This window comes from Mesorhizobium sp. B2-6-1 (genome assembly GCF_006440475.1).
Lineage (GTDB): Bacteria > Pseudomonadota > Alphaproteobacteria > Rhizobiales > Rhizobiaceae > Mesorhizobium.
The window spans coordinates 281,000-329,099 of record NZ_VFUH01000006.1; the positions used below are offsets into that span (position 1 = coordinate 281,000).

Genomic DNA, 48,100 nt, shown 5'->3' on the forward strand with positions numbered 1-48,100 from the left:
CCCGACGCATAGGTGCGCATCAGGTCGCGCTCCATATGGCCGGACGCGGCCAGACCGGCGACGGTGTTCACCAGCATCGGGAAGAAGGTCATGATGATGACGACAGCCGCCTTGGACTGCCAGTCGAAGCCGAACCACATCACCATGATCGGCGCCACGCCGATGATCGGCAGCGCCGAGACCATGTTGCCGATGGGCAGCAGGCCGCGCCGCAGGAACGGCACCCGGTCGGCGAGAATGGCCGTGACAAAGCCGGCGCCGCTGCCCACGATATAGCCGAAGATAACAGCCTTGAAGATGGTCTGCCGGACATCGGCGCCAAGGATCGGCAGCGAACTGGCGATGCGCGCGCCGATGGCGCTCGGCGGCGGCAACAGGATGAACGGGATGCCGGCGCCACGCGTCACCGCTTCCCAGATGATCAGGATCCAGGCGCCGAAGATGGCGGGGATGATCAGGCGCAGCGCCGTGCGCATCCAGCTTGCGGTGGGGTGCAGTCCCGATAGCACCGCGACGCAGCGCCAGCCAAGCAGCCAGGCGGCCGTGAGCAGCACGAAATACGGCGCCAGTGCCGTGCCTTCGAAACCAGCGATACCTGAGATCAGCAGCCAGGCGACGAGGTGGGCGCCGACGAACAGTACGACCGCTTCCACAAAGCGCGAAATCCTGATCATCGAGACCAGGGCCGTCAGCATGGCAAGGCCAAACATCAGGCCCTTCGTTCCGAGATAGGGATAGTTGGCGCTGGTTGTCGGGTCCGCTAGCGCCGCCGCTTCCGGCTTCGACATGGCGCCGAGTGCGACCGCCATCAGGCACAGCACGATGGCCAGCACAGCCTGCCAGGAAGGCTTCAGCCGGTTCATGCCGGCCTCCCGCCCATGGCGCGGTCGACGAGGCGCCCGGCAATGCCGACCACCATGACCAGCAGCGCGGCCACGATCGAGCCCGCGACAAGCGCCGACCAGATGTCGATGGACTGGCTGTAATAGGCGCCAGCGAGCAGCTTGGCGCCGATGCCGGCGACGGCGCCCGTCGGCAGTTCGCCGACAATGGCGCCGACCAGACTGGCCGCCACCGCCACCTTCATCGAGGTGAACAGGAACGGCACCGAGGCCGGCACGCGCAGCTTCCAGAAGGTCTGCGCACGGCTGGCATTGTAGGTGTGCATCAGGTCGAGATGCATGATCTCGGGCGAGCGCAGGCCTTTCACCATGCCAACCGTCACCGGGAAGAACGACAGATAGGTCGAAATCATCGCCTTCGGGATCAGGCCGGTGATGCCGATCGCCGCCAGCACCACGATGATCATCGGCGCCACCGCCAGGATCGGGATGGTCTGCGAGGCGATGATCCATGGCATCAGGCTGCGGTCGAGCGTCGCCACATGTACGATGCCCACCGCGATGATGATGCCGAGCGCCGTGCCGAAGGCAAAGCCCAGCAGCGTCGAGGACAGCGTCACCCAGGCATTGTAGACCAGGCTGCGGTTCGAAGTGACGTTGCGCAGGAACGTGTTCTCGAAAAAGTTCACCGCCACCTGGTGCGGCGCCGGCAGCGTCGGCTTCGGCTGCGAGAGCGTCTTGCCGATGAACTCGACGGTGCCGGGCGTTTCGTTGGCACGTTGGTCGAGATCGCGCTGGAACGGCGTGTTGAGTATGACGGCGAAGACGTACCAGAGTGCGACCACGCCGGCGAGGATGGAGGTTACCGGGATGACCTTTGAGCGGAAGGTGTCCATCTAGCGCCGCCCTTCTCCTCTCCCCACCGGGGAGAGGGTGGCCGGAGCGAAGCGGAGGTCGGGGGCCCTTGCCTTCGTCATCCTAGGGCGAAGCAAGGAGCGAAGCGACGCGGCGCAGACCCTAGAATCCATGCCGTTACCTCTCCGCTCCGCGACCATTCGGAATATGGCTCCCTCCGCGCCGCTTAGCCTGCCGAATATTCTCGACTGTTTGCGCCTTTCGGCAGGCGTCACGGCATGGATCCTAGGGTCTACGTATGCCGCTTCGCGGCTACTCCGCCCTAGAATGACGAAGGCGTAGGTGGCCGCTCCTTCGTGAGGTGGAGGCGCCTTTCGGGGCGCTGCCGCGAGTCCATCCTGCCCCCGCTCAATCATCATAGCTGTGCCCTGCCCTTAAGCCGTCTCGCACCCGTGCGGCGATCGCCAGGAACTCCGGCGTCTCGCGGATGTCGAGTGGCCGCTCCTTCGGCAGCGTCGATTCGATGACGTCGCTGACGCGGCCCGGGCGCGGCGACATGACGACGATGCGCGTCGATAAATACACCGCCTCGGGAATGGAGTGCGTGACGAAGCAGATGGTCTTGTTGGTGCGCGCCCACAATTGCAGCAATTGCCCGTTGAGATGGTCGCGCACGATCTCGTCCAGCGCGCCGAACGGCTCGTCCATCAACAGAAGGTCGGCATCGAAGGCGAGCGCGCGAGCGATCGAGGCGCGCTGCTGCATGCCGCCGGAAAGCTGCCAAGGATACTTCTTCTCGAAGCCGGAAAGGTTGACGAGATCGAGCGTGCGCCTGATCCGCTCTCCCTGCTCCGCCCCGGACAGACCCATGATCTCCAGCGGCAGCGCGACGTTGCGCTCGATGGTGCGCCAGGGAAACAGGGCGGCGGCCTGGAAGACATAGCCGTAGGCGCGTTTCTCGCGCGCCTGTTCTGCTGTCATGCCGTTGACCGAAATGGTCCCCGAGGTCGGCTTCTCAAGATCGGCGATGACCCGCAGCAAGGTCGTCTTGCCGCAGCCCGACGGCCCGATGAAGGAAACGAACTCACCCTTGCCGATGGTCAGGTCGACATTGGACAGCGCCTGTACCGGCCCGTCATTGGTCTGGAAGGTCAGGCCAAGCTTGCTTGCCGCGACGACGGCTGGCGAAATCCCCGTCATCGGCCGCGGCCTGCCTGTTCCTGCCCCTTTAGTGCCGGCCCGATTCCGATTGCTTTTATCGCGATGTTGTTTTCCACTCGCCCAGTCCCATTGGTCTTGTTCCACTCATTCGACGCCCGGAGTTTCCCCGATGTCGCCTCAACCCACTTGCCATCTTATCCGCCCTGAAAGCTCTTATGAAGGCAAGCAGGGATTGACCTATTTCGCCGGTATCGCCACCGAGTCGGTCGGCTCATCTGGTATCTGCATGCATGTGCTCACCATGCCGCCCGGCGCCCGCGCTAAGGCGCATCTGCATGAGAACCATGAAACGGCGATCTACGTGCTCTCCGGCGAGGTCCATACCTGGTACGGCGACCGGCTTGAGAACCACATCGTCGCCAAAGCCGGCGACCTCTTCTACATTCCGGCCGGCGTGCCGCATCTGCCCGCCAATCTGAGTGGGGCCCCGTCTTCGGCCGTCATTGCCCGCACCGATCCCAAAGAGCAGGAAAGCGTCGTCCTGCTGCCGGAACTGGATGCATTGGTCGCCTGAAGCCGGCCTTGCGGGGCTAAGCGCCCATCGGCCAATTGCTTGAGGTTTGCGCTGCCCCTCATCGCCCTGCCGGGCACTTCTCCCCGTATAGGGACGAGGAGAAGGACGATTTCGCGAAGGATTTCGCCGATTTCCAGCGTTGCCGGAAAGGGCGCCAAGATTGCGTTCAGTTCCCTTCTCCCCGTCCCTATACGGGGAGAAGGTGCCGGCAGGGCGATGAGGGGCAGCACCAACTTCGGCAATCATCAGCACCCGGAAACTTCCCCGCAGACGGTGCCGTCCTTGTCGGCGATCATCAGTTTCTTGGCGCTTTTCGAGCTGCGCAAGCTCAAACCCCAGTCGCCGGAATGCCTGTCCGCTCCACCTTGCGCGGCGCGGTGATCTCCTTCCAGGTCGACAGTGCCCGGTTAACCGCCGCGTTCGGCTCGCGGCCAACGAACTGGCCATGGCCAGGCTTGGCCTTCACCTCGGTCTCCTCGATCGACAATTCGCCACGCGAGAAGACATAGCGCGGCAGGCCTGTCACTTCGACGCCTTCGAAGACATTGTAGTCGATGACCGACTGCTGCTTCTTCGAAGAAATGATCTTCTTGCGCTTGGGATCCCACACGATGATGTCGGCATCCGCGCCTTCGACAATGGCGCCCTTTTTCGGGTACATGTTGAGGATCTTGGCTATGTTGGTCGAGGTTACGGCGACGAATTCGTTCATCGTCAGCCGCCCGGTGTTGACGCCCCTGGTCCACAGCACCGGCATGCGATCCTCGAGGCCGCCCGTGCCGTTCGGGATCTTGGTGAAATTGCCGACGCCGAAGCGCTTCTGGTCCGTGGTGAAGGCGCAGTGGTCGGTCGCCACCACCTGCAACGATCCCGCCTGCAGGCCGGCCCACAGCGAATCCTGGTGTAATTTGTTGCGGAAGGGCGGGCTCATCACGCGGCGCGCCGCATGGTCCCAGTCCTTGTCGAAATACTCACTCTCGTCCAGCGTCAGGTGCTGGATCAGTGGCTCGCCGAACACCCGCATGCCTTTCTGACGCGCCCGGCGGATGGCCTCGTGCGCCTGCTCGCAGGAAACATGCACGACGTAGAGCGGCACGCCGGCCATGTCGGCGATCATGATGGCGCGGTTGGTCGCCTCGCCTTCCACTTCCGGCGGGCGCGAATAGGCGTGCCCCTCCGGGCCATTGTTGCCGGCGGCAAGCAGCTTCTGCGAGAGCGCCGCGACCACGTCGCCATTCTCGGCATGCACCAGCGGCAGCGCGCCGAGCTCGGCGCAGCGCTGGAACGACGCATACATCTCGTCGTCGTCCACCATCAGCGCGCCCTTGTAGGCCATGAAATGCTTGAACGAGGTGATGCCCTTGTCGACGACGGTGGCCATCTCGTCGAACACCTGCTTGCCCCACCAGGTGATCGCCATGTGGAAGGAATAATCGCAGGACGCCTTCGAGGTCTTGTTGTCCCACATCTGCAAGGCCTCGAGCAGCGACTGCTGCGGCGACGGCAGGCAGAAATCGACCACCATCGTCGTGCCGCCGGCTAGTGCCGCGCGCGTGCCGGACTCGAAATCGTCGGCCGAATAGGTGCCCATGAACGGCATTTCGAGATGAGTATGCGGATCGATACCACCTGGCATGACATAACAGCCGGTGGCGTCGAACTCATGGTCGCCGTGTAGGTCGGAGCCAATGGCGACGATCTTGCCGTGCTGCATCAGCACGTCGGCCTTCCATGTGCGGTCGGCGGTAACGATGGTGCCGTTTCTGATGACTTTGGTCATTTTTCTCGTTCCCTTGTTCCTTCGCGCTTCTTGCGAGCAGCGTTTGGAAATCCAGCTTTCCAGCTTACTCCACGATGACCGCTGTCTCCACCACGGCATGGAACAGCACGTCGGCTCCTGCCGCCGCCCATTCCTTGGAGATCTCCTCGGCCTCGTTGTGGCTGAGACCGTCGACGCAGGGGCACATCACCATGGCGGTCGGCGCGACGCGGTTGATCCAGCAGGCGTCGTGGCCCGCGCCCGAGACGATGTTGCGGTGCGTGTAGCCGAGCCGGTCGGCGGCATCACGGATCGCCTTGACGCAGCCCTTGTCAAAGGTGACCGGATCGAAATGGCCGACCTGCTCGATCTTGTACTGGATGTCGAGCGCCTCGCATATCGTGTCGATGCCTTCGCGGATGCGCCCATCCATGGCGTCGAGCACTTCCTTCTCCGGCGAGCGGATGTCGATGGTGAAGACCGTGCGCCCGGCGATGATGTTGCGCGAGTTCGGATAGACTTCCATGTGGCCGACCGCGCCGACGGCGTCCGGCTGGTAGTCCATGGCAATCTCGTGCACCAGTTCGATCACGCGCGCCATGCCGAGCCCGGCATTGCGGCGCTTGGGCATCGGCGTCGAGCCGGTATGCGCCTCCTTGCCGGTCAGCGTCACCTGCAGCCATTTCAGCCCCTGTCCATGGGTGACGACGCCGATGTCGATGCCTTCGTCCTCGAGGATAGGCCCTTGCTCGATATGCAGTTCGAAAAAGGCGTGGATCTTGCGATCGCCGACCTTCTCCGTGCCCTTCCAGCCGATGCGCTCCAGTTCCTCGCCGAATTTCTTGCCGTTCTTGTCCGTATGCTCGTAGACGTCGGCCTGGTCGAGCACACCGGCGAATACGCCGGACGCCATCATCGCCGGGGCAAAGCGCGAGCCTTCCTCGTTGGTCCAGTTCGTGACCACGATCGGATGTTTGGTCTTGATGCCGAGATCATTGAGCGAGCGCACGACTTCCAAGCCGCCGAGCACGCCGAGCACGCCGTCATACTTGCCGCCGGTCGGCTGCGTGTCGAGATGGCTGCCGACATAGACCGGCGGCAGGCTGGGGTCGGCGCCTTCGCGCCTGGCAAACATGGTGCCCATCTCGTCGATGCCCATTTCGAGCCCGGCGGCATCGCACCAGCGCTTGAACAGATGCCGGCCCTCGCCGTCCTCGTCGGTCACGGTCTGGCGATTGTTGCCACCGGCAATGCCGGGGCCGATCTTCGCCATCTCCATGATGGACTCCCACAAACGGTCTGAATTGATTCGCAGATTCTCGCCGGGTGCGGCCATTCAAAACCTCTCCAATTGCGTGGCGTTCCCCTCCCCCTTGAGGGGAGGGTGGCCGCGAAGCGGTCGGGTGGGGTCGCCGGACATGCGCTCGACCTTCCCTTTGACCACCTGCGCAACATGCCAAGGGTTGTTTATGACATCGGGCTCATCGACGCGAAAGACATCAAAGCCGAGCGAGCGCAGATAGGCATCACGAACGGCATCATGCCGCTTGCCCTTCTCGTGTTCGTGCAGATCGCCATCAACTTCAACGATCAGCTTCACGGCGAGGCAGGCAAAGTCAACGATATAAGGCCCGATCGGACACTGACGACGAAACTTGATGCCGGCCGATTTCAGCTCGCGCAGTTCATACCAGAGCAAGGATTCACCCCTGGTTGCGTGAACTCGAAGCGCGCGCGCCTTTTGGCGCATTTCGTAGCTCACGCGAGTGCGGGGCATCAACGGCAGCCTCGCGGCAACAGATCAGGTCGGCACCCCGTCGCACCGACCCCACCCGACCGCTTCGCGGCCACCCTCCCCTCGAGGGGGAGGGATATCCGCGCCCAGTTCTTCAATCGATCGACCTCAGTACCTCACGCACATGATCGATCAGTTCGTTGATCTGGCCCTTGGTGATGATCAGCGGCGGCGACAGCGCGATGATGTCGCCGGTAGTGCGGATCAGCGCGCCGCGCTCGAACGCCTTGACGAAGGCCGAGAAGGCACGCTTGGTCGGCTGCCCGGCGATCGGCGCCAGCTCGATCGCACCGATCAGGCCGATGTTCCTGATATCGATGACATGCGGCTCGCCCTTCAGCGAATGCAGCGCGTCTTCCCAATAGGGCGCCAGTTCCTCGCCGCGTGTGAGCAGGCCCTCTTCCTTGTAGGTGTCGAGCGTGCCGAGCGCCGCGGCGCAGGCGATCGGATTGCCGGAATAGGTGTAGCCGTGGAAGAACTCGATCATGTGCTCGGGGCCGGTCATGAAGGCGTCGTGGATTTCCTTCTTCACGAACACCGCGCCCATCGGGATGACGCCGTTGGAGACGCCCTTGGCGGTGGTCATGATATCAGGCGTGACGCCGAAATAATCGGCCGCGAACGGCGCGCCAAGACGGCCGAAACCGGTGATGACCTCGTCGAAGATCAACAGAATGCCGTGCTTGGTGCAGATTTCGCGCAGCTTCTGCAAATAGCCCTTGGGTGGCAGGATGACGCCGGTGGAGCCAGCGACCGGCTCGACGATGACGGCCGCGATGGTCGAGGCGTCATGGAGCGCAACGATGCGCTCCAGCTCGTTGGCAAGCTCCGCGCCATGTTCCGGCACGCCCTTGGAGAAGGCGTTCTTCTCCGGCAGGTGGGTGTGCGGCATATGGTCGACGCCGCCGAGCAGCGTGCCGAACATCTTGCGGTTGGTGACGATGCCGCCGACCGAGATGCCCCCGAAATTGACGCCGTGATAGCCGCGCTCGCGTCCGATCAGACGGGTGCGCGAGCCCTCGCCCTTCACGCGGTGATAGGCGATCGCCATCTTCAATGCGGTCTCGACCGATTCCGAACCGGAATTGGTGAAGAACACGTGATCCATGCCCTTCGGCGCGACGTCGACCAGGCGGTTGGCCAGTTCGAACACGATCGGGTGGCCCATCTGGAAGGCCGGAGCGTAGTCGAGCTCGGCGGCCTGCTGCTGGATCGCCTCGGTGATCTTGGGCCGGCAATGGCCGGCATTGACGCACCAGAGGCCGGCGGTGCCGTCCAGCACCTTGCGGCCATCGCTGGTCGTGTAGTGCATGTCCTTGGCGGACACGAACATGCGCGGCGCCTGCTTGAACTGCCGGTTTGCCGTGAACGGCATCCAGAATGCACTGAGATCGTTCGGCGTGACTTTCAGCCGGTTGGACATGACCAAGACTTCCCCTTGTAACCTGTTTCGGTACGTCCAACGCTTGGTCTTTGCCGCGCTTTCGTGCTACGCAAATTTTTGACCGATTGGACAAACGTTAGCACCGCCCTGTCGGCGGTCAAGGGATTACTAGCGGAAATGCGGCTCCTGAAGTGCGTTCCACAGGCCGGGGAAAAACTGGTCCAGAGAATTGGGCCAGACCGCTTTCAACACGAGGGCGCGCAACGGTGAACACCAGCACGGAAGCCCCTCGCCGTACCCGCATCCAGCAGGAGAAGCGCGAACTCATTCTCGAAGCCGCGCTCGAGGTGTTCTCCACCAATGGCTTCCGCGGCTCGACCATCGACCAGATCGCCGAAGCCGCTGGGATGTCGAAGCCCAACCTGCTCTATTACTTTCGCCGCAAGGAAGACATTCACGAGACGCTGATGCAGCGCCTGCTCGACACATGGCTGGCGCCGCTCAGGGAACTCGACGACATCGGCGATCCCCTGACCGAGCTCAGGAGCTACATCAGGCGCAAGCTTGAAATGGCGCGCGATTTTCCGCGCGAGAGCCGGCTGTTCGCCAACGAGATTCTGCAGGGCGCACCACGCATCATGCCCTTGCTGACCGGCGAACTGAAGACGCTGGTCGACGAGAAGGCAACCGTCATCAAGGGCTGGATGCGCGCTGGCAAGATCGCCAGGACGGATCCTTGGCACCTGATCTTCTCGATCTGGGCGACGACCCAGCACTATGCCGATTTCGACGTCCAGGTCCGCGCCGTGCTCGGCCCGAACCGCGGCGGCGACGGCCGCTTCGAGGACGCAGCGAGATTCCTGGAGCAATTATTTCTCGACGGGTTGAAGCCGAAGGCCTGACCCTGCGCTGAAGGCTCAGGCGCTGCGCCGCTCGGCCGGCAGTGCATCAAGCAAGCTCTGCAGCTTGGCGATCGAGTTCTGCTCGGCCAGCGGCGTGTAGACGACCAGCCGCATGTCGGATCCATCGTCAATCGACAGGCTCATATGCTCGAAGGCCATGGCGCCGGCCGTCGGATGGCGGACGTGCTTCAGACCCGTCAGCTTTCGCGCTACGTCACGTCGGGGCCACCAATCGCGGAACTCGGGGCTCGAGCGCATCATCAGCGCGATCAGCCGGTCGAAATCGGGATCACCGACATATTTGGCGCTTTCGGCGCGAAACGAAGCGAGCACCACGCGAGCAAGCTCTTCCCAGTCGACGAGCAGGCGACGGTGCTGCGGGCTTGTAAACACCATGTGGACGATGTTGCGGGCGTCGCCTTCCAGCAAACCATAATCGCCGAACACCGCGACGGCTGCCGGGTTCCAGGCGAGCACGTCCCAGCGCCGGCCAACCACATAAGCGGGTTGCAGCACAAGACTTTGCAGCATGTGCAGCAACGGCCCGTCGACCTTTTCGGGCGTTGCCCCACGACGCTCCGGCTGTTGGCGGCCGGCGAGGATGAACAAATGCCGCTTCTCGACAGCGTCGAGGCGCAGCGCCTCGCAGAGCGCCGCCAGCACCTCCACCGAGGGCCTGACATCCCTGCCTTGTTCCAGCCAGGTGTACCAGGTGGTGCCGACACCGGCGATCATCGCCACCTCCTCGCGCCGCAGGCCCGGCGTGCGCCGCCGCGCGCCGCAGGCAATGCCGGCGGCCTGTGGCGAAAGCCTCTCGCGGCGCGAGCGCAGGAAGGCGCCGAGCTCGCGCCGGCGGCTTTCTTCAGCGGAATGAGAAGGAGCATCCATGACCCTATTATAGCAGTACCGATACCAGGATAAAGTTTGAACTGTTTGGCGCGCACCCGCTGCCCCATCTTCTGTCGAGAGCAACGAATGGAGGCTCAAACATGGACCTGAAAGACAAGACAATCCTGATCACCGGCTCGACCGACGGTGTCGGCCGGGTCGTCGCGCAACGGCTGGGCGCAGGTGGCGCCCGGGTGCTGGTGCACGGACGCGACGCGGCGCGCGGCAAGGCCACGGTCGCGGACATCGAGGCGGCCGGCGGCAAGGCCGAGTTCTTCGCAGCCGACCTCGCCTCGCTGGCCGAGGTGCGCCGGCTCGCCGAGGCCGTGCGTGAAAAAACCGCTCGGCTCGAAATCCTCATCAACAATGCCGGTGTCGGCACGGCTGGCCAAAACGCCAAAAGGCAGGTCAGCGCCGACGGCTATGAACTGCGCTTCGCCGTCAACTATCTCGCCGGCTTCCTGCTTACGGAGGGATTGCTGCCCCTGCTGAAGGCCAGCGCGCCGGCGCGTATCGTCAACGTCGCCTCGGCGGGCCAGCAGGCCATCGACTTTAGCGACGTCATGCTTACCCATGGCTACAGCGGCGTGCGCGCCTACTGCCAGAGCAAGCTGGCGCAGATCCTGTTCACCATCGATCTCGCCGAGCAGCTCAAGGGCAGCGGGGTTACCGTCAACGCCCTGCACCCGGCGAGCTACATGAACACCACGATGGTCCGGCAGGCAGGCGTCACGCCATGGAGCTCGGTGGAGACCGGCGCCGAGGCCATTGTCAATCTCGCCACCTCCCCCGCGCTCGAAGCGCGCAGCGGCCTCTATTTCGACGGCCTGCGCGAATCCCGCGCCGACGCCCAGGCTTACGACGCCAGAGCAAGACAACAATTGCGCGACTTGAGCCTCGACCTTGTCGGGCAGGCTACAGTGAAGAGGGAAGAGCGTTCATGACCAGCAAGATCGAACACACAGTCGTCATCGGCGGCTCGTCTGGCATCGGCCTGGCGACGGCGCGCAAACTGCTCGGCCCCGGCATGAAGGTGACCATCACCGGGCGCAATCAGGACAAGCTCGTCAGCGCATGGAAAAGTCTCGGTGGCGCCGTCGACAAGGCGGCGTTCGATGCCGCCAAGCCCGACGAGGTGCGCCAATTCTTCGAGCGCATCGGCCCGTTCGACCATCTCGTTTTGGCGGCGAGCGGCGGCAAGGGCCTTGGCCCGTTCGAAACACTCGACCTTGCCGATATCGCTGGCGGCGTCGACGAAAAGGTGCGGCCGCAATTATCCTGCTTGCAGGCGGCCTTGCCAACGCTGGACAAATCAGGATCGGTCACCTTCATCTCGGCGGTATCCGCCCAGCTCGCCACGCCGGGCGTCGCCGGCATCGGCGCCGTCAATGGCATGCTCCTGACGGTGGCACCGATCCTGGCCGTCGAGCTGAAGCCACTGCGCGTCAACGTCGTGGCGCCCGGCGTCATCGACACGCCCTGGTGGGACTTTCTGCCGGACGAGCAGCGGCAGGCGATCTTTGCCGACTATGCCGGCAAGACACCGGTCGGCCGCATCGGCCGCGCCGAGGACGTCGCCTCGGCCATAGCCTTCCTCGTCTCCAACGGCTTCATGACCGGCCAGGTATTAACCTGCGATGGTGGTTTGCGGTTCGCGGCCTAGCTGCAACTGTCAAAGCGACTGGGCGATCAGTGTCAGGAAGCCGCCGCTCAGCGCGACATTGCCAACAAAACCATTGATACGCGACGCACGCTCCTGTCCCTGATGATCCCAGAAATTGTGGAACATCGGCGTGGCGACGATCAGGAACAGCACCAGCACCGCACAGGCAGTGGCGGTCCAGAAGCCCGTCACCACCAGCACGCCGGCGACGATCTGCAACACGATGCCGGCCCAAAGTGCCAGCCGCGCCTGCGGCACACCGCGCGCGACCATCAGCCCCGTCAAGAAGCCCGCGTTCTGGATGTTGCGCAAGCCGGCGAAGACAAACCCGCCGCCAAGCAACAGCCGGCCGAGAACCAACAAGGCGGCGGGTAAATCGGCAAGCATCAAACGCTCTCCCTTCGAAATAATGGGAGCGCCGCCTCTCTTGGCGGCGCTCCGATCGTGATCGAACAATCAGGCGGCCTTGGCGGCAGGCATCGGATGAATGGCGTGGAACGGAATGCAAAGCCGGTTCCAGGTATTGATCATGCCCAGCGCCACGGAGAGCTTGACCAACTCCTCTTCCGAGAAATGTTCTAGCGTGCGGGCATAGAGTTCGTCCGAAACACCATTGTTGGCGATCAGCGTCACGGCCTCGGTCCAGGCCAAAGCGGCGCGCTCGCGCTCCGAAAACAGCGGCGATTCCTTCCAGGCTGAAACCAGATAAAGCCGCTGTTCGGTCTCGCCGTCGCGCCTCGCCTCGCGGCTGTGCATCTCGACACAGAAGGAGCAGCCATTGATCTGTGAGGCCCTGAGCTTGATCAGGTGCAGCAGGCTTTCCTCGAGCCCGCATTCGTCGACCGCCTTGTTGAGCGCCGACACCGCTTTCATGATCTCGGGCGCCTTGGCGAAGAACTGGAGCCTCTGTCTCATCATCTTTCCTTTCATGCTTGCTTGGTTGAACTGGATTTCTGCTGCCGCTGGTGGCGCTCGGTGAAAGCGCAGCTTGCCGCGACCGACCGCGGATCGGCGCCTTTCATGAAGTCCGACACGATGTCGGACAGCCTGACCTCGGCCAGCGCCGCGCGATAGGCGCGCTCCGCCTTCAGCATCGCAGCATTGATGCCGCACGGCCTGACATAGGCCGATGCATCGAGTTTCGTCGGGCCGCGCTGGCGGATTTCGCCGCATCGGAAAGCCGGCTCGCGCCCTTCGACCGCCAGCACGATGTCCAGCAGCGTGATGCGTTCGGCCGGTTTCGCCAACCGGTAGCCGCCCGCCGGCCCAGGAACGGATTCCAGGATGCGCGCAGCGGTGAGCATGTTGAGATGTTTCAGGAGATAGCTCGGCGACAGGCCAAACGCCTCCGCCAGGGCCGCACCTGGCATGGTGCTGTCGCCATCGACGCCAGCCAGCGTCGCCGCGCAGTGGATGGCCGCTTCGACGCCATCGCCGAGTTTCATGATACCAATCTCCAATACATGGATAACTTATATCCTGGATATTTTGTATCTGCAATAGCAAAATGAAAACGGCGCCCGAGGACGCCGCTTTTTCCTTGATTGTTCCGCCCTACTCCGCCGCTACCTTGGCCATCGGGTTGTTCGGGTGCGTGGTCCAGTTGGCATAGACCGGCGACACAGGCATGCCGGTGCGCTGGTCCATCACCCCGGCGGCCAGCGCCTCCATGGTGATGCAGTTGTCAACCGGGCAGACATTGACGCAAAGATTGCAGCCGACGCATTCGGCCTCGATCACCTCGAAATGCCTGACGCCGTCGACCATGCTGGTGATCGCCTGATGCGAGGTGTCCTCGCAGGCGATGTGGCAGCGGCCGCATTTGATGCAGGCATCCTGGTCGATATGCGCCTTGGCGACATAGTTGAGGTTGAGATACTGCCAGTCCGTGACATTGGGCGTGGCACGGCCGATGATGTCGTCGAGCGAGCGATGGCCCTTCTCGTCCATCCAGTTTTCGAGACCGGCGATCATCTCCTGCACGATCTTGAAACCGTAGGTCATCGCGGCCGTGCACACCTGCACGTTTCCGGCGCCGAGCGCCATGAACTCGGCAGCGTCGCGCCAGGTGGTGATACCGCCAATGCCGGAGATCGGCAGCCCCTGCGTTTCGGGGTCGCGCGCGATCTCGGCCACCATGTTCATGGCGATCGGCTTCACCGCAGGGCCGCAATAACCGCCATGCGAGCCCTTGCCGTCGATGGTCGGCATCGGCGCGAAGTTGTCAAGATCGACGCCGGTGATCGAGTTGATGGTGTTGATCAGCGACACCGCGTCGGTGCCACCGGCATGTGCTGCTCGCGCCGGCTTGCGGATATCGGTGACGTTGGGCGTCAGCTTGGTGATGACGGGCATGCGCGTGTACTGCTTGCACCAGCGCACAACCATTTCGATATATTCCGGCACCTGGCCGACGGCGGCGCCCATGCCGCGCTCCGACATGCCGTGCGGACAGCCGAAATTGAGCTCGATGCCGTCGGCGCCGGTTTCCTCGACAAGCGGCAGGATCGCCTTCCAGCTTTCCTCGACGCAAGGCACCATGATCGAGGCGATCAGCGCCCGGTCGGGCCACTCCATCTTGACCTGCTTCATCTCACGCAGATTGGTCTGCAAGTCGCGGTCGGTGATCAGCTCGATGTTGTTGAGGCCGAGCAGACGGCGGTCGGCGCCCCAGATCGCGCCGTAGCGTGGGCCATTGACGTTGACCACCGGCGGGCCCTCTTCGCCCAGCGTCTTCCAGACGACACCGCCCCAACCGGCCTTGAAGGCGCGCACGACATTGTAGGCCTTGTCGGTCGGCGGCGCCGAGGCCAGCCAGAACGGATTGGGCGATTTGATGCCGACGAAATTACTCCTGATATCTGCCATGCTCATGCCCTCCCGTTCGAGGTCAGTGCCCGGTGAATGGATTCCGCCGCATCACGCCCTTGCGCCACGGCCGAGACGGTCAGGTCGTCGCCACCGAATATGCAGTCGCCGCCGGCCCAGACCTTGGCCAGCGAGGTGCGCCCTTCCGCATCGACCTTGATGCGCCCGGCCTCGAGCTCGATCGCAGCACCGCTGCCGTTGAGCGCAGCGGGGACGAAACTCTGTCCGATCGCCTTGAACACCTGGTCGGCAACGAGGGTCAGCGTCTCGCCGGTGCCGGCAAGACTGTCGCCGTTCATGGCGGTGTATTCAAGCTCGATGGCATTGACCTTGCCGCCTTCGGCAATCACCCGCTTCGGCTGTAGCCAGTGTCGGATGACGACGCCGTTGGCGGCCGCCAGGTCCTGCTCGAATTCGGAAGCATTCATATGTTCCTGGCCGCGCCGGTAGCAGATCGTCACCTCCTCGGCGCCAAGCAGCTTCGACTGCACCGCGGCATCGATCGCCGTCATGCCGCCGCCGATGACGACGACGCGGCGGCCGACCGGCAGGCCGGAGAGATCGCTGGCTTGGCGCAGCTCGGAGATGAACTCGACGGCGTTGGTGACGCCCACGGCGGCCTCGCCATCGGCGCGCAGCGCATTGACGCCGCCGAGCCCCATGCCCAGAAACACCGCGTCATAATTGCGGATCAGGTCGGAGAGCTGATAGTCGCGGCCGAGCGCCTTACCGTTCTGGATATCAATCCCGCCAATCGAGGTGACGTACTCGACCTCGGCTTGGGCGAAATTGTCGACGCTCTTATAAGCGGCGATGCCGTATTCGTTGAGCCCGCCCGCCTTCGCGCGCGCTTCCAGGATTGTGACGTCGTGGCCATGGCGGGCGAGCCGATGTGCGGCGGCAAGGCCGGCCGGCCCGGCGCCCACCACGGCGACCGCCTTGCCTGTCGGTGCGGCACGTGGATAAAATTGCCTGTTCTCGCTCATCGCGATATCGGTGGCATAGCGCTGCAGCCGACCGATCTGCACCGGCTTGCCTTCCGCCACTTCGCGCACGCAGACCTCCTCGCACAGCGTCTCGGTCGGGCAGACGCGGGCGCACATGCCGCCCAGAATGTTCTGGTCGAAAATGGTCTTGGCCGAGCCGATCGGATTGCCCGTGGAGATCTGGCGGATGAACAGCGGAATGTCGATCGAGGTCGGGCATGCGTTCATGCACGGCGCGTCGTAGCAGAAATAGCAGCGGTCCGCTTCGACCAGCGCCTCGTGGTGATCGAGCGGCGGATGCAGGTCGGAAAAATTGTCCGCATACTGATCGGCAGGCAGCCGGCCGCCTGCAATGCCTTCCCTGAACTGGCCTTCTGCCATCGTCAGTTCCCCTTGTTTTCGTTTTAGGGAAGGCTAGCACGTTTTATTTTTTTATCAATTGGTCAATTTTCTACATAAGCCTCTGAAAAGGCTCGAATAAAACATGATAATTTGGTTCACGTTTAATATCATAATGCGCGAATGTCGAACTTTCGAGGAAGGACGGTCCGCTAAGCGGCAGGCCGCAATCATGGCATGCCTGTCGAGCCGCAATTTTTCCTCCGCTGTCGGATTTCCGTCTCGAAGATCGTCCTATGATGGATCGAAGGACGATCGACGCAAAAGGTGAGGAGACCGACGATGCCGAAATCCCCAATGCCCTTCTTCTGGTACGAATTGATGACATCAGACCTCGACGCCGCCGAGGCGTTCTATACCAAGGTGGTCGGCTGGACCGCGCAAGCCTTCGACAAGGCTCCCGGCATGCCGCGCTACATCGTCATGAATGTCGGCGAGCGTGGCGTCGGCGGGCTGATGACGATGCCTGAGGATGCCGCCAAGATGGGCATGCCTCCCGCCTGGCTTGGCTACATCCACACCAGGGATGTCGATGCTGCCACGGCGTCGCTGCAGAAAGCCGGCGGCGCCGTTCATCGCCAGCCCGACGACATTCCGGGCGTCGGCCGCTTCGCCGTCGTCGCCGATCCGCAAGGCGCGACCTTCATGTTCCTGCAGCCGAACGGGCCCGACCAGCCGGTCGTGCCGGCCAGCACGCCGGGCCATATCGGCTGGCACGAGCTTTACACAACCGACTGGAAGGCCGCGTTCGACTTCTATTCCAGCCAGTTCGGATGGACCAATGCCGGCGATTTCGACATGGGGCCGATGGGAACCTATCAAACCTTCGCGGCCGGCCCCGAATCCGGTGGCGGCATCATGAACAAACCCGAACAGATCCCGGTGCCGGTCTGGCAGTTTAACCGCCATCGACGCGGCGGCAAAACAGGTGACCGACAATGGCGGCAAGATCCTGATGGGCCCGATGGAGGTCCCCGGCGGCAGCTGGATCGTGCAGTGCCAGGATCCGCAAGGCGCCCATTTCGCCTTGATGGCGCCCGGACGGTAAGGGGCTCAACGTCGCACAGGAGGACGGCCTTTGATCGTAAGATTGAGGGCCGTGTCCTCGCTTGGCGCCGAGCTATTCCGGCGTCAGCACCGCGACTTTCAGGCCTGCCTTTTTTGCACCGCTGAACTGGACGGTGGCCGGGCCGGGCGCAAGCTTGAACCGAACGCTTTTGCGAATGTCCGGACAGGTCTTGACCCCGCTGTAGCCGGCCAATTTCACGGTATGGCCGTCTTGAATGACATCGATCCAGGCTTCGCCCGACAGGCTTATCTGGATGCCCCCTTCCGGCGGCACAACCATGCTGGCGACAGCGCCGAACGTGCCAGGCGCCGGGGCACGTTCCGGCGGGAGGGCGAATTCCGCTGTCTCGGCCGGCACCAGAACCAGATCGGCGGCAGCGCCGACCGCCAGCGTCGTCCCCGACGCAGCAGAAGGAGGCGCGGCGAACAGCGCCTGCTCGCGCATTACCGGCCATTTGAAAGCCTCGCAGCCGGCATCCCCGGCCATCGCGAAGCTGGTACCTGCAAGGATTGCGAAAAAGCTGATGACGACTTTCTTCATGGCGAGAGACCCCCAAACGATTTCAACTATCTACAGATCGATACAACCAGAGGGATAATAATGCAACCTTAGGGAGAAAATATCGACGCGTTGCGGAACATCTCGCATCACCGATTGTTGATGTCCGGTAGCGGGAAGTGAATGGTCCATCTCGGGGCGATAATCTAGGCCGGACCTGGGGGGTGAAAACGGAGTTTCAGATGGCGCTTTTCGAAGGCTTGGCCCGATACCAGCCACAGGCGCTCGGCGCTCTGCGCATCATGACCGCGCTGCAGTTCATCGAGCATGGCAGCCAGAAGCTGTTCAATTTCCCAGCAAGCGCCGAACCCCACGCCCTCAGCGGGTTGACTTTGACAGCCGGCATTCTCGAGTTCGCCGGCGGCATCCTGCTCGCGCTGGGGCTGTTCACCCGCCCAGTCGCCTTCCTTCTGGCCGGCGAGATGGCGATCGCCTATTTCATGGCGCACATGCCGCGCGGCTTCTTCCCGGTCAACAATGGCGGCGATTTGGCGATCTCGTTCTGCTTCATCTTCCTCTATCTGTTCTTCGCCGGCCCTGGCGCCTTTGCGCTCGACAATCGCCGCGCTGCCTGATGCGAGCCGGATGCGGATTGTTCACGCCCGCATCCGCTGCAAATTGGCGTCGAACAGCGGCACCGGCTGCATGCGTGCGGCATGGCGCTTGCCGAGGATTTCGATCTCGAAGCCTTCGCTCTCCTCGGCGATCTCCTTCGGCACGTAGCCCATGGCCACCGATTTCCTTGAATGATGCGCATAGCCGCCTGACGTCACCCAGCCACGCACCGTGCCGCCGAACCAGATCGGCTCGTCGCCGATGACATCGGCGTCGGCAGCCTCGACGATGAAGGCGCGCAGCCTGAGCCTGCCGCCCTGCTTGCGCTCTGCCAACGCCCCGGTCTTGCCTATGAAATCGGCTTCCTTGCCATAGGCGACAAAGCGATCGAGCCCTGCCTCCAGCGGTCCGTAGATCGGCCGGTATTCGCGCGCCCACGAGCCATAGTTCTTTTCCAGCCGCAGTGCGTTCAGCGCACGGGAGCCGAACAGGCCAATGCCGAACTCCTCGCCCGCCGCCATCAGCGCCTGGAACGCCGCGCGCTGATATTCCGGCGCCACCCAGATTTCATAGCCGAGATCACCGGTGTAGCTGACGCGGCCTACCAGGCACGGCGCCATGCCGATATCCATCTTGCCGATGGCCATGAAGGGAAAGGCGGCGTTCGAGACGTCCGTCCGCGTGACCTTGGCCAGCACGTCCCGCGCCTTCGGCCCGGCGACGGCAAGGCCGGTGAGTTTCGCGCCCGAAGCCTCGATGCGGACAGAACCATCCGCGGGCAGATGCTTTTCGAACCAGCGCATATGGTACTGCTCGGCAATGCCGGAACCGGCGATGAACCACTCCTCGCCGCCGAGATTGGCCAGCGTGAAATCGCCGATGAGCTTGCCGTCCTCCTTCAGCATAGGCGCCAGCGTCATGCGGCCTGGCCTCGGCAGCTTGCAGGCGAGCAGCCGGTCGAGCCATGCAGCAGCCCCCTCGCCTGTCACGTCGTATTTGGCGAAATTCGAAATCTCGGCGAGGCCGACGCCCCCGCGAACGTTTGCAACCTCCCTGCCGACATGCGCGAAATCGCTCGAGCGACGCCACGAGAACTCGTCCTTGACGCCTTCGGGCGCGTACCAGAGCGGCACTTCCAGCCCATAGGACACGCCCCATTGCGCGCCCTTGGCCGACAGCAGGTCATAGACCGGCGTGGTCTTCAGCGGCCGTCCGGCGGGCAATTCCTCATTGGGGAAGCGTATCGAAAAGCGCCTGGAATAGTTCTCGCGCACCTTAGCGTTGGTGTAGGCCATCGTCGCCCAGTCGCCATAGCGCGACACGTCCATGGCCCAGATGTCGGCGCCGGGATCGCCCTCGATCATCCAGTTGGACAGCGCGAGCCCAACGCCGCCGCCCTGGCTGAAACCGGCCATGACGCCGCAGGCCACCCAGAAGCCCGGCAAACCGCGCACCGGCCCGACCAGCGGGTTGCCGTCAGGCGCGAAGGTGAAGGGTCCGTTGATGATCTGCTTGATGCCGGTGTTCTGAAAGGCCGGGAAATGCCGGAAGCCGACTTCCAGCGACGGCGCGATGCGGTCGATGTCCGGCTCCAGCAATTCATGGCCGAAATTCCACGGCGTCTGGTGCTCGGACCATGCCTTGTTGGCCTTCTCATAGGTGCCCATCAGCATGCCGCCGCGCTCCTGGCGCAGATAGAGCTCGCCGTCGAAATCGACGGCGTGGATGATCTCGGTGCCGGTCTTGGCGTTCCAGGCGGCGACCTCCGGCATGTCCTCGGTGATCAGGTACATGTGCTCCATGGCCAGCACCGGCAGTTCGAGCCCGACCATGCGGCCGACCTCGCGCGCCCAAAGGCCACCGGCGTTGACGACATGCTCGGCCGCGACCTCGCCCTTGTTGGTGATGACGCGCCACAGCCCGTCGGGACGCCGCACGATGTCCTCGACCTTGGTGAAGCGCTCGACCTCGGCGCCCAGCTTACGCGCAGCCTTGGCATAGGCATGGGTGACGCCGGAGGGATCGAGATGGCCGTCCTCCTTGTTGCGGACAGCGCCGACGAACTGCTTGGGGTCGAGCAGAGGCATCAGTTCGGCCGCTTCTTTCGGCGAGATTTCTTCGAGATCGATGCCGAGATAGCGACCCTTGGCGACGACGCCACGCAGCCAGTCGAGCCGTGCCTCGGTCGCCGCCAGCAGCACGCCGCCGGTCAGATGCACGCCGGTCGCCTGGCCGGAAAGCTCCTCGATCTCCTTGTAGAGGTTGATCGTGTATTTCTGCAGCTTGGCGACGTTGGGATCGCCATTGATCGTGTGCATGCCGCCGGCCGCGTGCCACGTCGAGCCTGAAGTCAGCTCGTCTCGCTCCAGAAGCACTACGTCGGTCCAGCCATGGCGGGCGAGATGGAACAGCACGGAACACCCGACAACCCCGCCGCCAATGACCACGACCTTTGCATGCGATTTCATGGGTTCTTCTCTGATATCAGTGAGTTGGATGGGCTAGATGATTCAAAAAGAGACGTTCGTGGCGCATCACGGCTCGCCCGCCCCAATCGCTTCCTTGCGCTTGGTCACGTAGGCCTCCAGCGCTTCGCGCACGGTGACGTCCATCGGCGGCTCGACATAGTCTTCGAGCGCCTTCTTCCACAACCGCGTCGCGCGCGCGGTTGCGTCGAGGCCGCCGGCTTCCTGCCAGGCTTCAAAATTCTGCCAGTTCGAAAGCATCGGCTGATAGAAGGCCGTCGCATAACGTTCCAGCGTGTGCGGCTCGCCGAAGAAATGGCCGCCGGTCGGCACCGCGCCCAGCGCCTCGACGGCAAGCTCGGCCTCGTCGACCACGATCGGGCGCAAAAACTCCATCATGTACTGGATCATTTCGACGTCGATGATGAATTTCTCGAACGACGCCGTCAGCCCGCCCTCCTGCCAGCCGGCGGCGTGATAGACGAGGTTGCCGTGGCCGAGCACAGCGCCCCACAGCGCCATCAACGTCTCGTAAGCGCCTTGCGCATCGGCGGCGTTGGAGGCCGAGCCCGGCGTTGTTCGGTAGGGCAGCCCGTAACGCCGTGCCAATTGCCCCGACGCGATGTTGGCCTTGGTGTTTTCAGGCGTGCCGAAGGCCGGCGCGCCCGACTTCATGTCGACATTGGAGGTAAAGGCGCCATACATGACCGGCGCGCCCGGACGCACAAGTTGCGTCAGGACTACGCCGAACAGTGCTTCCGCATTCTGCTGCGCGAGCGCACCCGCCAGCGTCACCGGGCTCATCGCGCCCATCAGCGTGAACGGCGTCACTGCCACAGACTGGCCGAATTCGGCCATCGTCATCAGCCCCTCGGCCATCATCTCGTCGAAACGGCGCGGCGAGTTGACCGAGATGATGGTGGCGATGCCGGGATCGTCGCGCAACTGGTCCAGCGTCAGCCCGCGCGCGATCGCCATCATCTCGATCCCGTCCAGCGCCCTGCCCCGGCCGATCGCCGAGACATGGAAGCTTTTGTCGGTCAGCGTCAGATTGGTGAAATAGGTGTCGAGATGGCGCGAATTGGCCGGCAATTCGACCGGCGCGCAGACCTGGTTGCCGAGCATGTGCACGCAGTTGAAATGCTGCGCCAGCCGGGTCAGGTCCGCATAGTCGCGCAAATTGCCGGGGCGGCGGCCCCGCGCCATGTCGTGCACATTGGGCGGCCCCGCAACGAGCGTGAAATTGATTGTGTTGCCGCCGAGATGAACGGCGTTGGCCGGATTGCGCGGTGTAAGGGAATAATTGGACCGCGTCGTCTTCAGCGCCTCGTCGACCATGCCGCGGTCAATGCGCACGTTCGCCGACGCGTGGTCCACACTGGCACCGGCCTGCTCGAACAGCGAGAGCGCCCGCGGGCTCATCACCTCGATGCCGAAATTCTCCAATATGTGCATCGACGCCTGGTGGATCGCCTCGATCTGGTCGGGCGACAGCAAGGCCATCGGCGGATAAGGATTGGTCACCCGCCTCGCCGGCAGCTGCGGGATAGGCCCTGGTCCCCGGTTGCTGGTGCGCTCGGCGCCGCGCTTGCGTCTTGGTTCGTTCATGCCAGGCATCAAAGCCTCGACAAACCGCGCCAGCTGTCAGAAATACGCCGTTTGCGGGCGCGATTTTAACCGAGGCGGCATTTTCGAAACATCGATTTATGAAAAGCGACAAGATATGTCGGGTGATCAATATGGCATTTTTCTGAAGCGCCCGCATCGGCGGCCCGTTAACGAGGGCAGCAAGATTCCCTTTATGATTTGAGCCTATTGCTCTGCCGATGCGTAGGTCAAGTTTTAGTAAAATTGTAGCGGTTGGTATGCTGCTGGCACTTTCGGCCTGTGCGACGGCCCCCAGCCACATCAACAATGTCTGCGCCGTCTTCGACCAGAATGACGGCTGGTTCGACAATTGGCAGTCGGCCGCCGAACGCGCCGAGCAGAAATACGGCGTGCCCGTCCCCGTGCTGATGGCGACCGTGCGCAAGGAATCCGGTTTCAAGAGCAACGCCCGGCCGCCGCGCACCAAACTGCTCGGTTTCATCCCCTGGAAGCACGTCTCGTCGGCCACCGGCTTCTCGCAGGCGCTGGACGGGACCTGGTCGCAATATCAGAGCGAAACGGGCAACTGGGCGGCCCGCCGGACCAAATTCTCCGACGCCGTCGATTTCGTCGGCTGGTACCATTCCAAGACAGCGGATACCTACGGCGTCGCCCGCAACGACACCTACAATCTCTACCTTGCCTACTATCTCGGCTGGACCGCCTATGGCCGCGGCAATCGTGGCGATTCCGGCGTCCAGAGCTATGCCCGGGCCACCGACAAGATGGCCCGCGACTATGCCGAACAGCTAAGGCAGTGCGGCAGCTAAAGGGCTCCCGCTACAACGACAGCATCTGTCAGCGCGGCTTCCTGCCGAACACCTTGATGTATTCCGCCTCGCCGCCCTTGGCGAGCGCCTTCGCCTGCTTGACCCAGTCCTCGCGCTCGATGCGGCCCTGGAATCTCAAATGGTCGTCGACCCACTCCCGTTCGGCCTTCTTCCACGAGGCAATTTGAGCGTAGGTGAAGATACCGAGGCCATTGAGGATGGCTTCCGTCTTCGGACCTACGCCGGATATCAATTTCAAGTCGTCCGGCTTGGCAGGCTTGGAGATGCCGGCGGGTCGGTTCCTGTCGGCCGCGCCATCACGCGCCGCGCCTGGTCTGGCCGCACGGCCGCTAATTGGTGCGACACGCGCATTCTCTGCCTGGCGGCCCTCGCCAAGCGTTCTCGGCGTGAAAGGCGCGGAGGTCGCGTTGGCATCGGTCGCCGGTGCACCTGTTTCGGAGACCTCGTCGCGCACCTCGTGGCGGCGGGCTCGCCACACGGCTTCTGTCTCCTCGGCGTCCTCTCCCACCGCGCTGGCTTCCGCACTGGCGGTCTTGCCATGTGGTCGGCTGGGCGGCTGACCGGCAAAGCCCGGACCGGCACCATGCGGCGCGTCGTCCGGCACGCCCTCATGGTCGGCATGCTGCTTGTCGAACTTGATCACCGGCTCCATCGTCGCCAGAACGTCGTCCGAGAGCCAGCACAGGCTCATGTGCCCGTCGCCCAGGTTCTTTACCGGCGGCACCTTGGTTTCGCAGAGATTATCCGGCACCAGTCTCTTGTAGCCGCAGCGCGTCTGGAATGGACAGCCTGTCGGCGGGTTCATCGCCGAGGGTATGTCGCCCTCCAGCACGATGTGCTTCTTGACCACGCTGGTGTCGGCGATCGGGATCGCCGAAAGCAGTGCCTCGGTGTAGGGATGATAGGGCGGCGCGAAGATCTGGTCGGTCGTACCTTGCTCGACGATATAGCCGAGATACATGACGACGACCCGGTCGGCGATATAGCGCACGACCGACAAATCGTGGCTGATGAACAGCATCGTCGTCTTGTTCTTGCGCTGGATGTCCATCAGCAGCTCGGTCACCGCCGCCTGCACCGACACGTCGAGCGCCGAGACCGGTTCGTCGGCCACCACCACCTTGGCATCGCCGGCAAAGGCGCGCGCCACGCCGATGCGCTGCTTCTGGCCACCCGAAAGCTGGCGCGGCTTGCGGCTCTCGAAGGCGCGCGGCAGCTTCACCAGGTCAAGCAATTCCAGCATGCGCTTGCGCCGGTCGGCGACGGTCTTGCCGACGTTGAACTTTTCCAGTGTGCGGATGATCTGCGAGCCGACCGAATGGCTGGGGTTGAGCGTATCGAACGGGTTCTGGAACACCATCTGGATCGACGACACCGTGTCGACGCTGCGGCTCTCGATGCCGGTCGACTGGATTTCCTTGTTGGCGAGCGTGACCTTGCCGGAGCTCGCCGTCTCGAGCCCGAGCAGTACTTTGGCCAGCGTCGATTTTCCGCACCCGGATTCGCCGACAATGGCGACGGTTTCGGATTCGCGCGCCGTAAACGAAATCGTCTCGTTGGCCTTGACGACGCGGCCCTCGCTTGAGCCGAACACCTCGCTGCCGCCAACCTTGTAGTATTTTCTCAAGTCCTCGATCTTGAGTACCGGTGCGCCAGGCACGACCTTCTCATTGACCTTTTTGGCGCCGGGCGGCAGGGCGTCCCAATCGATTTCGTTGAAGCGCACGCAGCGCGAGAAATGACCTTCATGTCCCGCGACTTCGATCATCGGGATTTCGGCGGCATTGCAGACGCCCTCGACGAAATGGTGGCAGCGCGGACCGAAATTACAGCCCTTCGGCCTTTCATGCGGCAGGGGCAGCTGGCCGGGGATCGAGATCAGCGGCCGCGAGTTCTTGTCGGCGCCCGGCAGTGGAATCGAGCGGAAAAGGCCCTGCGTATAGGGATGGCGCATCCGGTCGAACACGTCCTTGATCTTGCCGGTCTCGACGGCCTCGCCCGAATACATCACCGTGATGCGGTCGCAGGTCTCCAGGATCAGGCCAAGATTGTGCGACACGAAGATCATCGAGGTGCCGAACTTCTCGCCCAGCCCCTTGACCAGTTCGACGATGCCCGCCTCCACCGTTACGTCTAGCGCCGTCGTCGGCTCGTCGAGGAGAAGCAGCGCCGGCTTCGACAGCAGCGCCATGGCGATGACGATGCGCTGCTGCTGGCCGCCCGAAAGCTGGTGCGGATAGGAGCGCATCATGCGTTCCGGATCGGGAAGCTTCACCGAGCGCACCATTTCGAGCGCACGTTTATAGGCCTCCTCCTTCGACACCTTGTCGTGGATCAGCGGCACTTCCATTAGCTGCTGGCCGATCTTCATCGCCGGGTTCAGGCTCGCCATCGGCTCCTGATAAATCATGGCGATCTTGTTGCCGCGGATGCTGCGCAGCTCCTCCTCGGAGAGCTCGCCCATGTCCTTGCCCTGGAACTTGATCTTGCCGCCGACGATCTTCCCGATGTTGGAGAGATCACGCATGATGCCGAGCGACACGGTCGACTTGCCGCAGCCGGATTCGCCGACAATGCCCATCGCCTCGCCGGGCATGACCGTGCAGGAAAAATCCATCACGGCCGGTATCTCGCCCTTGCGGGTGAAGAAGGAGATCGACAGGTTCTCGATCTCGATGATCGGCCCATTGTTCGGCCTGGCCGGATTTCGAACTGCCTCGTTCATGGGTCGCTCCAATCCTTGGTTCTTCCGGGCAAGTAGGGTCGAGGACCCCGCCATCAATCCTTCATCGATTGCTCGCGCAGGGAATCGGCGAGCAGGTTTAGCCCCAGCACGAACGACATCAGCGCGATCGTCGGCGGCAGTGCCGGGTGGATGAAGGAACGCAGCAGCCGGCTGGCATCCTTGATCGCAGTGCCCCAGTCGGGACTTTCCGGCGCCAACCCGAGGCCGAAATAGCCCAGCGTGCCGAGCAGGATGGTGGTGTAGCCGATGCGCAGGCAGGCATCGACGATCAGCGGTCCGCGCGCATTGGGCAGGATCTCCCACAGCATGATGTACCATGGCGATTCACCGCGCGTCTGGGCCGCCGCCACATAGTCCCGCGTCTTGATATCCATGGTCAGGCCACGCACGATGCGGAACACGCCCGGGCTGGAGGCGAACACCACCGCCACGAAGATGTTGAGCTGGTTGGGATCGATATGCACGATCTTCAGCGGGTCGGCATCGAACACCAGGCCGGCATAGATCCAGCCGCCGACCACCAGCGTCAGTCCGAGCAGGATGTAGATCCGGTCGGAACGGTTCTTGTAGCGCGTCCAGAACAGCACGCAGAAGAAAATAATCGGGAACAGGAAGAAAACGCCGGCCAGCGCGTAGGGGATCGGCGTGTCCATGATGCCCGGCGTCACCAGGAGGTAAAACAGCAGGATAACCGGGAAGGCCAGCACGAGATTGGCCAGGAACGACAAAACGGTATCGATCTTGCCGCCATAATAGCCGGCCGGCAGGCCGAGCGTGATGCCGACCATGAGCGCGAAGCCGGTCGCCGCCGGCGCGATGATCAGGACGATTTGGCTGCCATAGACCATGCGTGAAAAGACATCGCGGGCGAGCTTGTCGCCACCGAACAGATAAGCGAGGCCCGATTGCGGTTCGATGGCTCCGGGCAGTGTATCCTTCATGATGGGAATCTGGCCGAGGGGATCGAAAGGCGAGATGGTCGAGGCGAAGATCGCCGTGAACAGCCAGAACAGGCAGATGGCCACCCCCGCTATGCCGACGCCGCTGTCGAACAGTTGGCCGTAGAGAGCCAGCTTCTTCTTGTAGAGGAAGCTCGCGCCCATGACGATGAGAAGCGCGAGCCAGACCGGCCAGAAGCGCCAGAGCACTTCGAGGACGACGGTGGAGGCGCCGATATATTGGGCTTGCATGCGCCGTCTCCCCTACTGGACCCGAATGCGCGGATTGAGGAACGCGTAGCCGACATCGGAAATGAGCTGCGTGATCAGGACGATGAACACCGAGACCAGCGAGCAGCCAAGCAAAAGGTCGATGTCGTTGTTGCCTGCGGCCTCGACCAGCGTGTAGCCGAAGCCCTGATAGCGGAACATCACCTCGACGATGACGACGCCGGTGAGCAGCCACGGAAACTGCAGCATGATCACGGTGAAGGGCGCGATCAGAGCGTTGCGCAGCGCGTGCTTGACCACCACGCTTTTGAAGGAAAGACCCTTCAGCCGGGCGGTGCGGATATATTGCTGCGTCATCACCTCGACCATCGAGGCACGCGTCATGCGCGCGATGTAGCCGATGCCGTAGATGGCCAGCGTGATCACCGGCAGCGTGAAGTTATAGAAGGTGATGCCCTGGCTTGCCGATGCGGCGGATCCGTTCAGCCAGCCAAGCCAGGAGGCGAAGATGACGGTAAAGATGACGCCCGATACATATTCGGGCGTCGCCGTCGAGGCGATCGAGGCGACCGACAGCACCCGGTCGGTGCGCGACCCCTCGCGCATGCCGGCCAGGATGCCGATCAGCAGCGAGACCGGCACCATCACCGCCAGCACACAGAACATCAGGATGCCCGTGGCGCCGAGCGCAGGGAATAGCTTGGCCCCCACCGTGGTCTTGAATTTGGTCGAGCAGCCGAAATCACCCTGGAGCACGCCGGAGAACTTCGGCTCGGCCGGATCATTGCAGAAAGAGAAGCGCTGCGCCGGCTTACCGGTCGCCGGATCGGTTACCGGCTGCTTGGGCACGACGCCGAGCCACTGGCCGTAGCGCACGAAAAAGTTCTGCCGGTAGCCGTGATTGACCAGCCAGCTTTCCAGCTGTTCGGCCGAGGTGTGCATCTCGGTCTGGCTGATCGCCAGCTTCTTCAGGTTGGGTTCCAGATTGACGAGGAAGAAGACGACCAGCGTCAGGCACAGCATCGTGAGCAGTATCGTGCCGATGCGTCTGGCGATGAATGAGAACATTGTACCCCCCTGCCGGCCGGGTTGGGGTCAGATAGGTTCAACCCTGTATCAAAAACCTTGTGACGTCACGCCGCCGCTGCATCCAATGCAACGGCGGCGATGCCGCGGGAGCGAAAGGCGCTGGCGCCCCGCTCCCGACAGGCTGTGGGTCACGCCTGATCGAGCCAGACCTTGCCGAAGTCGTGCTCGTAGGTGGGGTGCATCGAGTGGTTCTTCACCTCGGGCTTGATGTTGATGTAGAGCTTGCGCCAGTAAGGCTGGATGATGATGCCGGAATCCTGCAGCATCTGCTCGATGTCCTTCATCACCACCTTGCGCTTCTCCGCGTCGGCGATCCCGAGCGCCTCGTTGACCTTGTTGTCGAAGTCCGGATTGGCGTAGGCCGTCTCGTTCCAGGCTTCACCCGAGCGGTAGGCGATGGCGATGACCTGGATGCCAAGTGGACGCATGTTCCAGTTGGTTTCCGAGAACGGATATTTCGTCCAGTCGTTCCAGAAGGTCGAGCTCGGCAGTACGGTGCGCTTCACCTTGATGCCAGCCTCGCGCAGTTGGGCCGCGATCGCGTCCGTGGTGTTCTTGTGGTAGTCCTCGTCGTTGCTGATCAGCTCGTGTTCGAAATCGATCACGCCGGCTTCCGTCAGCATCTGCTTGGCCTTGGCGATGTCGCGCTTGATCTTGGGCAGCTCGACATATTCGGGATGGATCGGCGCGACATGGTGGTTCTCGGCCGGCGTGCCGGCATTGCCGTAGCCGAGCTGCAGCACCACCGAGTTGTCGACGGCCAGACACATCGCCTGACGCACTTTCTGGTCGCCATAAGGCTTGGCGTTGACGTTGAAGCGAGACACCACGGTGGCGGCGGTCACGACCTCGGAAGGCGGCGCGCCGACGTCTGCGATGATCTTGACGTAGTCGGCGGTCGTCTCATGGTTGGTCTGAACTTCGCCCGATTCGAAGGCCGAAACCGTTGCGGCCGGATCGGTGCCGTAATCGATGAACTCGACGCCATCGAGGAAGGCTTCGCCCTGCCACCACTTGCCGGTCTCGCGGCGCTTGTAGACGACCTTCTGGCCGACGTCGTAGGAGACGAGCTCGAACGGACCCGTACCGATCGGGCAGTTCTTGAAGTTGGCGCCCTTCTCGTCGAAGCTCTTGTGCACCACCAGTGCCGGATAATCGGTCAGGTTGGGGATGATGGCGATATCGGGTTTGGTGAGCTTCAGCTTGACGGTCATGTCGTCGACCTTGATGACCGACCCTTCGCGCAATTTCTTGGTCTTGTCATCGACGAGGCTGCCGAGACGGCCCGGCATGGAGTTGCCTTCCGCGGCCTTGTCGGCCCAGCGGGTGAAATTGTAGATCACGTCGTCGGCGGTGAACTTGTCACCATTGTTCCATTCGACGCCCGGCCGCACATGCAGCGTGTACTCGGTGGCGTCGTCATTGATGTCCCAGCTTTCCAGGAGATAGGGCGCGAATGTGTACTGGTGGGTGTATTTCACCAGCGGCTCGAGCGCCTGCCTCTCGGCATTGGAGATTTCCGACCAGTCGGCCGTGCGCGGATCCTTGGGATCCTTGACCGACATTGCCACCTTGAGCACGCCGCCTTTCTTACCCTGCACGTCCTCGGCCCTGGCCGGCGTCGGCGCGGCGAGCCCCAGAAGGCCATAGGCCATGGCCGTCGAAGCGCCGAAGACGCTGGCAAGCGCTAGGAATTCGCGGCGATCGACCTTACCCGACTTGGCTTCTTCGGCCATGGCCAGGATGTGATCCGGAACGCTATCGCCATTACTCTTGTAGATTGTCATGACTAACTCCCATTGTTGGCTTTCCGCCGATTAACATTCCGCATCCAGGCCATGATGTCAAAGACGGCATGGATTGGGAACATATTGACGAATGTGCAACTTTGGAGGGGGAGCGGTTCGCGTGATAGCGACAGTCTTGGCGCAAAATTGCTAGTGCGCGACGGATTTCCACTAAATCTCTTCAGGCGATTAAACTGAGACATTGGCGCGGTTTGCGACAGGACCAGCCCTCGCCAGGATGAGGGCCAGCCCAAGTCTCCGCTTCAATATTCCTTCTCGTAGAAGATGCCGCCCTTGGCTTCGCCGGCGTCCGTCGCCTCGCCGCGCAGTTTGACGCCGCGTCCCACGTTGAGGTCGATCGTGGCCTTGCCCGAGCCCGGCTTGTCGCCTTTCTGGATCGTCACATAGGTGCGGTCGTTGAGGTACTTGCCGGCAGAAACCGCCGTGCCGCCCTTTTCGTCGGTGGTGACATCGAGATCGTCGACGCCGATCGCGCTGCGCAGGTTTTCCAGCAGCGACGTCGAGCCGCCGACACCGGCGAGTTGCCCGGCGGCTTCGGCCAGTTGCGCGATCTGCAGCGGCGACAGGTTCGACATGGACCGCCCGAAGATCAGTTGCGCCAGCACCTCGTCCTCGGGCAGCGCCGGCACCGAGGTGAAGGTGAATTTCGGATTGGTCGCCTCGCCCGACACCACGATGGTGACGATGGTGCTGCTCGTGGTCGTTGTCGCGGTCAGGTTGAGATAGGGCACCAGCGAGCCAGAAAAGCCGACCGTGCCCTCGGTGAAGGTCAGCCGCTTGCCGAGAATCGACAGCCGCCCGCGTTGCAGCGTGAAAGTGCCGACCGCTTGCGGCGATGAGGCCGGACCGGTCAGCCTGAGCGAGCCGCCGAGTTCGGCGTCCACGCCCCTGCCCTGGATGAAGATCTGGTTCGGCGCGTTGACGGTGACATCCAGCACAAGGCCGCTGCCACCCGTCTTGCCGCTGGTCGTGGCCGGGCGCAATGCCTTGTCCTGCGCCCTCACCGCGCCGGGCGCGTTCTTGTGCTTGACATCGAGCGCCGAAAGCGAACCTGGCAATTTGTCCGGAACGGTGATCACGGTCTTGGCAAGGTTGACGGTGCCGGCAATCACCGGCGCCGACGTCAGCGGTCCTTTGATCGTCAGGTCGCCGCCAAGATTGGCGGTGACCACCCGCCCATCGGTGTAGCGGCCGTCGGTGAGCTTGATCGACAGATCGGCCGGGAACCCCTGCGCCGGATTGATACCGACCGTGCCGCTGGCCGACAGGCTGCCGCGCGTCGACAGCGTCCCGGTCAGCCGGTTGATCCTGGCGACGCCATTGCCGATGGAAATTTCGGCTGCGATGTCGTTGACCGCAAGCCCGGAACGCGCGTCGAGCAGGCGGGCGCCCGACGTGCTGATGCTGCCGCCGATGACCGGCGATGTCGCGGGGCCGCGTACCTGCACATTGACACTCGCGGTCCCCGTCAGCGACAGGCCTTGCGCGGCGAGCTTCTGACTGAGGATTCCGAACGGCACGGCGCCATTGAAGTCGAGCGCGAGCGCCGGCGTGCCTGATGTCGTCACCGTGCCGCCGCCCTTGAGACCAAGGCCGGCCCCATCGCTGACATTGGCGTTGAAGGTCAGCTTGTTGCCGGCAAAGGTGCCGGAGGAAGAGACACTCACCGCACCGACCCCCGCGCCGCGGGTCTGGGAGGTCTGGACGCCGGCGGCATCGAGGTTGAACGCCGCACTGGGGCTGGCTGGTGCCCCGGTGACCTTCACCGTGCCCGAAATCGAACCGGCGGCATCGAGACCCCGCGAAAAACTGTTGGCAAGCGAGATCGGCACCCGCGCCAGCGCCGCGTTGATGTCGAGCGCCTGCCCGATCTTGCCGGTCACCGTCGCCGTGCCGCCGCCCAGGTTGAGCACCAGCCTGTCCAGCGTCGTCGTGCCATTGGCGATGGTGACGGTCGAAGCCTGCGCGATGGCAGCCTTTATGCCTTGGACGGTCGCCTCGCCGGAAGCAAGCTCTATGGTCGTCGTGCCGTTGGCCGCCTTCACGCGGCCCGCGGCCTTCGCCGGAATTCCTTTCACCGTCGCGCCGCCGGAAAAGCCGGTCCAGTCGCCGTCACGCTTCAGGTCGACATCGATGCCGCTGATCACCGTGCCGCCCGACGTGACGGTGTCGGCATGGATTTTTCCGGAGATGACCGGAGCGGCGAGGTAATTGGCGATCAATGCGTCGATCGACACGGCCTTCGCCTGAAGATCGCCGCGCGTGACCGAGGCGGTCGTAGCCTTGATGGCGACCTGCGGTGCGGCACCGTTCTTCGAGAACGCAATCGTGCCGCGCACATCGCCTTCCGCTTTTTCCAGCGCCAATGCGGCAAGCGGTCCTATATCGGGCAGGTCGAGAGAGATCGTGCCTTCGGGTATGAACTTGTCGTCCAGCGCCAGGTCGCCGGAAATCCTGTTTTGGCCCAGCGACAAAAGCAGGCCATTGATGGCGCTCTTGCCGTCCGCGGTCGCCAGCACCGCACTGCCTTGCAAGGGTTGGCCCGCGACATTGCCTGTCAGCTGCACATTGGCCGCCGGCTTGGCCGCGTCGGCTTTGCCGGTGGCGGTTAGTCTGAGCCCGGTGATCTCGCGCGACGCCACCGAAAGCTTGTCGCTGTCGACGGTCAGCGACAGATCCGGCGCGGTCGCCGGGCCCTGCGCATTCAGCGCAAAGGCGATGGCGCCTTTGGCATCCTTCGACAGCAGCGAAACATCGCCCAGCACGCCCTTGATGTCGGCGGCCAGCGTATTGTCGGCAAGGCTCGCCTGCCCCTGTGCGGTCAGCGCGCCGGAGGCCAGCGTCAATCCGCCTATGGCGATATTACCGTTGGGCTCGCGCTTCAGCGTGGCGCTCAACTGCGCCCGTTCGCCAAGCATGCCGCGTGCTGCGGCCGGCAGGGCCGACGATGGAGCATCCGCCTTCAGCTTGAGGTCGATGGCGCCGTCACGCAGCGACACCAGGCCGGCGACCTGGCTGTTGAGCGCGTCGCTTTTGAGCGAGCCGCTGTCGATGGCGACAGCGTCGGCTGACAGGCGCCCGCTGAGCGCGGCCGTGACCTTGCCGGCGATCAGCGGCGCGATGGTGGGATTGTCGAGCCCAACCCTATCCACCGAAACTGTGCCCGAAACCGGCCCGGCGCGGTTCTTCAGATCGAACGCATCCGAGTGCAATGCCAGGCTCAGTCCGTCCACCTTCGCCGGTCTCGTCGCGATCGAGGGCAGGATCGCGGACATATCCAATCGGGCCCGCGTGCTCTCGCCCGCCATCTTTGCCGACAGCGACCGGACCTCGATCTTGATGGGACTCTCGGCGCTTCCGACCGTGAGCGGCAGACTTGGACCGGATGAGACGAGGTCAAGGGCGAAATCGCTGGCGCCGTTCGGATTGATCGTGCCGGCAGCTTGACCGGAAACCTTGTCACCGGAGAGCGTCGCGTGGTCGAGGACGACGCCGCCGGCCATGGTGTAGCGGCCGGCCGCGTCGACTGCGAGCTGCCCAAGCCCAGTCTGGCGGGTTTGGCTTGTTTCGACACCGGCCAGTTGCACATTGAACCGGACGTCCGGAGCCGACGGCGAGCCCGTTACCTCAGCGCTGCCATCAAGCGTTCCAGCGGCATCGAGGCCGGGCGAAAAGCCGTTGGCAAGGGCAGCCGGCAAGGCGGAGACCTTTGCCGCGAGATCGAGCGTCTGGCCGGCGGTACCGGACAGCGCCACCGAGCCGCCGCCGACATCGAGCGCTAATTTTTCGATGCTGGTGGTGCCATCGGCGATACTGAGCATAGATGGCTCGGCAATTGCCGCCTTGATGCCGCGAATCGTAGCCTCGCCCGAGGCGATCTCGACGCTGGTGACGCCATCGGCGATCTTCACGCGCCCCGCCGCCTTCGCTGGAATACCGGATACGGTGGCGCCGCCGGCAAAATTCGTCCAGTCTCCGTCGCGCCTCAGATCGACGATGATGCCGCCGACTTGGGTGGTCCCTGACGTTACAGCATCGGCCTTGATCGAGCCTGAAATCGCCGGCGCCTTGAGATAGTTCGCAATCAAGGCATTGACGGCGATTGTGCTGGCCGTCACCTCGCCGCGCGCGATCGACGTGCTCTTCGCGTCAATGGCAACGGAGGGTACGTCGCCACTCTTGGCAAAGCGAATGGTGCCGTTGATGTCGCCGGTCACCGCCTGGCCGGCCAGCGCCGCAAGCTGATCGATTGCAGGCGCGGAAAGAATGAGCGTGCCCAGCGGCATGAACTTGTCATCCAGTGCCAGATCGCCCGACACCTTGTTGTCACCCAGCGACACCGCAAAGCCATTGATCGAGCGCTTGCCTTCGCTCGTCACCAGCGCCGCCTTGATGTCGAGCGGCTGGTCGTTGACGGCGCCGGTCAGCGAAACATTGGCGGAAGGGCTAGCAATGTCGGCCTTGCCGCTCGCGGTCAGCTTGATCGACTTCACCGTGCGGCCCGAGGCCGTCAGGCTATCGCTGTTGGCGGAAACCGTGAAATCCGGCGCGGTCATGGCGCCGCTTGCCGACAGGGCGAAATCGACACCGCCCTCGACCGGGACGCCGACCGTCGGCGACAGCACCGAAACATCCCCCAGCCTGCCTTTGATATCGGCCAGGATGTCGGTACCTTGCATGCTGGCGGTACCGCTGGCGCTGAGCGAACCGGACGTGAGTTCGATCGAGTTGGCGGCGAACGAGCCCTGCGGATCGCGCGACGCTGTGGCCGAGAACTTCACCCGCCCGCCGAGCACCGAGGCGATCTGCTGCGGGAAGGCGGTCGCCACGGCATCGGCATTCATCTTGAGCTGCATCGACAGGTCGGCGAGCGCCACGGTCGCCGTCAGCGAGGCATTGAGCGCATCGGACCGGAGCGTGCCCTGATCGATGACAATGGCGTCCTTGCTGAGGGAACCAGCCAGGCCGACATCGACCTTGCCAGTGACCAGCGGCGCCAGCGTCGCGACGTCGGTTTTCAGGCCACCGGCCCCAAGCTTGACGGTAACCGGCCCGGTGCGGTTCTGGATGTCGAAACCGTCGGAGTGTATCTGCGCCGCCAGGTCGTCTAGCCGCGTGCCGCCGACGACGATCGAAACGAAGGAGGCGCCGATATCGACGACCGGCGCCTTGCCGTCGCCGAACGCCCGGGCGGTGGCATTCTTGATCGCCAGCGTGATCGGCTGCGCCTTGCTGCCGACGCTAACCACCACGGGTGGCCCCTTGGCGGCGAGTTCGACCGAAAGATCGCTGGCTCCGGCGGGGTCGACGATACCGGTCGCGGTGCCGTGCACGGCATCACTGTCGATGTTGGCCCGGTCGACACTGATCCCGCCCGCCGTCGTGGCAGTGCCCGCCATATCGAAGCTGGTCTTACCGGCAAACAATGGTTTCAGGTTCTCCGGCAGGAAGCGGGCGAAATCGCCGTCGCCCTTGGCTTCGAGATAGTTACCCTTGTCGGTGAGCTGATGGCGGCCGGTGAGCTGGGTTACGATCCGATGATCGACAAGGAAGGTACCGACGCCACTCCAGTTGGCCAGCGGGCCGGTGCCCGAGACGACGATGTCGACCGGCGGCGCGTCCGGCAGATTGAGCAGATTGGCGATGATGCCGCCGGCCGGTTCCGACGCCTTGAGGTTGAGGTCGAGCTTGTTGTCCGCTGGCGCGAAGTGGATCTGCGCGTCGACATTGCCCTGTTTGCCGTCATGGCGGGTAATGTTGAGCACCGTCTCGACCGACAGCGGTGCGGCGTCGGCCTTCACCGAGGCCTTGGCGGCGAGTTCGGCGATGCCGCTGCCGGCCAGTTGTTGGCCGAGCGCGACTTCCGGCAAGTCGATCTGCTTGATATCAATGGAAACCGGCAGCGTCGTCGCGCCGCCTTGCGCCGGCTGCTGCGTGCCGGCCACCGGCAGACGCGCAAGTTCGATGCGCTCCGCCGCGATGCGGTCGGCGCTGAAGTTTTTGGACAACAGTGCCAGCGGCGACCAGTCGATGGCCACCTTGCGCGCCACCAGCCAGGCGCCCTCGCGGTCCTCCAGCACGACATGGTCGACACTGAGCGCGCCCGACCAGATACCGTCGATGCCGCTGACGGTGACCTTACGCTCGTCGCTCGAGGCCAGGCGCGAAATGATGCCGGCGAGATTGTCGCGTCCACGCTCGGTCTTGGTCAGCACGAAAAGCGCGCCGATGGCGCCTGCTACCACGATCAGCAGCGTGTAGAGAAAAATGAGAAGGATGCGCCAGACCGTCTTCATGTTCAAAACGCTTGGCCAATGCCGGCATAGATGCCGAAATGAGGGTCGCCTGGGTCGCGGTTGAGCGGCACGGCGGCGTCGATACGCAGCGGCCCGAATGGCGTCACATAGCGCAAGCCGACACCGGCGCCCACCTTGACGTCGGAAAAATCGGGGAACGACTTCGTCGATACCGTGCCGGCATCGACGAACGGTACGATGCCGATCGTGTCGGTGATGGCGATACGCATCTCAACCGAGGTCTCGAAGAAGGACAGGCCGCCGATCGGCTGGCCGGTGAAATCCTTGGGGCCGATGCCCTGATAGGCATAGCCGCGCACCGAGCCGCCGCCGCCGGAATAGAAACGCCGGTCGGCAGGCACGTTCTGCAGGCTGGTGCCGACGATCGAGCCAAGTGCGACACGTTCCGCCAGCACGAATTTCGAAGCGGTATCCAGCGACTGATAGGCCGATCCCTCGCCCTTCAGCTTGAGGAAGGCGGCACCGCTCAATATGTCGTAGCTCGGCTCGGCATAGGCCAGCAACCTGAAGCCCTTGGTCGGGTTCAGCCTGACGTCCCTGTTGTCATAGACATATTGCAGCGGGATGCTGGCGATCAGGTATTTATGTTTGCCAAAGGAATCGTGGATGCGTGAATAGTCGAGCGCGACCTCGGCCGACACGGTTTGGTTCTTGGTCAGTTCATAGGACAGGCCGGTGTTGCCCTTGACCGAGAAATGGTCGTAGGCGTCGGGATGTTCGAGCACGGTCTTGATGCCGGCGAAGAATTTAGATGCCGGCCCGATCACGCCGGGTTTCTCGAACATGATGCCGGCATTGTAGTTCAATTCGGACAGGTCATTGCTGCCGATGCCGCTGATGGCTCCGTCGATGCGCAGCTTCTCGGCCCGGCCGAACAGGTTGCGATGGCCCCAATACCCCTCCAGCCCCAGCCCTTCCGTATTCGAGAAGGTGCCGCCCAGCCCGAAATAACGCGGCTTGCGCTCGCTGACCTGGACACCGATCGGAATGTTGCCCTCGGCATCGAGCTTGTCGGCCTCCTTGAAAGTCACGCTGTTGAAGACCTCGAGCGCCAGCAGCCTGTCGCGCGCATCGTCGATCTCCTGAGGCGAGTATTGCCGGCCACGTTTCAGCCCGGTCATGTATTCGGTGAAGTCGCGGTCGACCTTCTCGGTGCCTTCCACCGTGGTCGCGCCATAGCCGGCGACTGGCCCGGCAGCAACCGTCAGCGTCACGTCGAGGGTCGACGTGTCATGGTCGGCGACGATGTGCCTGCTGGTCACCTCGGCCAGCGGCCTGCCCTGCTCCTTCAGCGTGCGCACGATCAGCGCCTCGGCCTTGAGCACCGCGCCAGACCCAGCGTCGCCGCCTGATATCAGGCCGTAATCGGCGCTCATCAGTCCAGCGGCGTCACCCTCCAGCCGGATATCGCCGAGGGTGAATTTGGGACCCGCGGCGATGTTGACGGCCACGGGAATGGGCTGCGGACCCTTGAATTCGGCGTCCGGCGGCAATTCGTCCAGCGGCTTGCCCTCGATGGTGATGGTGACGACGCCTTCGTAGCGGGCATCGGCGTAGAGCGCCGCCACAAGCTGTTCTCGATCGCTGCGCGCCTTGGCCATCAGACCGAGCGAGCCGGAGACGGGATGGTCTTCGTCGCTCTTCAGCGCCGAGGCGTTTTCGAGCTTTTTTACCAGGTCCTTGTCGGCGTCGGGCGCGGAGATGGTCACGGCGTAGCGCATCGGATCGACGATGTCGGCATCCTCATCGCTCGATGAGCCCCACAGCTTGATGCCGAAGATTTCGAAGGCGGCCGCCGGTCCCAGCCCGGCGATCAGCGAGCAGCAGATCACGGCCAGAAGCAGCGCGCGCGAAAGCACGCGCTTTGGCTCGGTACCCCCTGACATCTGCCTTTCATACGCCGGCATTAAGACAACCTACTTTACAAACCTAAAATTGGAATGAAGTTCTGAAGCGCTCGTAAAGGGGCCACAATCCAATTGTCTGAAATAGGACGGGCTTGGAATTCACACCTTTTGCATTGCCGCAAGAATGCGTGATCCCCTGTCCTATGGAGGTACTACCGGCTGTTGGCCGGAAAGGAAACCGTTGGCAGGCGGAACCCTGCCGCGTCCTCATGTTGACAAGCCTGAGTGAAGCTTGAACATGCCCGGACGTCTGCAAATTGTCTGGAGGGTGTTATGGCAATGCGCGCGGCTCGTCGTCTGTCTTTCCTGATCCTTCTCTTCTTCGCCTGGGCCAATGTCTTGGCCTGGGGTAACGTCGCGCAAGCGGCCGAAGCACGGCGAGTCGCAACGACCGACAATTCCGACTATTTCGGTTTCGACCTCCGGTCCGACCAGAACGTCACGCTCGATCAATGCAAGACCACCTGCCTGGGCGATCCCGCCTGCCGCGCCTTCACCTATAACACCAAGGCCAAATGGTGCTTCCTCAAATCCGATTATAACCAGTTGAAGCCCTTCAACGGCGCGGTCGCGGGCAAGGTCGTCAATATCGACGGCGACCCCGACATCGGCGCGCCGCCGGAACTCGCCTTCTTCCCCAACTGGATGGCTGACCAGGCCCAGCAATACCGTAACCGGCTGCTCGGCCCGGCCTATGACAGGCCGACCGAGGGCATGGCCGCGCTGACCACGGCGGCCGAGCAGGCGGTGCTCACCGGCGATCATCGCACTGCCGTGCAGAAATACGAGGCCGCGGTCTCTGTCATGCCCGACGATGGCCAGCTCTGGCTCAACCTGGCGCGCGAAACGCTTGCCGTGCAGCCGGCGGCCAACACATCCGAGGCCTCCACCTTGCCGGCAAACGGTACGTCGGCCGCCTTCAATGCCTACAAGCTCCTGCGTACAGCCAGGACGCGGGCGGAGACGCTGGCGCTCATCGGCTCCGGCCTCGACAAGCGCGACCTCTATCGCCCCGCCCTGCAGGCCTATGAAGCCAGCCTTGCCCTGGTACCTTCGCCTGCGGTCCAGGCCGACTATTCCGATCTCAAGGCTCGCAAGGGTTTCCGCGTCATCGACCACACCGTCGATGCCGACACCAGCGCCCCGCGCATCTGCGCCCAATTCTCCGAGGAACTGGTCAAGACCGGCGTCGATTACGCACAATTCGTCACCGTCGACAAGCAGCCGCCCAAAGGCGTTGAAGCCAAGGACAAGCAGATTTGCGTCGAAGGACTGGAACACGGCCAGCATTATGACGTGACCTTCCGCGCCGGCCTGCCGGCCGCCATCGGCGAAGTGACCGCCGCGCCCGTCGTGCTGTCGATCTATGTGCAGGACCGTGCGCCTTCGGCCCGCTTCACCGGCGACAGCTTCGTGCTGCCGGCCGGCGCGCGCCGCGGCATCCCCGTCGTCACTGTCAACATGAACGCCGCCGAGATGAAGCTCTATCGCATCGGCGACCGCTCGCTGGCCCAGCTTCTGTCCGGCTACCAGTTCCTGCATCAGCTCGACAGCTACGACATCTCAAACATTTCCGAGCAGATGGGCGAGCCGGTCTGGGAAGGCCAGCTCGACATCGCCAACGACCTGAACAAGGAGGTCACCACCTCCTTCCCGGTCGACGAGGCGCTGCCGCGGCGCAAGCCCGGCGTCTATGTGCTGACTGCCCAGGCTGTCAGCGAGAAGAGCGACGACTACAACTCGATGGCCACGCAATGGTTCGTCGTTTCCGACATCGGCCTCTCGACCTATACCGGTCAGGACGGGCTCAATGTCTATGCCCGTTCGCTGGGCAGCGCCAAGCCGATAGCGGGCGCCGAACTGACGCTGGTTGCCCGCAACAACGAGATCCTCGGCACCGCGACTTCGGATGCCGATGGTCATGCCGTGTTCAATCCCGGCCTAACACGCGGCGACGGCGGCATGGTGCCGGCCGTGCTGATGGCCAGGCAGGGCGATAACGACTTTGTCTTCCTCGACATGGCCCGCGCCGGTTTCGACCTGTCCGACCGCGGCGTCACTGGACGCGCAGCGCCGGGCGCGCTCGATATCTACGCCTGGACCGAGCGCGGCATCTACCGCGCCGGCGAGGAGGTGCATGTTGCGGCTCTTGCCCGTGACGGCGCCGCCAAGGCGGTCGAGAACCTGCCGCTGACCTTCATCTTCTCGCGCCCGGACGGCGTCGAGGATCGCCGCGTCGTCAGCGATGGCGCGTCAGCCGGCGGGCACGCCGTCGATCTGCCGCTCCAGCCAAACGCCATGCGCGGCACCTGGTCGGTATCGATCTATACCGATCCCAAGCAACCGGCCGTCGCCAGCCAGATGTTCCTGGTCGAGGATTTCGTGCCGGACCGCATCGAATTCGACATGAAGGCCGACAAGCAGGAGATCGCGCAGGGCGAAACCGCCAACATCACCGTCGACGGCCGCTTTCTCTATGGCGCACCGGCTGCTGGCCTCGCGCTCGAAGGCGAACTGACCCTGTCGACCGCGCGTGACTGGGACCGCTTCAACGGCTATTCCTTTGGCCTTGCCGACGAGCAGTCGTCGGAACCGACCGTCATCCCGTTCACCGATCTTCCGGTGGTCGGCGAGGATGGCAAGGCGACCTTCCCGGTCTCCGTCGAGCAACTGCCGTCGACCACGAAGCTCATCGACGCCAAGGTGACGGTCCGTATGCGTGAGACCGGCGGCCGCGCAATCGAGCGCTCGCTTAATATCGGCATCCGCCCGCAAGGCCACATGATCGGCATCCGGCCGGACTTTGCCGATGATGAAGTGCCGCAGGGCGGCACGGCGAAATTCAGCCTGATCGCCGTCGACCCCGACGGCCAGCGCGAGGCGCTGAAAGGTGCGCAATGGTCGCTGGTCAAGGTCGAGCGCAATTACCAGTGGTACCGCTCCAACAACTCATGGAATTACGAACCCGTCACCTTCACCAAATCGATCGCCAATGGCCAAGTCGACCTTGGCGCCGACGGCGAGGCGACAGTGTCGATCCCGGTCGACTGGGGCCGCTACCGGCTCGAGGTCGAGACAGCGGATCCGGAAGGACCCGCGACCAGTTATGAGTTCGATGGCGGCTGGTATGTCTCCTCCACCACTACCGAAACGCCTGATGGTCTCGAGATCGCCCTCGACAAGGACAATTATGCCGCCGGCGAAGTGGCCAGGCTCAAGGTCTCGCCGCACTTTGCCGGCGAACTTCTGGTCAACATCGGTTCCGACAAGCTGTTGAAGACCGTCACGGCGTCGGTGCCGGCCGGCGGCGGCACGGTCGACATCCCGGTCGGCGACGACTGGGGCGCCGGCGCCTATGTTACGGCAACCCTGTTCCGGCCTGGCGACGCGCAGGAAAGCCGCATGCCGGCCCGCGCCATCGGCGTGAAATGGCTGAAGGTCGATCCGGGCTCGAAGAAGCTCGCCGTCACCCTTACCCCGCCGGACAAGACCATGCCGCGCCAGCAGCTGTCGATCCCGGTCGCGGTCGCCGGCGTAGAGCCCGGCAGCAACGCCTATGTCACTGTCGCCGCCGTCGATGTCGGCATCCTCAACCTGACCAACTACAAGGCGCCGGATCCTGAGAATTGGTTTTTCGGCCAGCGCATGCTGGGCATGGAAATCCGTGATCTCTACGGCGGCCTGATCGACGGCTCTCTCGGTACTATGGGCAAGCTCAGGACCGGCGGCGACGGCGCCAACATGCAGGCGCAGGGCAGTCCGCCGACCGAAAAGCTGGTCGCCTTCTTCTCCGGCCCGGTGCAGCTCGATGCCGACGGCAAAGCACGCGTCGACTTCGATATTCCGCAGTTCAACGGCACGGTTCGCGTCATGGCCGTCGCCTGGACCAAGGAAGCGGTCGGCCACGCCCAGTCGGACGTGATCGTGCGCGATCCGGTGGTGATCACCGCCGGCCTGCCGCGCTTCCTGGCGCCCGGCGACGCCGCCGTCATGCGGCTCGACATTGCGGACACCGACGGTCCGGCCGGCGACTATGCGCTGTCGATCGACACGACGGGGGACCTCTCGACGGGCGACAAGCCCCTGCCCCAGAAACTGACGCTGGCGCAGGGCAAGCGCCAGACCCTGACCGTGCCGCTGATCGCACAGACGGCAGGCAATGCCTCGCTCACCATCAAGCTGGCGCACGCCGACGGCACCAAGGTCGAGCAGACGCTCTACGTGCCGGTGCGTCCGGCGCAATTGCCGGTCACCACCCGCTTGGTGGTCGACCTCAAGGGCAATGGCGGCGCGCTGCGCGTCGACAAGGAGCTTTTGGCGGCAAGCCTGCTCGACGGCGCTTCGGTCAGTGTCGGCGTTTCGCAGGCGGCGGCCTTCGATGTGCCTTCGCTCCTGATGACGCTCGACCGCTATCCCTATGGCTGCGCCGAGCAGACCACCAGCCGGGCGATGCCCCTGCTCTATGTCAACGAAATGGCCTCGGGCGTCGGCATGGAGAGCGATCCCGAGCTGCGTGGCCGCATCCAGGACGCGATCTACAAGGTGCTGAGCTACCAGGCTTCGGGCGGCAGCTTCGGCCTGTGGGGCCCGGGCTCCGGCGATCTGTGGCTCGACGCCTATGTCACCGACTTCCTGACCAGGGCGCGCGAGCAGAAATACGACGTGCCGGCGCTCGCCATGAACCAGGCACTGGGCAATCTTCAGAACTCGCTTGGGTACGATCAGGACGTCCAGGACCGCGGCAGCGAGATCGCCTACGCGCTCTATGTGCTCGCCCGCAACAAGAAGGCCTCGATCGGCGATCTGCGCTATTACGCGGACACCCAGCTCGAGGCCTTCACCAGCCCGATGGCTGTCGCCCAGCTGGCGGCGAGCCTGGCGCTCTATGGCGACGCCCAGCGTTCGGAAGCGACCTTCCAGACGGCGCTGCGGCTCGCCAAGTCGAGCACGGACTATGACTATTATCGGTCGGACTATGGCTCGGCGCTGCGGGACGGCGCCGCGATGCTGGCGCTGGCGGCGGAATCAAAACCGGCGCCGACGATCGTGCCGGAATTGATCAAGCTGGTGACCAAACAACGCGCCGAGGTCCGCTGGACCAGCACCCAGGATGAATCCTGGATGCTGCTGGCGGCCCGGGCACTGAAGGAAGGCAATGATTCGATCACGCTTTCCGTCAATGGCGCGCCGCATTCCGGCGGCTATTCCAGCCAGGTCAACGGCAGCGATCTGGCCGACAGCCCGCTCACCATCGCCAACACCGGCAAGACCCCGCTGCAGGCCGTCGTCACCACCGTGGCGTCGCCGGTACAGCCCTTGCCGGCGGGAGGTGACGGCTTCACTATCGAGCGCACCTACTACAAGCTCGACGGCACCGAAGCCAATGTGACGGAGGCAACCCAGAACGAACGCTATGTCGTCGTACTCAAGGTCAACGAACAGAACAACTGGCCTTCGCGCCTTTTGATTACCGACCTTTTGCCGGCCGGCTTCGAGATCGACAATCCCGGCCTGGTCTCCAGCGCGCAATTGTCGAACTTCTCCTGGCTGGCGCAGACCGACGCCGCGCATCTGGAATTCCGCGACGACCGTTTCGTCGCCGCCTTCAACCCCAGCGACGGCGACCACGACCACAATCTGACGCTCGCCTATGTCGTGCGCGCCGTGACGCCGGGCATCTACGCCCATCCGGCCGCAACGGTGGAGGATATGTACCGGCCGCAATATTCGGCCCGTACCGCCACCGGCATGATGGAGGTCAAGGCGCCGTAAGGTGTCGCGGCGGACATGAACGTGAAGTTTGCGCTGCCCCTCATTGCCCTGCCGGCACCTTCTCCCCGTTTAGTGACGGGGAGAAAGGGGCCTGCACCAAGGCTTTCGCCAATTTTCAACGTTACAGAAAAGGCGCCGACGATTGCGACAGCTCCCTTCTCCCCGCCACTATGCGGGGAGAAGGTGCCGGCAGGCGGATGAGGGGCAGCGCCATGCCCTCAAGAAAATTCCTGCGCCGCGCGGCTATCGCTAGCACCTCCTTGGTGGCTGTTATTGCTGTTTCCGCCGCTACCCTGTGGCAGCTCGACCGCGCCTTCCCGCCTCCGCTTCCTGAAAAGCTTACCGTCTCGACGGAAGTCCAGGACCGCGACGGCCAGCTTTTGCGCGCCTTCGCCACGCCTGACGGCTATTGGCGGCTCGAAACCCGCCTCGACCAGGTCGACAAGCAGTTCGTCGACATGTTGGTCACCTATGAGGACAAGCGCTTCTGGAACCATGAAGGCGTCGATGTGCTGGCGCTTGCCCGCGCCGCCGGCCAGTTCGCCACCAGTGGCCACATCGTGTCCGGCGGCTCGACGCTGTCGATGCAACTCGCCCGCCTGATCGAGCCGCGCGACAGCCGCAGCCTCGGCTCCAAGCTCAAGCAGATGCTGCGCGCCATCCAGATCGAGCGGCGGCTGTCCAAGCACGAGATCCTCGAACGCTATCTGACGCTGGCGCCCTATGGCGGCAATCTCGAAGGCGTGCGCGCCGCTTCGCTCGCCTATTTCGGTAAGGAGCCGAAGCGGCTCACCGTCTCGGAAGCCGCGCTTCTCGTCGCCCTGCCGCAGCTGCCGGAGAAGCGCCGGCCCGACCGCAACCTCGCGATCGCGCACGCCGCCCGCGACCGCGTGCTGTCCCGCATGGCCTCGGCTGGCCTGCTTGGCGAACGCGAGGCCGCGCGCGCCGCGCTCGACGATGTGTCTGGCCTGCGCCGTAGCTTGCCGGCGCTCGCCGCGCACGCCGCCTATGCGATGCTGCCCAAGGCGGTTCCCGGCCAGCCGCTCAAGCTGACGATCCGCAAGAGCGTCCAGGAAGGGCTGGAACAGGTAGCGCGCGACGCCGCCGCCAAGCTTGGGGCGCGTCTCTCCGTCGCCATGGTGCTGGCCGATTCCCGCACCGGCGATATTCTGGGCGAAGTCGGCTCGGCCAATTTCTTCGACGCCAGCCGCTCCGGCTGGATCGACATGACCAAGGTCGTGCGTTCGCCGGGCTCGACGCTGAAGCCATTCATCTACGGTCTTGCCTTCGAACAGGGACTGGTGGCGCAGGAAATGCTGATCGAGGACAGCCCGGCCGATTTCGGCGGCTACCGGCCGAAGAATTTCGATATGGGCTATCAGGGCGACGTCAGCATCCGCGAGGCGCTGCAACTGTCGCTCAACGTGCCGGCGATCCGCGTGCTCGACGCGGTCGGTCCCGCGCGGCTGACGGCCCGATTCCGCCAGGCTGGGGTAAACCCGATCCTGCCGGTCAACGAGGCGCCGGGCCTGGCCATCGGCCTTGGCGGCGTTGGGATTACGCTGCGCGATCTCGTCCAGCTCTATACAGGGCTCGCCAATGGCGGCAAGACGCACACGCTGCATGATGGCACCGAGCCGGTCGATGCCGAGCGCACCACCGCGACCATCCTCGATGACCAGGCGAGCTGGCAAATCATGGACATTCTGTCGGGCGTCAAGCCGCCCGAGGGTGCATTGCAGCGCGGCATCGCCTACAAGACCGGCACCTCCTATGGCTACCGCGATGCCTGGTCGGTCGGCTTCGACGGCCGTTACGTGCTGGGCGTCTGGGTCGGCCGGGCCGATGCAGGCGCGGTGCCTGGCCTGTCCGGCTATGTGTCGGCAGCCCCAATTCTGTTCGAGGGCTTTGTCCGCTCGGGTCTCGCCACCGTGCCGCTGCCGGGAAAGCCCCCCGGCGCCTTCACTCCTCGACGTAACGACCTGCCTGTGACGCTTGCCCGCTTCGGCGCCGGGTCCGACGGCCTGGTTCAGGCCTCGACCCCCACAGAGCCCGCGCCGACCATTATCTTTCCGCCCGACGGCGCCCGCGTCGATCTCGCCACCAACTCGGCCGACGCCTCGCCGCTGGTACTGAAGCTGCAAGGCGGGCGCGCGCCGTTCCGCTGGCTGGCCAACGGCAAGCCGCTGACCGGCATCGACCGCCGGCGCACCGCGACATGGCAACCGGACGGCACCGGCTACTCGACCTTGACCGTAATCGATGCGGCGGGACGCGCGGCAAGTGTGAAGGTGTTTGTTGAATAAGATTGCGCAAGCGATTCAGGGGATTGCGCTTCTTCGCCTGAGGTACGGCGCCTCGCGACAATACTCGCGACGCCAGTTCCTTTACCCGCAATCTCCTCCCAGCCCGCGCCGACGCCCTGCCCGCCGACTTCGTCCGCGTTGCCGGCCCCTCGATCCGCCAGGATATCCGTTACGCCGGAACGGACAATTTTCCTGTACCGCAAGCGAAGCGACGGCAAACCGCAAGCTGCTGCTCGGCGCGATGCACTCGGCCGGATTCAAGAACTATGCACGCGAATGGCGGCACCTTCACGCTGAACCACGATCCCTCCGCCAAGCAGCGCTTCGATTTCCCAGTCCAGCCGGATAGCGTGCCGACCAAATGCCACAGCCTTGCTTCGGCACCGCTTGTTCCTAGATAGGTCGATGGGGATTCGCCAAGGGGACGTTTGAGGGAAAATGTTTCTCCGCACCGCGAAATCAGGTCCAAGATTTTCTCCAAAACGACAAAAAAGGCAACATTTAATGCATCTAAATTCTACCAATTCGGTAGATTTGACGTGGGTTCAACGGAGGCAGAAATGACCAAACCTCGTTTCAGGAGACTGCTCGGCGCACTGGTCGCCACGTCTGTCCAGTTCGGCACGCTCGGTTTCGCGTTCGCCGATACCACCATTCTCAACGTGTCGTACGATCCGACACGCGAGCTCTACAAGGCTTATGACGAGGCCTTCGCCGCTCACTGGAAAGCCGAGACAGGGGAAACGGTCACCATACAGCAGTCGCACGGTGGATCGGGCGCACAGGCCCGGGCCGTGATCGACGGCCTCGACGCCGACGTGGTGACGCTGGCGCTCGAAGGCGATATCAACGCCATCGTCTCCAAGTCGAAAAAGATCAATCCGGACTGGCGCACGAAATTCGAGAACAATTCGGCACCCTACACCTCGACCATCATCTTCCTCGTCCGCAAAGGAAACCCCAAGGGCATCCACGACTGGAACGACCTGGTCAAGGACGGCGTCCAGGTGATTACGCCCAACCCGAAGACATCGGGCGGCGCACGCTGGAACTATCTCGCCGCCTGGGCTTATGCCAACGCCAATGACGGTGGCGACGAGGCCAAGACGAAGGAGTTCGTCGGCAAGCTCTATGCCAACGCTCCGGTGCTCGATACCGGTGCGCGCGGCTCGACGGTGACCTTCGCGCAAAAGGGCCTGGGCGACGTGCTGATTGCCTGGGAAAACGAGGCCTATCTAGCGCTCGACGAGTTCGGTGCCGAAAATTTCGATATCGTCTATCCCCCGACCTCGATCCTAGCCGAGCCGCCGGTCGCTTTGGTCGACGCCAATGTCGATGCCAAGGGCACGCGCAAGGTCGCCGAAGCCTATCTGGGCTGGCTCTATTCCAAGGAAGCGCAGACGATCATCGCCAAGAACCACTATCGTCCGGCCAAGCCCGATCTGGTGTCGGCAGAGGACCTGGCCAAGCTACCGCCGATCAAGCTGGTCACCATCGACGACCCACAATTCGGCGGCTGGAAGAAAGCACAGCCTTACCATTTCGGCGATGGTGGTATATTCGACCAGATCTACAAGCCCCAGTAAGCAGTCGATATTCAGGACGATATGATCACAGCACCCGCTCGGGCGGGTTGGCGGTTTCGACAGCCGAGCGTCATTCCGGGTTTCGGATTGACGCTCGGCTTCTCGCTTGCCTACCTTACCCTCATCATCCTCATTCCGCTGTCGGGGCTGGTCTGGCGCTCTGCGGCGCTCGGCTGGACCGATTTCTGGGCGATCGCCACCGACCGGCGCACCATCAACGCGCTCCGCATCAGCTTCGG

Annotated in this window: 31 protein-coding genes and 3 pseudogenes (1 of these 34 only partly in view); 12 read left to right on the plus strand and 22 right to left on the minus strand. The window is 63.5% G+C overall.

Annotated elements, in window-relative coordinates:
• From FJ443_RS15550 to FJ443_RS15565, 3 genes are all read right to left on the minus strand, one after another.
• Positions 1–863 carry the 5' portion of an ABC transporter permease gene (locus tag FJ443_RS15550; protein ID WP_140580026.1) on the minus strand. It extends 292 nt beyond the left edge of the window, so 863 of the gene's 1,155 nt are visible here — the first part of the coding sequence; its start codon is at positions 861–863; its stop codon lies off the left edge, out of view.
• A complete protein-coding gene (locus tag FJ443_RS15555; protein WP_140664778.1) occupies positions 860–1,738 on the minus strand; it encodes an ABC transporter permease in 879 nt (292 codons plus the stop codon). The genes FJ443_RS15550 and FJ443_RS15555 overlap by 4 nt, the downstream gene beginning before the upstream one ends.
• A gap of 367 nt (positions 1,739–2,105) precedes the next feature.
• Complete coding sequence (locus FJ443_RS15565; RefSeq protein WP_140495131.1) at positions 2,106–2,897, minus strand: ABC transporter ATP-binding protein; 792 nt, start codon at positions 2,895–2,897, stop codon at positions 2,106–2,108.
• A 130-nt stretch (positions 2,898–3,027) separates the two neighbouring features.
• On the opposite strand from FJ443_RS15565, the gene FJ443_RS15570 reads away from it, so the two are divergent.
• Positions 3,028–3,432: a cupin domain-containing protein gene (locus FJ443_RS15570; protein ID WP_140495129.1), complete on the plus strand. Its 405-nt coding sequence runs from the start codon at positions 3,028–3,030 to the stop codon at positions 3,430–3,432.
• 328 nt (positions 3,433–3,760) lie between these two features.
• On the opposite strand, the gene hydA is transcribed toward FJ443_RS15570, so the two are convergent.
• From hydA to FJ443_RS15595, 4 genes are all read right to left on the minus strand, one after another.
• Positions 3,761–5,212 (minus strand): dihydropyrimidinase, encoded by a 1,452-nt coding sequence (gene hydA / locus FJ443_RS15580; RefSeq protein ID WP_140495127.1) that lies wholly within the window; start codon positions 5,210–5,212, stop codon positions 3,761–3,763.
• Positions 5,213–5,276: 64 nt separating this feature from the next.
• Positions 5,277–6,527 carry a Zn-dependent hydrolase gene (locus tag FJ443_RS15585; RefSeq protein ID WP_140664781.1) on the minus strand — a complete coding sequence of 417 codons (1,251 nt, stop codon included), beginning with the start codon at positions 6,525–6,527 and terminating at the stop codon, positions 5,277–5,279.
• Complete coding sequence (locus FJ443_RS15590) at positions 6,528–6,968, minus strand: endonuclease domain-containing protein (RefSeq protein ID WP_140495124.1); 441 nt, start codon at positions 6,966–6,968, stop codon at positions 6,528–6,530. It lies immediately after the preceding gene.
• Between the two features lie 112 nt (positions 6,969–7,080).
• Positions 7,081–8,409 (minus strand): aspartate aminotransferase family protein, encoded by a 1,329-nt coding sequence (locus FJ443_RS15595; protein ID WP_140495122.1) that lies wholly within the window; start codon positions 8,407–8,409, stop codon positions 7,081–7,083.
• A gap of 227 nt (positions 8,410–8,636) precedes the next feature.
• Between FJ443_RS15595 and FJ443_RS15600 the strand changes: the two genes are divergently transcribed.
• Positions 8,637–9,272: a TetR family transcriptional regulator C-terminal domain-containing protein gene (locus tag FJ443_RS15600; RefSeq protein ID WP_140495120.1), complete on the plus strand. Its 636-nt coding sequence runs from the start codon at positions 8,637–8,639 to the stop codon at positions 9,270–9,272.
• A gap of 15 nt (positions 9,273–9,287) precedes the next feature.
• Here FJ443_RS15600 and FJ443_RS15605 read toward each other — a convergent pair whose 3' ends face one another.
• Positions 9,288–10,160 (minus strand): helix-turn-helix transcriptional regulator, encoded by an 873-nt coding sequence (locus tag FJ443_RS15605; protein WP_140664783.1) that lies wholly within the window; start codon positions 10,158–10,160, stop codon positions 9,288–9,290.
• 101 nt (positions 10,161–10,261) lie between these two features.
• Here FJ443_RS15605 and FJ443_RS15610 point away from each other — a divergent pair, with 101 nt between their 5' ends.
• Together FJ443_RS15610 and FJ443_RS15615 are read left to right on the plus strand one after the other, a co-directional pair.
• Positions 10,262–11,104 (plus strand): SDR family NAD(P)-dependent oxidoreductase, encoded by an 843-nt coding sequence (locus tag FJ443_RS15610; RefSeq protein ID WP_140664786.1) that lies wholly within the window; start codon positions 10,262–10,264, stop codon positions 11,102–11,104.
• The gene (locus tag FJ443_RS15615) at positions 11,101–11,823 is read left to right on the plus strand and encodes an SDR family oxidoreductase (protein ID WP_140495115.1); all 723 of its coding nucleotides are present in this window, start codon (positions 11,101–11,103) and stop codon (positions 11,821–11,823) included. Before FJ443_RS15610 ends, FJ443_RS15615 begins: the two co-directional genes overlap by 4 nt.
• Positions 11,824–11,832: 9 nt before the next feature.
• Here FJ443_RS15615 and FJ443_RS15620 read toward each other — a convergent pair whose 3' ends face one another.
• The 5 genes from FJ443_RS15620 to FJ443_RS15640 form a co-directional block, all read right to left on the minus strand.
• The gene (locus FJ443_RS15620; protein ID WP_140516666.1) at positions 11,833–12,210 is read right to left on the minus strand and encodes a DoxX family protein; all 378 of its coding nucleotides are present in this window, start codon (positions 12,208–12,210) and stop codon (positions 11,833–11,835) included.
• 69 nt (positions 12,211–12,279) lie between these two features.
• Positions 12,280–12,738: a carboxymuconolactone decarboxylase family protein gene (locus tag FJ443_RS15625; RefSeq protein ID WP_140495113.1), complete on the minus strand. Its 459-nt coding sequence runs from the start codon at positions 12,736–12,738 to the stop codon at positions 12,280–12,282.
• An 11-nt stretch (positions 12,739–12,749) separates the two neighbouring features.
• Positions 12,750–13,268 carry an Rrf2 family transcriptional regulator gene (locus tag FJ443_RS15630; protein ID WP_140495111.1) on the minus strand — a complete coding sequence of 173 codons (519 nt, stop codon included), beginning with the start codon at positions 13,266–13,268 and terminating at the stop codon, positions 12,750–12,752.
• A gap of 109 nt (positions 13,269–13,377) precedes the next feature.
• Positions 13,378–14,691, minus strand: a complete 1,314-nt coding sequence (gene preA, locus FJ443_RS15635) for an NAD-dependent dihydropyrimidine dehydrogenase subunit PreA (protein ID WP_140664788.1) — start codon at positions 14,689–14,691, stop codon at positions 13,378–13,380.
• Positions 14,692–14,693: 2 nt separating this feature from the next.
• A complete protein-coding gene (locus FJ443_RS15640; protein WP_140495107.1) occupies positions 14,694–16,058 on the minus strand; it encodes an NAD(P)-dependent oxidoreductase in 1,365 nt (454 codons plus the stop codon).
• Positions 16,059–16,358: 300 nt separating this feature from the next.
• Here FJ443_RS15640 and FJ443_RS15645 point away from each other — a divergent pair.
• A pseudogene (locus FJ443_RS15645) lies at positions 16,359–17,124 on the plus strand (VOC family protein).
• A 72-nt stretch (positions 17,125–17,196) separates the two neighbouring features.
• On the opposite strand, the gene FJ443_RS15650 reads toward FJ443_RS15645, so the two are convergent.
• The gene (locus FJ443_RS15650; protein ID WP_140664791.1) at positions 17,197–17,685 is read right to left on the minus strand and encodes a hypothetical protein; all 489 of its coding nucleotides are present in this window, start codon (positions 17,683–17,685) and stop codon (positions 17,197–17,199) included.
• Between the two features lie 200 nt (positions 17,686–17,885).
• Here FJ443_RS15650 and FJ443_RS15655 point away from each other — a divergent pair, with 200 nt between their 5' ends.
• On the plus strand, positions 17,886–18,278 hold the full coding sequence (locus FJ443_RS15655) for a DoxX family protein (protein WP_140664794.1): 393 nt from the start codon (positions 17,886–17,888) through the stop codon (positions 18,276–18,278).
• 21 nt (positions 18,279–18,299) lie between these two features.
• On the opposite strand, the gene FJ443_RS15660 is transcribed toward FJ443_RS15655, so the two are convergent.
• A complete protein-coding gene (locus FJ443_RS15660; protein ID WP_140664797.1) occupies positions 18,300–20,726 on the minus strand; it encodes an FAD-dependent oxidoreductase in 2,427 nt (808 codons plus the stop codon).
• Between the two features lie 66 nt (positions 20,727–20,792).
• A complete protein-coding gene (locus FJ443_RS15665; RefSeq protein ID WP_140623094.1) occupies positions 20,793–22,331 on the minus strand; it encodes a trimethylamine methyltransferase family protein in 1,539 nt (512 codons plus the stop codon).
• Here FJ443_RS15665 and FJ443_RS15670 point away from each other — a divergent pair.
• On the plus strand, positions 22,330–22,533 hold the full coding sequence (locus tag FJ443_RS15670) for a hypothetical protein (RefSeq protein WP_140623092.1): 204 nt from the start codon (positions 22,330–22,332) through the stop codon (positions 22,531–22,533). The two genes, FJ443_RS15665 and FJ443_RS15670, sit on opposite strands and share 2 nt — an antisense overlap.
• 16 nt (positions 22,534–22,549) lie before the next feature.
• Positions 22,550–23,140, plus strand: coding sequence for a transglycosylase SLT domain-containing protein (locus tag FJ443_RS15675; RefSeq protein WP_140495095.1), 591 nt, complete (start codon positions 22,550–22,552; stop codon positions 23,138–23,140).
• Between the two features lie 544 nt (positions 23,141–23,684).
• Here FJ443_RS15675 and FJ443_RS15680 read toward each other — a convergent pair.
• From FJ443_RS15680 to FJ443_RS15705, 6 genes and pseudogenes are all read right to left on the minus strand, one after another.
• A pseudogene (locus FJ443_RS15680) lies at positions 23,685–25,886 on the minus strand (ABC transporter ATP-binding protein); the annotation flags it as partial.
• A 53-nt stretch (positions 25,887–25,939) separates the two neighbouring features.
• On the minus strand, positions 25,940–27,097 hold the full coding sequence (locus FJ443_RS15685) for an ABC transporter permease (protein ID WP_140495091.1): 1,158 nt from the start codon (positions 27,095–27,097) through the stop codon (positions 25,940–25,942).
• A gap of 12 nt (positions 27,098–27,109) precedes the next feature.
• Positions 27,110–28,144, minus strand: a complete 1,035-nt coding sequence (locus tag FJ443_RS15690; protein ID WP_140521245.1) for an ABC transporter permease — start codon at positions 28,142–28,144, stop codon at positions 27,110–27,112.
• Positions 28,145–28,293: 149 nt separating this feature from the next.
• Positions 28,294–29,952: an ABC transporter substrate-binding protein gene (locus FJ443_RS15695; protein ID WP_140656773.1), complete on the minus strand. Its 1,659-nt coding sequence runs from the start codon at positions 29,950–29,952 to the stop codon at positions 28,294–28,296.
• Between the two features lie 263 nt (positions 29,953–30,215).
• The gene (locus FJ443_RS15700; RefSeq protein WP_140664800.1) at positions 30,216–36,269 is read right to left on the minus strand and encodes a translocation/assembly module TamB domain-containing protein; all 6,054 of its coding nucleotides are present in this window, start codon (positions 36,267–36,269) and stop codon (positions 30,216–30,218) included.
• Between the two features lie 2 nt (positions 36,270–36,271).
• A complete protein-coding gene (locus FJ443_RS15705) occupies positions 36,272–38,197 on the minus strand; it encodes an autotransporter assembly complex family protein (protein ID WP_140521247.1) in 1,926 nt (641 codons plus the stop codon).
• A 273-nt stretch (positions 38,198–38,470) separates the two neighbouring features.
• On the opposite strand from FJ443_RS15705, the gene FJ443_RS15710 reads away from it, so the two are divergent.
• The 4 genes and pseudogenes from FJ443_RS15710 to FJ443_RS15735 all read left to right on the plus strand — a co-directional run.
• Positions 38,471–43,969 (plus strand): alpha-2-macroglobulin family protein, encoded by a 5,499-nt coding sequence (locus tag FJ443_RS15710; RefSeq protein ID WP_140521248.1) that lies wholly within the window; start codon positions 38,471–38,473, stop codon positions 43,967–43,969.
• Between the two features lie 212 nt (positions 43,970–44,181).
• Positions 44,182–46,275, plus strand: a complete 2,094-nt coding sequence (pbpC, locus tag FJ443_RS15720; RefSeq protein WP_140521249.1) for a penicillin-binding protein 1C — start codon at positions 44,182–44,184, stop codon at positions 46,273–46,275.
• Between the two features lie 560 nt (positions 46,276–46,835).
• Entirely contained in the window at positions 46,836–47,861 is a 1,026-nt protein-coding gene (locus tag FJ443_RS15730; RefSeq protein WP_140521250.1) for a sulfate ABC transporter substrate-binding protein, read from the plus strand.
• A 21-nt stretch (positions 47,862–47,882) separates the two neighbouring features.
• Positions 47,883–48,100 (plus strand): annotated as a pseudogene (locus FJ443_RS15735) (molybdate ABC transporter permease subunit); the annotation flags it as partial.

Bases quoted from the DNA above. Each gene is read 5' to 3' on its own strand.
- FJ443_RS15555 (WP_140664778.1), bottom strand. From the start codon at position 1,738: ATGGACACCTTCCGCTCAAAGGTCATCCCGGTAACCTCCATCCTCGCC.
- FJ443_RS15565 (WP_140495131.1), bottom strand. From the start codon at position 2,897: ATGACGGGGATTTCGCCAGCCGTCGTCGCGGCAAGCAAGCTTGGCCTG.
- FJ443_RS15570 (WP_140495129.1), top strand. From the start codon at position 3,028: ATGTCGCCTCAACCCACTTGCCATCTTATCCGCCCTGAAAGCTCTTAT.
- hydA (WP_140495127.1), bottom strand. From the start codon at position 5,212: ATGACCAAAGTCATCAGAAACGGCACCATCGTTACCGCCGACCGCACA.
- FJ443_RS15585 (WP_140664781.1), bottom strand. From the start codon at position 6,527: ATGGCCGCACCCGGCGAGAATCTGCGAATCAATTCAGACCGTTTGTGG.
- FJ443_RS15590 (WP_140495124.1), bottom strand. From the start codon at position 6,968: ATGCCCCGCACTCGCGTGAGCTACGAAATGCGCCAAAAGGCGCGCGCG.
- FJ443_RS15595 (WP_140495122.1), bottom strand. From the start codon at position 8,409: ATGTCCAACCGGCTGAAAGTCACGCCGAACGATCTCAGTGCATTCTGG.
- FJ443_RS15605 (WP_140664783.1), bottom strand. From the start codon at position 10,160: ATGGATGCTCCTTCTCATTCCGCTGAAGAAAGCCGCCGGCGCGAGCTC.
- FJ443_RS15610 (WP_140664786.1), top strand. From the start codon at position 10,262: ATGGACCTGAAAGACAAGACAATCCTGATCACCGGCTCGACCGACGGT.
- FJ443_RS15615 (WP_140495115.1), top strand. From the start codon at position 11,101: ATGACCAGCAAGATCGAACACACAGTCGTCATCGGCGGCTCGTCTGGC.
- FJ443_RS15620 (WP_140516666.1), bottom strand. From the start codon at position 12,210: ATGCTTGCCGATTTACCCGCCGCCTTGTTGGTTCTCGGCCGGCTGTTG.
- FJ443_RS15625 (WP_140495113.1), bottom strand. From the start codon at position 12,738: ATGAGACAGAGGCTCCAGTTCTTCGCCAAGGCGCCCGAGATCATGAAA.
- FJ443_RS15630 (WP_140495111.1), bottom strand. From the start codon at position 13,268: ATGAAACTCGGCGATGGCGTCGAAGCGGCCATCCACTGCGCGGCGACG.
- preA (WP_140664788.1), bottom strand. From the start codon at position 14,691: ATGGCAGATATCAGGAGTAATTTCGTCGGCATCAAATCGCCCAATCCG.
- FJ443_RS15640 (WP_140495107.1), bottom strand. From the start codon at position 16,058: ATGGCAGAAGGCCAGTTCAGGGAAGGCATTGCAGGCGGCCGGCTGCCT.
- FJ443_RS15650 (WP_140664791.1), bottom strand. From the start codon at position 17,685: ATGAAGAAAGTCGTCATCAGCTTTTTCGCAATCCTTGCAGGTACCAGC.
- FJ443_RS15655 (WP_140664794.1), top strand. From the start codon at position 17,886: ATGGCGCTTTTCGAAGGCTTGGCCCGATACCAGCCACAGGCGCTCGGC.
- FJ443_RS15660 (WP_140664797.1), bottom strand. From the start codon at position 20,726: ATGAAATCGCATGCAAAGGTCGTGGTCATTGGCGGCGGGGTTGTCGGG.
- FJ443_RS15670 (WP_140623092.1), top strand. From the start codon at position 22,330: ATGCCAGGCATCAAAGCCTCGACAAACCGCGCCAGCTGTCAGAAATAC.
- FJ443_RS15665 (WP_140623094.1), bottom strand. From the start codon at position 22,331: ATGAACGAACCAAGACGCAAGCGCGGCGCCGAGCGCACCAGCAACCGG.
- FJ443_RS15675 (WP_140495095.1), top strand. From the start codon at position 22,550: ATGCGTAGGTCAAGTTTTAGTAAAATTGTAGCGGTTGGTATGCTGCTG.
- FJ443_RS15685 (WP_140495091.1), bottom strand. From the start codon at position 27,097: ATGCAAGCCCAATATATCGGCGCCTCCACCGTCGTCCTCGAAGTGCTC.
- FJ443_RS15690 (WP_140521245.1), bottom strand. From the start codon at position 28,144: ATGTTCTCATTCATCGCCAGACGCATCGGCACGATACTGCTCACGATG.
- FJ443_RS15695 (WP_140656773.1), bottom strand. From the start codon at position 29,952: ATGACAATCTACAAGAGTAATGGCGATAGCGTTCCGGATCACATCCTG.
- FJ443_RS15700 (WP_140664800.1), bottom strand. From the start codon at position 36,269: ATGAAGACGGTCTGGCGCATCCTTCTCATTTTTCTCTACACGCTGCTG.
- FJ443_RS15705 (WP_140521247.1), bottom strand. From the start codon at position 38,197: ATGCCGGCGTATGAAAGGCAGATGTCAGGGGGTACCGAGCCAAAGCGC.
- FJ443_RS15710 (WP_140521248.1), top strand. From the start codon at position 38,471: ATGGCAATGCGCGCGGCTCGTCGTCTGTCTTTCCTGATCCTTCTCTTC.
- pbpC (WP_140521249.1), top strand. From the start codon at position 44,182: ATGCCCTCAAGAAAATTCCTGCGCCGCGCGGCTATCGCTAGCACCTCC.
- FJ443_RS15730 (WP_140521250.1), top strand. From the start codon at position 46,836: ATGACCAAACCTCGTTTCAGGAGACTGCTCGGCGCACTGGTCGCCACG.